The organism is Ruegeria sp. CDSC052 (assembly GCF_059610685.1).
In genome coordinates this window covers 56,282-103,039 of sequence record NZ_JBXWOB010000012.1, presented here as the reverse complement: position 1 = coordinate 103,039, position 46,758 = coordinate 56,282, and the positions used below count along the sequence as shown (strand labels likewise).

The following is a 46,758-nucleotide window of genomic DNA, read 5'->3' as shown; positions in this document are numbered from 1 at the left end:
CCCCTGAAACTCACGGGTATGAATCACGCAGGCGGGATGACGGCAACCAAATTAATAGGTCCAGAACCTAAGCCCATGTTGAACGATGCCAATTGAACAGAAAGGGCAATTTCCATCGACATTTCATGGTCGCTGTTAACATGGCAATGCTGATCTCCATTGTATCAAATTTTTCGCAAATATGCCCAGGAGACATACCCTTTGAGCCCACGCGCACGCACCAAAGAAACGCGGCACCAACGAGTGCCACCGGTTTGCTCGCAACTGTGAACACGTAAGGCGGTTCCATTTGGCAGACCAACAATCACATTGTAGCCTGTTCCGGGTCCACCACGCATTTTCAGCATGTCACCGTCTTCGACGCCAAAAACCTCGTATCGTCCGAGTGAGGCGGCCGTTGCTGGTGCAGCGTATATTGTGGCCCCCAGGAACATTGCCGCTACGGGTAAGAAGATTGCACTGCGCATCGCGTTATCCTGCTTGTTGCCTCATCTACAATCGTAGCGATTCAGCTCACCAAGAGGAATAACCCTAAGACAGGAATGCGCAAATTGGCCAAAGTCTGGTGGCTATGACTGCCACGCCCGGTTCGAAGGGCCGCAACGCAGTATCTCGATTGTCAGGCGATTTACTGGAATGGGTTGATCCAGAAACCTCAAGGAACGACGAACAATGTTCGTAGCGTGGGATACATGTGGGCAGCTATGCCAGATCAAATGGTTGCGTTGGAGGGGTTGATGCGTGAGGTTGCGAGATGGCTGCAAAAGAGACCGCGACATGATGATCTATGGATTGAACACCTGCGCGATTTGCCAGAAGGCCCGAAAGGCGTTGGAGGCAGAAGGCAAGGAAGTCACTTTCCGCGATGTCAGGGCGGAACCTCTGACCGAAGCGGAGCTGGCTGAGCTGATTGCAGAATTCGGGGACTTGCTGGTGGACCGAAAATCGAACGATTACCGAGCGCTTAATGACTGGCTAAAAAATTCGGAAGTAGAGGCACAGATTTCGGCCCAACCCAAGGTGATGGCGCGCCCGGTAATACGCGATCGGGATGTGTTGTATCTTGGCTGGGATGAGACGATTCAAGCCGCTTTGCTACAGAGCTGAGTTTTTAAAAAAATGCATAATTAGCTTAACGAAACCCGCTGAAATGCTGCACAGGGCCGAATGCCCGCTCTCGGAGTGCCGTTCGGTAGATCGTGGTAGCTGCAGAACGTCTGCAATGGGCGGAGAGCCTTTTTGCATCAGGCATCGGTCATATGCTGGACCAGTGAGGTCAGCTGTCTGTCGCCATGGCCATCGTCCCAAGCCGTCTTGGTTCGGTCATGCATCAACCGGATGAAATCAGCGGGAGCCTTAAGTGAGAGATAGGTCTTCAACGCATCCTCTTGCGCCATCGCGTAAACCTTCAGAGAGGCTTCTGCATTGTCGTAGTCCTCGGTCGGAACGGTTCTGGCAAAGAGATCATGGTAGTCCTTGACCAATTTGATCGTGGCAGGAAGTTGGTCGGCATAAACTTGCATCGGGATGCCCGCTTTCTGACAAACAAGTGCACCGTATATCATTCCGAACATAAACCCCTGCCGAACCGTGAAGAGGCCGGCGAAGAGCGCGGCAAGCGCCGCTGGCTTCTCTCCAACATGGGCGGACTTTCCACCCAAGTTTCCGATGACGCTGCCATAACGGTCCCAGGTACCGGCACTGCCGACCGTCAGGATTGTGGTTTCGTCACCGCCAATGCCAGAAGGGTAGGCATTGATCATGCCAAGCATGTAGCCAGCCCCCTGTTTCTCCAGGATGGCGACCAGTCTATCGGCATCCGAGGTATCGCCTGTGCTCATGTCGCAGATAGTCTTACCCTCTAGCGAAAGACTCAGCCCGTTGACTAGTTCAACTGTTTCCGTGTGGCTCTTGATACAAATGATGACAAAATCAGACGCCGCGATGGCATCATTCGGTGAGGAGCAGATGGTGGCGCCAACCTCAGCGAAAACCTCTGCCTTTTCCGGCGTGCGGTTCCAAACGCTGACATCGTGACCTGACTTGAGCAGGCAATGCGCCAGCGCTGACCCCATGTTGCCCAGTCCCAATACAGCAAGTTTCATGATCTTAGCCTCCTGTGTCCGCCAATGAGTTCCAGCACCAGCATGCGCCGGCATGGGGAGATGACATAGTTGTAAATTTTTCTATATTGTTAGATGGTCTAACTTATGGATTGGCGCACGCTTCCCTCGTTGACATCTCTCAGAGCTTTCGCCGCCGCCGCCGAGTTTCAAAATCTGACCCGGGCGGCAGAGGCACTGAACGTGACCCATTCCGCAGTCAGCCAGCAAATCCGCGGGCTAGAACAACAACTCGGCACCCGGCTTATCACTCGTACCCGGCACGGTATTTCTCTGACATCGCAAGGCGAATTCCTGTCGGCTGGTTTGCTTGAAGCCTTCGCTGAAATGGCCTCTGTGACCGAGAGGGTGACGAGTGCAGAGTCGGTTCGACCGTTGGTGGTCAGCGCGACTCCGATGTTTTCAAGCGCGTTCCTCATGGCGCGGCTGTCGACGTTCATTGATGAATTCCCCAATATCGAATTGAGGATCGATTCAACGATCCAGGCTGTCGATCTCAAGCCGGGCGGAATTGATATGGCCGTCCGATACGGAACAGGTCGCTGGTCAGGGCTTGTCTCGCAGATGCTGCTACCTGGTTGTCTGACGGTCGTCGCGTCCCGCGAACTGATCGGAAACAGGGTGCTCAAAAACCCTGTAGAATTGCTTGATTTCACACTTCTTCAGGAACAGGCGTCGGTCGAGTTTGATCTGTGGCTGGAAAAGGCTGGCATCCCGCCCGAAGCGGAACGGAAAGTGATCCGCATGCCGGGCAACATGCTGTTGGATGGCATCCGCCGAGGTGACGGTATCGGGGCGACAGTACCGGCCTTTGTCTCTGACGAGTTGAAGTCAGGACAACTCGTGGCGCTGTTTGATGATCCAATACTACGGATCGGCTATTACCTTGTCACGCTGTCTGGTCCGGTTCGGCCAGTGGCAAAACTGTTCATACAGTGGCTTTCAAAATCAATTACCGAATATGAGAAAAGCCTGTTCCGATGGCCGCCCGCTCACCTGTTGTAGACGATAAAGAGCACCGGTTAGAGTCAAATAGGGTCTGGCTTACAAGGTAACGACCCGACAATGCTGCGCTACGACTGAAGGTCCGCTCTGTGGATGCCGCACCGCTGCGTTAATGGCAGGGGCGAAGGTCCGGTGTGGCGTATGCCTAGATTTACCAAGAAGCGCTTTGGCTTTTTCGGTGGCTTGCAAATCTACGTCCAACCCTAGCGCCGCAGCGTGCCTTAGAGCGATGCTGAGGCGATTAATGGCTTTCCGGGCAGTTCTCCCCCTTTGGAGTGCCAAATGGGCCTCAGAGCGTCTCTTATGTCGATCTGATCGATATCTGAGCCGGGGATCTACCCAGTTTGGGTAAGACATGTAGTTCTAGAGGAGAAAACCAGCGCCCAGCTTTACCGTCGCCTTTGAGTTCGGCCTTCCGACTTTCGAACGCGTCCAATGCGACATCCGCCAAACAATGTAAATTGCGTTCAGCCTCACGCCGTTGTTTTTCGCGTTCTTTGATTGGATCAAGACCCTTCCGGGCAAAGGCGCGCCACTGTTCCGCGTGTTCTCTTGGTTCTTTGAGCGATACATCTGCAATGGACCCAAGGCCCATTTCACGCCTGCGACCGTGTACCGTGATCCTGAGGAACCATTGCCCGCCGTCATCTTGGCGCTTGTGTAACCACAATCCGGCACCATCGTTGTGCTTACCGGGGCCTGCTGCCTTCACCGCTGCGGCCGAAAGTTTACGGATAGGCCGCGCCATCCGTCCACCCTTCTATCCACCTTATTGTCTGCGGTATCCTGCTATATCCTGACACATAACGGAATAGCTAAAGTCTTAGGGTGTTGGTTTTTATAAGAAAGTAGAATATCGTGGGGTATGGTGGTGTAAGGTCTAAATGCATCTCCTGGGCACCAAACTCCAAACATCTCCCTACTTTTCAAGCGATTGCGCTCGTGCGTTTTTCCGTTTCTTGCCTGCGCCTAAGCGCTGCAATAGGTTTAAATCGCGCGCTGAATTCCAGCGTCCGGACAAGATCGAACCGGGACCCTAAAGCCAATCCCGCAAAATCGGGATCAACGGCACATCTGCCGCAGGCATCGGGTAACTGCGCAGATCATTCGCACGCACCCATTTCAGCGCCTGTCCTTCCTTCGATTGTGGAATGCCCTCCCATTTGCGGCAGGCAAACAGCGGCATCAGCAGGTGAAAATCATCATAGCTGTGGCTGGCGAAGGTCAGTGGCGCAAGGCAGGAGGACCATGTGTTGATACCCAGTTCTTCGTACAGTTCGCGGATCAGGGCGACCTCGGGCGTTTCGCCGGGTTCGATCTTGCCGCCGGGAAACTCCCAAAGTCCAGCCATGGATTTGCCTTCGGGGCGCTGCGCCAGCAGCACCCGGCCCTCAATGTCTATCAGGGCGACCGCAGAAACCAGAACTGTTTTCACGACCGGTAATCCGCGTTGATCTCGATATAGCCATGGGTCAGGTCGCAGGTCCAAACGGTGGATTTACCCGCGCCCAGCCCCAGATCGACGCCGATTACAAGGTCCTGAGCTTTCATGTATTCGGCGGCGTCTTCCTCGCGGTAATCGGGACTGACCCAACCTTTTTCGGCCACAAGGATGTCTCCGAAAGAAATGCTCAGCAGGTCACGGTCGGCAGCTGCACCCGATTTTCCGATGGCCATGACGACGCGGCCCCAATTCGGGTCTTCGCCCGCAATGGCGGTTTTTATCAGTGGTGAATTGGCAATCGCCAATCCATGCACCTTGGCGTCGGCATCGGTGACAGCCCCGGTCACACGAATTTCTACGAATTTCGTGGCGCCCTCGCCATCGCGTACCACTTGTTGGGCAAGGTCCAGCATCACGGTTTCCAAAGCCTCGGCAAAGGCGGCATTGTCTGTCGCATCCACCCCCGAAGCCCCAGTAGCACACAGCAGCAGGCTGTCCGACGTCGAAGTGTCGCTGTCGACGGTGATGCAGTTGAAAGTGCGGTCGGTTTGCGCACCCAGCATCTGCTGCAACGCGGATTGCTCGACCTGGGCGTCGGTGAAGATATAAACCAGCATCGTCGCCATATCAGGCGCGATCATGCCAGAACCCTTGGAAATCCCCGCAATAGAGACCGTTTTCCCATCAATCTCGACCTGCGCCGAGGCTCCTTTCGGAAAGGTATCCGTGGTCATGATGGCCCGCGCTGCATCTTCGATTGCGTGGCGACTGAGGCCGGATTTCAGGGCCTCAAGCTGCGCCACGATGCGGTCATGCGGCAAGGGTTCACCGATCACACCAGTTGACGAGGTAAAAACCCGTTCGACCGGTACGCCTGTGGTCTTGGACACTGCTTGCGTCACCTCGGCGACCGAGCTTTGGCCATAATGCCCGGTAAATGCATTGGCATTGCCCGAATTCACAAGGATCGCCGCCGGCCCGTCACTTGGCCCGCCGATCTTGTCCTGACAATCCAGCACGGGTGCCGCGCGTGTGGCCGAGCGGGTAAAGACCCCAGCCACTGAAGTGCCTGGATCAAGGACCGCCAGCATCACATCAGTGCGGCCTTGATAGCGTACGCCGGCTTCGACGGTCGCAAAGCGCACACCGTCAATCGCGGGCAATTCGGGAAACGCCGCCGGGGCCAGCGGAGAGACTTTGGTGATCGAGGCCACGGGGTTACTCCTGAATCAGGTCCAACTGACGCACGATGCCCGGGGTCACATCTTCGAGCGCAGGACGTTCGATCTGTGCAGCCTGGGTCAATTCGCCGATACGGGCCTGAATAGCTTCACTTTGCAGATCCTGTGCCAGCTCGTCGCGTACCGCATCAAGTTCGGGCGCTTCGGATTTGCGCTTGTCATTCAGAATGATCACGTGCCAGCCAAACTGTGTCTGCACCGGGTCCGACACCTGATCCTTCTCAAGCGCGACAACGGCGGTTTCAAACTCGGGAACCATCTGCCCCTTGCCGAACCAACCCAGCACCCCGCCATTCGGGCCGGAAGGACCGGTTGATTTTTCTTTGGCCAGCTCGGCAAAGTCGGCGCCATCATCCAACTGAGCCTTAAGGTCTTTGGCCTCATCCTCGGTCTCGACCAGAATATGGCTGGCATTAAACTCATCTTCGCCTTCAAACTCGGCAAAGCGCGCATCATAGGCGGTCTGAATGGTTTCTGCCGTTACAACTTCGTCGATCAGGGCATTTACGGTCTGAACCGCCAGCAACGACCGCGTCTCGTTCTCGATGGCCAAGGCGTTCAGATTGCTCAGCGCTTCTTGCTCCTGGCCCAGCAACTGCTGCTGAATCAGCTGCTCGATGATGAAATCATACAGAACATCATCTTCGACCTGCTGGTAGTTGGGGGGCAGTGTCGCAACTGTTGCGATCACATGCGCCAGAGTGATTTCTTCACCGTTTACGCGGGCGACCACCGTGCTGGCATCGGGCTTGGTTTCGGCGGCCAATGGCAGCGCCATCACCGTTGCAAGGGCCAGCGATGGCAGAAAAGTGAGGCCTTTGGGCATGGAATCATCCTATTTCTTTGCCACGGCAGGGCGCAGCGTTGACACTCTGGAACCTGCCGCTTACATCGCTTTGAAGCCTTGGACAGGGCCGCCTTTCACCCCCCGTATCTATGGGTTGCGCGCAAGGTGGGCAAGCCTGTCAAAACCAAGACAAGAACAGATCCGCTGGAGTGAACATGCTGGGACTCGGAACGCTCGCCAAAAAGGTGTTCGGAACACCGAACGACCGCAAGATCAAGGCGACCCGCCCCCTGATCGAACAGATCAACGCGCTGGAACCCGAGTTCGAGAATCTGTCGGATGAAGGCCTGATCGCAAAGACCGCCGAGCTGCGCAAACGTGCGCTGGAAGGCGATAGCCTGGATGATCTGCTGCCCGAGGCGTTTGCCAACGTACGCGAAGGGGCAAAACGCGCGCTGGGCCTGCGTGCCTTTGATGTGCAGTTGATGGGCGGCGCCTTCCTGCATCAGGGCAATATTTCCGAGATGAAAACGGGTGAAGGCAAGACATTGGTTGCGACCCTCCCCGCCTATCTGAACGCGCTGACCGGTAAAGGCGTGCACGTGGTCACGGTGAACGAATACCTGGCCAAGCGCGACTCGGAATGGATGGGCAAGGTGTTTGCCGCCGTGGGCATGACCACCGGTGTCATCTGGTCAGGGCAGCCCGATGCCGAGAAAAAGGCTGCTTATGCCTGTGACGTGACCTATGCCACCAACAATGAGCTGGGTTTTGATTACCTGCGCGATAATATGAAGGCGGAACTGGATCAAATTTACCAGAAACACCACAATTTCGCGATCGTGGATGAGGTCGACTCGATCCTGATTGACGAGGCGCGGACGCCGCTGGTCATTTCCGGGCCCTCCGAGGACCGGTCGGACCTGTATACCGCGATTGATGCGCTAATCCCGTCATTGGGAGAAGATCACTTCACGCTGGACGAAAAGTCCCGGAACGTGACCTTCACGGATGAGGGTAACGAGTTTCTGGAGCAACAGTTGATTGCCAACGGCCTGATCCCAGAAGGCCATTCGCTGTATGATCCTGAAAGCACCACGGTCGTTCACCACGTGAACCAGGGCTTGCGCGCGCATAAGCTGTTTACACGTGACAAAGATTACATCGTGCGGGACGGCAATGTCGTTCTGATTGATGAGTTCACCGGTCGCATGATGCCAGGTCGTCGCCTGTCGGAAGGTCTTCATCAGGCCATCGAAGCCAAGGAAAACGTGCAGATCCAGCCCGAAAACGTAACATTGGCCAGCGTGACGTTCCAAAACTATTTCCGCCTGTATGACAAGCTGGGCGGCATGACCGGCACCGCGCTGACCGAGGCTGAGGAATTTACCGAAATCTACGGTCTGGGCGTTGTCGAAGTACCAACCAACAAACCGATCGCGCGTCTGGATGAGGACGATCAGGTCTTTCGTACCGCAGCCGAAAAATACGGCGCCATGATCGACGAGACAAAGGAAGCCCAGAAAAACGGACAACCGGTCCTTCTGGGCACCACGTCCATCGAAAAGTCCGAATTGCTCAGCCAGATGCTCACCAAAGAGGGTATCCAGCACAATGTTCTGAATGCCCGCCAACACGAGCAAGAGGCGCAGATCGTTGCCGATGCGGGCCGATATGGCGCAGTAACCATCGCCACCAACATGGCCGGTCGCGGTACTGATATTCAGCTGGGCGGCAATGTGGAAATGAAGGTTCTGCAGGCGCTGGAAGAAAACCCCGATGCCGACCCGGCCGAGCTGCGTGCCGCGGAAGAAGCCCGCCATGCTGAAGAAAAAGAAAAGGTCCTGGCTGCCGGTGGGCTGTATGTCATGGCGTCCGAACGGCACGAGAGCCGCCGTATCGACAACCAGCTGCGGGGCCGGTCCGGCCGTCAGGGTGATCCGGGCCGCACCGTGTTTTACCTCAGCCTCGAAGACGACCTAATGCGCATCTTCGGCTCGGAACGGTTGGACAAGGTTCTGACCACGCTGGGCATGAAAGAAGGTGAGGCCATCGTCCACCCCTGGGTGAATAAATCGCTGGAGCGGGCGCAATCCAAGGTCGAAGGTCGCAACTTTGACATGCGCAAGAACGTTCTGAAATTCGACGATGTGATGAACGACCAACGTAAAGTGGTCTTCAGCCAGCGGCGCGAAATCATGTCCGCTGACGATCTGTCCGAAATCGTATCAGACATGCGTGAACAGGTGATCGACGATCTGATCGACGAATATATGCCGCCGAAATCCTATGCTGATCAGTGGGATACCGAGGGTCTGCACGAGGCGGTCAAGGACAAGCTGACCATCGACGCCCCGGTTCAGGACTGGGCCGCCGAAGAAGGCGTGGATGACGACCAGGTGCGCGAACGGCTGATCAATGCCGCCGACGAGATGATGGCGCAGAAAGTGGCCGCGTTCGGCCCCGAGAACATGCGCAACATCGAAAAGCAGGTCTTGCTGAACACGATCGACAGCAAATGGCGCGAACATCTGCTGACGCTGGAACATCTGCGCTCGGTCGTGGGCTTCCGCGGCTATGCCCAGCGCGACCCGCTGAATGAATACAAGAACGAAAGTTTCCAGCTGTTCGAATCCATGCTGGATTCGTTGCGCGAAACCGTGACCCAGCAGCTGTCCCGCGTGCGACCGCTGACCGAAGAGGAACAGCGCGAAATGCTGACCCAGATGCAAGCGCAGCAGGCACGCGCGCAGCAGGCGGTAGATCAGGCCGCTGGTCACGCCGAAGCGGTGGCCGAGGCCGAAGCCTCGGGTGATGCGCGGCCTGGATTTGTCGAAGACGACCCGGCAACTTGGGGAAACCCGTCGCGCAACGACAAGTGCCCCTGCGGTTCAGGCAAGAAGTTTAAGCATTGCCATGGCCGGTTGACCTAACGTCACCACAATCGAGACACAATGAGTCCGCCTCACGGCCACATATTAGCCGTGATTCAACTGCAGGGTGCGAATCGCTCCTTCAACTGGGGAGGGTGTCTTGTTTGTAATTAAGAACTACGTAACCACTGGCGGCACCGTTGCTTGTGCATTGGCCATTGGCTACCTCATGCAGAACGCTCCCCCCGCGCAACCGCGAGGGGAGCGGGCTTCTGTTGATGTGGCATCAGTTACAGATCAGGCTTCAATCATCCCTGGGTTAAGCGAAGTCGTTCTGACCTCATCTGCGCCGGTTCACGGAACAAGCGAAGAGACCGGGTCCGACAACCGTTTTATCGAATCCAGTCGATCAGAACCTGTCAATCCCGTTGACTGCACCCTCAGTGCGCGGGCTACTGCCGTTCCCGGTGCTGCCGCCCGGCTGGTCGTCAACGCCCCCTGCCACAGTAATGAATCCGTGGAAATTCACCATAGCGGTATGACAGTCACACAGCGCACCGACGCAGTAGGGCGCATGGACATGACAATCCCGGCCCTGTCAGAATATGCGATCTTTCTGATCTCGTTTGAAGACCAGCATGGAACAGTCGCAACTACCCATATCGCTGACATTGCCAATTACGAACGCATTGCCCTGCAATGGCAGGGTGAAACTGACCTGCAAATTCATGCGCTGGAATTCGGGGCCAGCTATGGCGGCAATGGCCATGTCTCGGCCGAGACACCGACCGAAGGCGCCGGACAGGTAGTGCGTCTGGGCAATACCGGAACCGGGGACATGAAAAACATCGAAATCTATTCGTTCCCTGCCGGTCTTTCCAACCAAAACGGATCGATAGAAATCACAGTCGAAACCGAGGTGACTTCAGAAAATTGCGGGCGCGACCTGAACATCCAGTCGCTTGAATTGCGGGATGATCGGTTGAGATCAAAAGACAGGACGCTGAGTTTTCCTGAATGCTCCCGCACCGGAGAGTTTCTGGTGTTGAATAATCTCTTCCAAGACCTGACAATCGCCGCAAACTAAATCCGCAGGCAGGCTCGGGCATCTTATGACATTCTTTCGTGTGGCAGCGGCTGCACTGGCTTCCGTTACAATCGCGTCGGGCGCACAGGCGCAAGACATCTCGCTTAGATCGCATGACGGCAAGGTCGAAGTCACCGGTGACCTGCTGGGATTTGACGGCGAGTTCTATCGTGTGGCAACACAATTCGGCACGCTGACAGTTGATGGGTCCGGTGTGACCTGTACCGGACCTGCCTGCCCAAGCCTGACCGATTTTGTGGCTGAAATCCGATTTGCCGGATCTTCGGTCATGGCGGAAAAGGTTCTACCAGCGCTGATTGTTGGCTTCGCACAGCAACAAGGGTTGTCGGCGACCCCAAACAGGCTGACCGCCAACACATTTTCTTACGAACTGCACCAACCCGGGCGGGCAGCACCGCTGGGTCGGTTCTTCTTTGACGCAGGGAACACTGAGCGCGGATTTAGGGCGCAGGCAGAAAACCAGGCTGATATTGTTCTGGCGTTGCGCGAAATCCGACCCGAAGAGGAGCAAGCCGCACAAGCGGTAGGCCTTGGCGATCTGACCCGCACCCGCCGGGCCCGCGTCATCGCGCTTGACGCTTTGGTACCAATCGTTGCCAACTCGAACCCGTTACAGCAAATCTCGCTTGCGGAGTTAACCCGGGTGTTTTCGGGCGAGATTACGAGTTGGGCCGAGTTGGGCGGACCCGATGCGCCAATTTCACTGCACCTTCCGGAAGCCGGTTCGGGTCTGGCCCAGAATGTCGAAGACAGGCTTCTGGCACCCTCCGGCACAGCCCTTTCCGAGGCGGCCATTCGGCATGACCGCAGTACTGATCTGGTGCGTACCGTTGCTGCGGATCCCTTTTCAATAGGTGTCGCAAGCCAAGCCGAAGCGAGCACCGCGCGTGCCCTGCCTTTGACCGGCGGATGCGGTCATGCGCTGGCGGCTACTCGGCAGTCAATCAAGACCGAAGATTATCCGCTGACCTCGCCTATGTTTCTATACCTGCCGGACCGGCGATTGCCGCGTTTTGCACGTCAATTCCTGGCCTACACCCAAGGAACCGAGGCGCAGATGGCAATACGCGAGGCTGGCTTTGTCGATCAAACCCCCGAGACTATGGGTCTTGGGGTGCAAGGGGATCGACTTGCCAATGCTATCGCGTCGGGCGGATCAGAAGTTGGTTTGGAGGAACTTCAGCGGCTGGTCGAGATTTTCAGACCCATGTCCCGCCTGTCACTGTCCTTCCGGTTCGAGCCCGGTTCCTCGCGCCCGGATGCGCAGTCACGGTCCAATATCCGACATCTTGCCCTTCTTTTGGAATCCGGGACCCTCGATGCCCGAAAGCTTAGGTTTGTCGGCTTCAGCGATGGCGAAGGGGCAGCGTCAACCAATGCGCGGATCGCATTGTTGCGGGCAAAAACCGTTCGCAATGCCGTATTGGCCGAGATTGAAACCGCTATCGGGGACAGCATCGAAATCACGGTCGACGCCTTTGGCGAGGCCATGCCAATGGCCTGCGACGACACGGAATGGGGCCGAAAGGTCAACCGCCGGGTCGAGGTCTGGGTTCAATAGCAGCTACAGATAACCCTCGGACCTAAAGCTCAGCTCGTTCGACTTTCCAATGATCAGATGGTCATGCAGCGTCAGGCCCAGTGCCAGGCAGGCATCCTGAATTCGGTTGGTCATGTCGATATCCGATTGCGACGGGGTCGGGTCACCTGACGGATGGTTATGCACAAGTATCAACGCCGAGGCATTCAGCTCCAGCGCCCGTTTGGCAACCTCACGCGGATAGACAGGGACATGATCCACCGTGCCCTTGGCCTGTTCCTCATCAGCGATCAGCACGTTTTTGCGATCCAGATAGAACACACGGAATTGTTCGGTCTCACGATGGGCCATGGTGGTGTGGCAATAGTCCAGCAATGCGTCCCATCCGGAAATCACATGTCGCCTCATCACCCGTGCGCGGGCCATGCGATGGGCGCAGGCCTCAAGGATTTTCAGATCGGTGATCACGCTATCCCCGACGCCTTTGATTTGGCGCAGCCGTTCCTCGGGCGCGGTCAGCACCCGATTGAAATCGCCGAACGTTTCCATCAGCGCACGCGCCAGCGGTTTCACATCCTGCCGGGGGATTGAACGGAACAGGACCAGTTCCAACAGCTCATAATCCGGCATGGCGGCGGACCCGCCAGACAGGAACCGTTCGCGCAGCCGCTTGCGATGATCTTTGATGTAGGAGGGTAACCGACCCGTCGGCAGCGGCTGCGCGGGGGCTTCGTCTGTATCGAATAGCATTGGGGCTTCGGAAAAGGCGTCCTGTGTCATGCTCTCAGCCTGACGCAGAATCGGTTTCCAGATGGTTAACGCACCTCACCTGCCATGCGGGCAGTGGCGCGGCGGACAACCATATGCAACACGATGGAAAACACTCCCAAGGTCAGCATCGCGGCGAACATCAGATCGGTCTTTGCACGGCCATTGGCCAACAGCATCAAATATCCCAACCCTTGCGACGAGCCGACCCATTCACCAATCACCGCCCCGATCGGCGCATAGACGGCGGCCAGCCTCATCCCCGACGCCAGCGAGGGCATCGCCGCCGGAATGCGGATATACCACAGCACTGCACGCGGACTGGCCTGCATCGTGCGCGCAAGGTCCAGATAGCCCTGCGGCGTCCGCATCAGCCCATCGAAGAAAGACGATGTGATCGGGAAATAGATGATCAGCACCGCCATCGCGACCTTGGACCACAGACCATAGCCCAGCCAAAGCGTCAGCAACGGGGCCAGCGCGAAAACCGGCAGAGCCTGCGTGAACACCAGCATCGGCTGCACCAGAACTCGCGCCGCCCGCGAATTGGCCAGTTGCAGCGCCGTAACCACACCCAGAACCGTCCCGAAGGCCAGTCCAATCACCACTTCAACCGCAGTGATCCAAGTGTGTTCGGCGATCAACCAACGGTTCTGCCACCAGGTCTCGGCCACCACGGCGGGGCTTGGCAGGATGAACTTAGGCAAGCCGGTCGTCCAGACGATCCCCTGCCAGATCGCAATCGCAAACACGGTGGCTGCAAGGGCTGAGAGATATTTCATGCGACCGCCTCGCGCAGCAAGCGCAACAGCGCACCTTGCGTCTCAAGCGTCTCAAGGTCGTCCACATGGCGCGGGGCAGGTGCATGCGGCGGCTCACAGGGGGTCAGGCCCTGCTGTGTCATCACCATGATGGACTGGCCCAGCCGGGCGGCCTCACCCGGGTCATGTGTCACCAGCAAAACGGTCCGGCCCTGCAACGCCTCGACCGCCAAGTCCTGCATATCGGCCCGAGTGCGGGCATCCAGCGCCGAGAACGGCTCATCCAGCAGAACAATCGGGCGATCCTCCATGAGCGTGCGGGCTAAAGCGACGCGTTGGCGTTGGCCGCCCGACAGTTCGGCGGGTTTCTTGGTCATATGATCCTGCAATCGCATGCGCTGAATCAGACGGTTGCGCCGCTTCAGATCGACCGACTTGCCCCGAAGCCGCGCACCTAACGAGACATTCTGTGCGACCGTTGCCCAGGGCAGCAGCAGATCATCCTGCGCCATATAGGCCACGCGGTCCTGCATCGGAGCACCATCGCCGGCGGTGATCTGCCCGGTGAACACGGCACCTGTATCAAGCCCGGCAATCAGACGTAGAATTGTGGTTTTACCGACGCCCGATCCGCCCAGCAGGCAAGTCCACTGCCCGGCCCCAAGGGTCAGGGTGAGCGGCGCGAACAGGGTCGTTCCGTCAATCGTGGCCGTACCTTTGATGCTCAGATCGGGCGCCGGGGTCATGGGGTCAGGCCCATTTGCCAGAAGTTGACTTCTAGCTCGGTTGCCGTGCGGAAGGTCTGGCACAGGCGATCCCAGCGCGGCGAGGCTGCAAAGTCCTCACCAATACGCCGTGTTAGAGCCTGATCGAACAGTTCTCCGACCGCTTCGCACGCGCCTTGGTAGTCGTCACTGGCATAGGTATTGATCCAGTCACGATAGACCTCGGAAGTTGCCTCGGAGGCCAACCGCGTCCCGATTTCGCCATAGCCCATCACACAGGGGGCCAGAGCCGCCAGCAGGTCCAGCAAATCGCCACTATACCCGGCCTCAAGCACAAAGCGCGTATAGGCCAGGTTTTCGGCGCGTTCAGGGGTTGCGAACAGCTCCTCATGGGAAATCCCAGCCGCCTCACAGATGCCGATATGCAGCTGCATTTCCTCGGCGACTAACGCATTTACTGTGGCCACAGCCGTCAGCATTTCCGAATGAATCTCGGACTTAACAACCGCCAGTGCCCAGGCGCGGGAAAAATGGATCAGGAACACATAGTCCTGTCGCAGGTAATGCAGGAACGCCGCGCGCGGCAGCGTTCCGTCTTTCATCCCTTCCACAAAGGTGTGGCGAGTGTAATCCCGCCACGGCCCCTGCGCGGCATCCCGCATCAATGCGAAAGCTTTGCCGTAATTGCTCATTGCGCGGTCACATCGATGGCAATGTCGCTGACCGGGTTCAGGCTGTCGATCATGCCGCTGTTCTTCAGGAACTCCTCGAACCGCGCATAGCGACCCGCATCAAACGCCGCCGGACGCAGCGCGAACCGGGGCAGCGTGTCGACCCAGGCACGGGCATTCAGCTCATCCTTCAGCTCGGTCGAGGTGGCCGCGAAGATTTCCCAGCTTTTTTCCGGGTTGTTGACGATATACTGGGTCGCTTTCTCGGTCGCGGCCAAGAAACGGGCGATTTTGTCGGCATCCATCGTATCGGGATTGGCGACATAAATCAGCTCGTCATAGGGTGGGATGCCTTCCTCTTCGATATAGAAACAGCGACCCGCGACACCTTCGATATCCATCTGGTTCAGCTCAAAATTCCGGAACGCCCCGATAACTGCATCCACCTGACCGGTCATCAGCGACGGCGACAGCGAGAAGTTGACGTTGACCATCTCAATCTCATCCAGACCGATATCATGCTGACCCAGAAGGGTTGTCAGGATCGCCTCTTCGACACCGGCGACCGAGAAACCGATTTTCTTGCCCCGCAGATCGGCCAGCGACTTGATCGGGCCATCATCCAGCACCAGCAGGCAGTTCAGCGGGGTGGCAACCAGCGTGCCGACCCGTTTCAGCGGCAAGCCCTCATGGATTTGCAGATGCAGCTGAGGCTGGTAGGACACTGCCAGATCGGCCTGACCAGCGGCCACCAGACGCGGCGGCGCGGAGGGGTCCGCGGGCGGAATGATTTCAACCTCAAGCCCCTGGTCGGCGAAATAGCCGTTTTCCTGTGCGACGATAATTGGACCATGGTCAGGGTTCACAAACCAATCCAACAAGACGGTCATCTTATCCTCGGCCCAGGCCGGCGCGGCAGCCAGCAGGGCGATTGCAGCGATCAGTTTCTTCATGTTTCGCGGTTCCTTCTGTTCACGAGGTTGAAGCCGCGACAAGAACAATCTCGCCCGGCCAATTCGGTTGAATTCGTTCGGCAGCGCGCCAGGCGCGCAATCCGGTAGCACAGCACAATGCCAGTCTTTTGCCCTTATTAGGGTCGATATCGCTCAGATCATCCGGCGATATCCGTTGCGCGTCAGGATGTACCGGGCGCGGGGATTCCTCGGGGCTGCGCAGCTCGATGATATGGTCATCTGTCGTCAGCTGCCCGGCCGAGAGAAACCGGAAACAGCTGTTCGGTTCGGGCGCATCGTCAAAGCGGAAGGCCGTGCTGCGGAGTGTCCGACCATCATACTGAACCATCTGACCCAGCACCGAGGGCGTCAGCCCAAGGATCAGGTTCAGCGCCATCTGCGCCTGCATCGCGCCAATCGTTCCGACGACCGGGCCCAGAACACCAGCGGTGGCGCAGCTTGCCCCGCTGTCCGGCGCGTCGGGAAACAGCGCGCGCAATGACGGCGCGCCGCCGCAGAAACCGCCGACATAGCCCGACAGCCCAAGCACCGAGGCGCTGATCAGCGGCTTGCCCTGCGCCAAGCAAGTGTCCGAGAGGATATAGCTGGCCGCATAGCTGTCTGCGCAATCCAAGATCACATCCGCCTGAGCAACCAAGTTGCCAGCATTTTCGCTTGTTAGAGCCTGTTTTTTGCCGCTGACGTCTATGTCCCCATTGATCGCCTTGCACCGTGCCGCCGCACGCTCGGCCTTGGGGTGTCCGCAATCCGTCTCAGAAAACAAGGTCTGCCGATGCAGGTTGGACAGCTCAACCTGATCCCTATCCAGGATCGTGATCTGGCCGACCCCTGCCCCAGCCAGCAATGGCAGGACAGGGGCAGCCAACCCGCCTGCCCCTACCACCAAGACACGCGCCGAGGACAGTCGGCCCTGCCCTTTTGCCCCAACCTCTGGCAACAGCGTCTGACGGGCATATCGGCTCATCTGGTGACCTCGATCCACTGGCGCAAGCGCGCCTCGGGGTCGATATTCAGGGTGATATCGGTCACAACCGAGACGATATCCGCACCCGCCTGCAAGACACCCGGCGCACGTTCGACGCTCATCCCGCCAATGCCAACCAGCGGCGTATCTCCAACACGCGCCTTCCATTCGGTCACGCGGGGCAGGCCCTGCTGATGCCATTTCATCTTTTTCAGGATCGTGGGATAGACCGGACCCAGCGCCACATAGTCGGGGTCCATGGCCAGCACGCGCTCTAACTCATCATCATCATGGGTGGACACGCCCAGTTTCAAACCCGCCTTGCGGATGGCAATCAAATCGGCCTCGTCCAGATCCTCTTGCCCCAAATGCACCCAGTCACAGCCGGCGTCGATGGCCGCCTGCCAATAGTCATTGACCACCAGAACTGTCCCATTTGCGCGGCACAGGTCACGCGACTTGGCAATCTGGTCACGCACCACATCCATGGGCTGGTCCTTGACCCTCAGCTGTACCAGCTTGATGCCCAGCGGTAGCATCCGGCGCAGCCAGTCCGAATGATCGAAGATCGGATAAAACCGGTCGAGTGTCATGACAGAAACGCCTTTCCGATAACCGGGGTCGATGGCTCGGCCATATCGCGCGCCTCAATCGGGTCGGCCTGATGGGCCAGTTGCCCGGCCTCGATCGCGCGGGCCATTGCGCGGGCCATCAAAACGGGGTCCCCGGCGCGGGCCACAGCAGTGTTCAGAAGAACGGCGTCATAACCCAGCTCCATCGCGTGGGCAGCGTGGCTGGGCAGGCCGATACCGGCGTCAATCACCAAAGGCACATCCGGGAATTCTGCCCGCATCGCACGCAGGGCATATTCATTGTTCAGCCCCCGCCCTGACCCGATCGGCGCGCCCCATGGCATCAGCACCTCACACCCGGCGGCAAGCAGCCGTTCGCCAACAATCAGATCGTCGGTCGTATAGGGAAAGACCTGCAACCCGTCGCTGGTCAGAATGCGCGCGGCTTCGACCAGCTGGAACACATCCGGCTGCAGGCTGTCGGTATGGCCGATCAGTTCCAGCTTGATCCACTTGGTATCAAAGACCTCACGCGCCATTTGGGCGGTGGTTACCGCCTCTTTGACCGTATGGCATCCGGCGGTGTTGGGCAGCACCAACACGCCCAGATCGCGGATCATCTGCCAGAATGTCTGCCCTGCACCGGATTCACGGCGAAGCGAGACCGTGGCAACACCCGCCCCGCTTTCGCGAAAGGCCTTCTCCAGAATAGCCGGGCTGGGATATTGCGCCGTGCCCAGCATCAGCGGGTTGGCCAATGTGGTTCCGTAAAAGGATTTCATCCTCAGCCCCCCTGCATCGGCGCGACGATTTCGATCCGATCCCCTTCAACCAAAGCATGGGCAACACGCAGCCCCGAGGGCACGAAATCTTCGTTCACCGCAGTGGCGACACGGCCCGAATAGCCGCATTCCATTAGCAATTCCGATAGGGTCTCGGCCCGCACCTCGCGCGGCTCGCCATTAAGCACGATCTTCATCAACCATCTCCGAATGTTTGTGTTCAAGTGCCAGATCGGCAACGCCTTGGGCCAGCGCCGGTGCCAGCAGGTACCCGTGGCGGTACAGCCCGTTGGCGTAAATCGTGCTGCCCCGACGCCGGATCCGAGGCAGATTGTCGGGAAAGGCCGGGCGCAGATCGACGCCGATCTCTAGCACCTCGGCTTCGCCAAAAGCGGGGTTCAACGCATAGGCCGCGCTGAGCAGTTCCAGCATCGAGCGCGCGGTGATGCGGGTTTTATCCTCGGATTCAATCATCGTCGCGCCCAGCATGTAGATGCCATCGCCACGCGGCACGATGTAAAGCGGCATCCGGGGATGCAACAGGCGCACGGGCCGGGTCAGCGTCACATCAGGGCAGCGGATCACCAGCATCTCACCCTTTACGCCCCGAAGATCAGACAAGGCGTCCCGCGCCTGAAGACCACGGCAGTCAATCGCGTTCTCCAACCCAGCAGGGGCGGGTTCGCGATGAAAGGCAACGCCCCGCGCGATAAGATTGTCGAAGACATCCTGCAGCGCCATGCGTGGGTCTATATGGGCTTCGTCCTTGAAATACAGACCGTTGCCGAAACCATGTAGATCAGGCTCTAATGCGGCTAATTCCTGCTGATCTACCTCATGATGCCCCTGCGTTCGACGACCAAATCGACGCAAATCCGGCAAGTCGCGCGCACCGCAAACGACCAAAGTACCGCGCAGATGAACCTTGGTCCGGGTCGCCCACCAGTCAAAAGCACCCTGCCCCAGGCGCAAGACCGGCTCTTCGGCATTTTCGAACTCGCACCACGGGGCCAGCATTCCCCCGGCCCACCAAGAACAGCCATGCGGACCCGGCAGGCCGGCGGGGTCAAAGACCTGCACCCGTGCGCCGCGATGGGCCAATTCGGACGCAACAGCCAAACCGGCCACGCCTGCCCCTATGACAGACCAGATCGTCACGCCGACCAGACCCGATGGAAATGATGCACCGGACCATGGCCCTGACCCACGCACAGCCCATCAGCCTGGGCGATAGCGCCTTGCAAATAAGCATGTGCCTCTGCCACGGAATCCCGCAAGCTCAGACCTTTGGCCAACCCGGCGGAAATTGACGAGGACAATGTACACCCAGTCCCGTGGGTGTTCTTTGTGTTCCGGCGCTGCGCTGTGAATTCATCCACCAATCCCGAACCGTCGACCAACAGATCATGACATATCTCGCCCTGACCATGCCCACCTTTCATCAAAACAGACGCGGTCCCCTTTGCGCAAAGGGCCTGTCCCTGAACCACCATTTCATCCGGAGACTGCGCTTCGGACTGTCCAAGCAGGCGCGCAGCCTCGGGCAAATTGGGCGTCAGAACAGTCGCGCGTGGTATCAGAAGGTCCATGAGGGTCTGGATTGCGTCACCCGCCAGCAATGCATCCCCGGATTTCGCTATCATGACAGGGTCCAAAACTATGGGCCCGGCATAGCCCGACAGGGCATCTGCAACGGTCTCGATAATCTCGGGGGTTGCAAGCATGCCGATCTTGATCGCCCCGACATCCAGATCGTTCAGCACGGCGTCGATTTGCGCGCGGATCACACTCAGAGGAATGCCATGAACGGCTGTCACGGCCAGGGTGTTTTGCGCAGTCACCGCCGAAATAACGCTGGCCCCATAAACGCCCAGCGCAGACATCGCCTTGAGGTCCGCCTGAATTCCGGCCCCGCCTCCGCTGTCGGACCCTGCAATGGTCAAGGCAATAGCTGCCATGTCGTTGCTCCATCTTCTAGGGGCAACAACGGAGGATGGAAAACGTCTGTATTCATAAGACCGTTCCCTCCGCCGGAATTGCCCGGATCAGGTTCGATGGGTTGATGCAGCTGCACCTCTCAGCCTTGCGAACAAGGCACCCCAACGGTTGCGCGGACCATCTCAGGAGCGGCGACAATAATCAAGCGGAGATTTGCGAGGCTCTGCCTCGCGCTCCGAGGTATTTTTAGCCCGATGAAGAGCGGATCACCTGCTTCATCTGGCCCTAAATACCTCGGGGGAGTCGCGGGGGCAGCGCCCCCTTTTTTGGGAAAAGACTTCAGCCCTTCATCCCGTCCCAGAAGGATTTGACGGAGGAGAAAAAGCTGTTGGATTCCGGGTGATTGTCTTCACCCAGGTCGTCGAACTCGCGCAGCAGCTCTTTCTGGCGGCTGGTGAGGTTTACCGGAGTTTCCACGGCCAGCTCAATGAACATATCTCCAACACCGCCGCCGCGCAGGGCTGGCATGCCCTTGCCGCGCAGGCGCATCTGGCGACCCGATTGGCTGCCCGCTGGAATCTGCACACGCCCGCGGCCACCGTCGATGGTCGGAACTTCGATCGAACCACCAAGCGCGGCTTTGGCCATGCTGACCGGCACGCGGCAATAGAGGTTCACGCTGTCACGCTCGAACAGCCTGTGATCTGAGACCTCTACAAAGATGTATAGATCACCCGGAGGGCCACCGCGCATTCCAGCCTCGCCTTCACCGGCCAGACGAATGCGCGTGCCGGTTTCGACACCGGCTGGAATGTTAACGGACAAAGCGCGTTCTTTTTCAACACGGCCCGCACCCTGACAGGATTTGCAGGGGTTCTTGACGATTTGACCCAGGCCCGAACAGGTCGGACAGCTGCGTTCTACTGTGAAAAAGCCTTGTTGCGCACGCACCTTGCCCATACCCGAACAGGTCGGACAGGTTGTGGGCTCAACACCGCCTTCAGCCCCAGATCCGTCGCAGGACGAACAGGCAACCGCTGCCGGGACATTGATGGTTTTCTGCTGACCTGAATACGCCTCTTCCAGCGAGACGCGCAGGTTATAGCGCAGATCCGAACCGCGTGCGGCACGACGTCCACCGCCCCCGCCCCGTTGGCCGCCCATGAAATCGCCGAACAGGTCGTCGAACACATCCGAAAATGCACTGGAAAAGTCGCCCTGACCAAAGCCAGCGCCAGGTCGGCCACCGCCGCCCATGCCATTTTCGAATGCAGCATGACCGAACCTGTCATAAGCCGCCTTGCGTTCAGCATCTTTCAGGACGTCATAGGCCTCGTTCGCTTCTTTGAACTGTGCCTCTGACTCCGGATTGTCCTTGTTGCGGTCGGGATGTAATTCTTTGGCCTTCTTGCGAAAGCCTTTCTTGATCTCGTCCGCTGATGCACCCTTGGATACGCCGAGCACATCGTAATAGTCGCGTTTTGACATCAGTATTTCCTTCTGCCTCAACGTAATCGGGCCGGCCCGGTGACCGGACCGGCCCGAATTGGCCCGGTTACCCGTTAGCTACGCTTGTCGTTGTCCAGATCTTCGAACTCGGCATCGACGATGTCATCCTCGCCCGGTGCAGCATCCGCAGCGGCAGGTTCATCTTCGCCGTCTTCAGCTTGCGCTTTGTAGATGGCTTCGCCCAGCTTCATGGCCGCTTCGGTAACGTTCTGGATGCCCGACTTGATCTTGTCGGCATTCTCGGTTTCCAGCTCGTCTTTCAGCGCGGCAATCGCCAGCTCGATGGCTTCGATGGTTGTTGGATCAACCTTGTCGGCATGTTCTTCCATCGACTTTTCTGTCGAGTGGATCAGGCTTTCCGCCTGGTTCTTTGCGTCGACCAGCTCGCGGCGTTCCTTGTCGGCCTCCGCGTTCTCTTCGGCGTCCTTGACCATCTTTTCGATGTCCTCGTCGGACAGGCCGCCCGATGCCTGGATGGTGATCTTCTGCTCTTTGCCAGTGCCTTTGTCCTTGGCCGAAACCGAGACGATGCCGTTGGCGTCAATGTCAAAAGTCACCTCGATCTGCGGCATGCCGCGCGGTGCTGGCGGGATATCTTCGAGGTTGAACTGACCCAGGATCTTGTTGTCCGCAGCCATTTCACGTTCCCCTTGGAAACAGCGAATGGTCACGGCGTTCTGGTTGTCTTCGGCGGTCGAGAAGACCTGAGACTTTTTCGTCGGGATCGTGGTGTTGCGGTCGATCAGTCGGGTGAACACGCCACCCAGCGTTTCGATACCCAGCGACAGCGGTGTCACGTCCAGCAGAACAACGTCTTTGACGTCACCCTGCAGAACACCGGCCTGAATGGCGGCGCCCATGGCAACCACTTCGTCCGGATTCACACCTTTGTGCGGCTCTTTACCGAAGAACTTAGTGACCTCTTCGATTACTTTCGGCATCCGGGTCATACCACCGACCAGAACAACCTCATCCACGTCGCCAGCCGACAGGCCTGCGTCTTTCAGAGCAGCCTGGCAGGGCTTCATCGACTTCTTGATCAGATCACCAACCAGCGATTCCAGCTTGGCACGGGTCAGCTTCATGACCATGTGCAGCGGCTGGCCGTTGGCGCCCATCGAGATGAACGGCTGGTTGATCTCGGTTTGTGAGGTCGAGGACAGTTCGATCTTGGCTTTTTCCGCAGCTTCTTTCAGACGCTGCAGCGCCATCTTGTCCTGGGACAGATCGACACCGTGTTCCTTTTTGAACTCATCCGCCAGGTAGTTGACGATGCGCATGTCAAAGTCTTCACCACCCAGGAAGGTGTCGCCATTGGTCGATTTAACCTCGAACAACCCGTCGTCGATTTCCAGAATGGTTACGTCGAAGGTACCGCCACCAAGGTCATAAACCGCGATGGTTTGGGTTTCTTCCTTGTCCAGACCATAGGCCAGAGCGGCAGCTGTCGGCTCGTTGATGATCCGCAACACTTCCAGGCCGGCGATTTTACCGGCATCTTTGGTCGCCTGACGCTGTGCGTCGTTGAAATAGGCCGGAACGGTGATAACGGCTTGTGTGACTTCCTCACCCAAGTAGCTTTCAGCGGTTTCCTTCATCTTGCCCAGAGTGAAGGCCGAAATCTGGCTTGGGGAGTACTTTTCACCGCGGGCTTCGACCCACGCGTCGCCATTGCCGCCATCAACGATGGCGTATGGTACCATTTTCTTGTCTTTTTCGACTTCGGCATCATCCACACGACGACCGATCAGGCGTTTGACGCCAAAAACCGTGTTGTCAGGGTTGGTGACCGCCTGGCGTTTCGCAGGCTGACCGACCAGTCGCTCATCTTCGGTGAAGGCGACGATCGAGGGCGTGGTCCGCGCCCCTTCGGCGTTTTCGATGACCTTCGGCTGCGAGCCGTCCATGATGGCAACGCACGAGTTGGTGGTGCCGAGGTCAATCCCGATTACTTTTCCCATATGTTCAATCCCTTTCTCTTCAAGGCGATGTCCCGAGGCCCGACCCGTTATGGCATCTGGCCCCGATCTGATTTGCGCAATGGTCCTACACCATCGCGCGTCCCGGCGTATATAAGGACGGGAACAGGGGCCTGCAAGCATTCACAAATGCAGGTTTTCAGGAATCTGCAGCCTTTTTAGCAAGGTTTTGGCAAGGATTGAGGAATCTGGAATGGCGCGGCTGCTTTTACGCGGTTTTGAAATCAGGAAAGCTTACCTTGACGGAGCTGCCCAGGCACAGCTGATCACGCTGTTGCGTCCGATTCTGAAATCAGCACCTTTGTTCCGCCCGACCACCCCTTCGGGCAAGGAAATGTCTGTTCGCATGACCTCGGCCGGGGCGCTGGGTTGGGTCACTGACAAGAACGGGTACAGGTACCAGCCGCACCATCCAAAGGGTATGGAATGGCCCGCCATTCCAGGCTGCATTCTGGATATCTGGCGCGATCTTGCCAGCCCCGAACGTGACCCCGACTGTTGCTTGGTCAACTACTATGGCGAAGGGGCGCGAATGGGCCTGCATCAGGATAAGGACGAGGCCGATTTTTCCTGGCCGGTCCTTTCGATCTCATTAGGTGACGACGCGTTGTTCCGCATTGGCAACACGACCCGAGGGGGCAAAACGGAATCGATCTGGCTTGGCTCGGGCGATGTTGTCGTGATGGGCGGACCCGCGCGCCTAACCTATCACGGGGTAGATCGCATTCGTTTCGGGTCTTCAAAACTGTTGCCAAAGGGCGGGCGGATCAACCTGACCTTGCGCGTGGCGGGTTAACGGCGTGCGCTCCAGCTTTGCGACACATGCTGACGGGTAAAGAAAATTCCAAGCAAGCCGATCAACAACAGAGCCAACCCGACCCAGACAGGATATTCCCAGTTGGTATTGCGCGGATAGTAATTCCGAAAAACGAAACCCCGACACTGGTCGATAATGTGAAACAACGGATTCCAGGCGAACATGGTCAACATGAACCCGCCCAGCGCATTGCCGACGAACATTTTTCCGGAGAACACCATATTCAGGCGCCGGTAAATTGTGCTCATGATCGTGGCAGTGGTCGGAAACCAGGGCTTGATCGCCATGAACACCACGCCGACCGCACAGCCCGTGAACCAGGCCAGCATCAGCATGGCAAAGGCGCCACCGGGCTCCTGAATTTCCAGCGGAGCAACCGATACGCTGTAGACAAACAGGATGATGACGATTGTCAAAACCTGAGTATACAGCGACCCGAAAGCGGCAGCCATAAGCACGACCATCATGTTCATCGGCGAATGCAGCATCATCGGGTTATTACCCGTGTCCAATCCGGAAACCGAACCGACGGCTTTAATGTGCGTCAGAAACAGGAAAACCCCAGACAGCAGATACAGAATGAACTCACCCCGGATTTTGGCAACGCGCGCGCCAAGAAGGGACATGATCACGTAAAACACACTCACCAGCACCAGAACCTGGAAAATATTGATAAGCACCGAAAGCACAGCATTGCTGTGTTGAGATCGGACATTCCGGACGACGGCGTGAAACACCAGTTCCGCCGTCGTAAACGCACCGCCTATAAGCGACCGGTTTCGCTTGTAATAAAACACCCGAAGCGTCTTTCCTGTATTATTGCCTGCAATCTGGCACGAAATTCTTGCCGTTCCGTAACCAGCACAGCATAAGGCCGTCAGGTTATTCGATCAACAAATCACAGGAACGGAGCTTTTTTGTGACCTATGATGCCCTCATCCCCGTCATCCGACGTCTGGCCCTGGAAGCGGGCGATACGATCATGGACATCTATAACTCGGATGGGTTTGACGTGAAGGTCAAATCCGATGCCAGCCCCGTGACCGAAGCAGATGAGGCCGCCGATGCGCTGATCTCGGCCGGTCTGCGTGCGGCGTTCCCCAATATCCTGCTGGTGACTGAGGAACAGGCCGCCTCGCATTCTGAAAAAGGCGATACGTTCCTGATCGTTGATCCGTTGGATGGCACCAAAGAGTTCATCAACCGGCGCGGCGATTTCACCGTTAATATCGCGTTGGTCGAAAACGGCGCCCCAACGCGTGGCGTGGTTTATGCGCCAGCCCGCGGCCGGATGTTCTATACTTTGGCCGACGGGCAATCGGTCGAGGAAACCGGCGCGCTGGACAAGGATCAACCCGGTGCCGTGACTCCGATTTCGGTCTCTGATCCAGACAATTCCGCGCTTTTGGTCGTGGCCTCGAAGTCACATCGTGACCAGGCGACCGACGATTACATCAACAAATATCAAGTGCAGGACAGCAAAAGCGCGGGCTCGTCGCTGAAGTTCTGCCTGATTGCGACGGGCGAGGCAGATATCTATCCCCGCGTTGGCCGCACGATGGAATGGGATACGGCAGCAGGTCACGCCGTGCTGACAGGTGCGGGCGGCAAAGTTGTCCGGTTCGACAATCATGCGCCGCTGACCTATGGCAAGGACGGCTATGCAAACCCGTTCTTTATCGCCTACGCTCCGGGTGTAGACCTGAAGGAGGCCTGATGTCCGTTCTGATCGCCATTCCCGCCCGCTATGCCTCGACCCGCTATCCGGGCAAACCTCTGGTGCCGCTCACCGGAGCCAGTGGCAATGCAATGACTCTGATCGAGCGGTCATGGCGCGCCGCCAGTTCGGTCTCGGGCGTGGACCGCGTTGTGGTTGCCACCGATGACGACCGCATTCGCGAGGTGGCCGAAGGGTTCGGGGCCGAGGTTGTGATGACCTCGCAAACCTGTGGCAATGGCACCGAACGCTGCGCCGAAGCGCATGATGTGCTGGGCGCAAGCTATGACATCGTGGTGAACCTGCAGGGCGATGCACCGCTGACCCCGCATTGGTTCGTCGAAGATCTGATCACCGGTCTGCGTGCCGCACCCAAGGCTGGGGTGGCCACTCCGGTTCTGCGCTGCGACGGCGATGCGCTCAACAGCCTGCTGAATGACCGCAAACACGGGCGCGTCGGTGGAACAACCGCCGTTTTCGCCGCTGATCACGGCGCGATGTATTTCTCGAAAGAGGTCGTGCCCTTTACTTCACAGGCTTATGCGGGCGGGGAGGAAACGCCGGTGTTTCACCATGTCGGCGTCTATGCCTACCGCCCTGACGCGCTGGCGGCTTATCCGTCCTGGCCTGTCGGTCCATTAGAGCAACTGGAAGGGCTGGAACAGCTGCGTTTCATGGAAAACGGGCGTAAGGTTCTGTGTGTTGAAGTCGAATCCAAAGGCCGCCAGTTCTGGGAACTAAACAATCCGCAGGACGTTCCCAAACTTGAAGAGATGATGGCCGCGATGGGGCTGGACTGAGTGCCGCAGGCTGTCGCACCCTGAAAAACCGGAATAACGGGATCTGATATGACACATATCCTTGTAACCGGCGGTGCCGGATATATCGGATCCCATGCCTGCAAGGCGCTGGCGCTGGCCGGGTACACACCTGTCACCTATGACAACCTGATCACCGGTTGGCAGGACGCGGTCAAATTTGGCCCGTTCGCACAGGGTGATCTGCTGGACCGGGCGCGGTTGGATGAGGTTTTTGCCAAGTATCAGCCCGCTGCCGTGATGCATTTCGCCGCGCTCAGCCAGGTGGGTGAGGCGATGTCCGAACCCGGAAGATATTGGGCGAACAATGTCACCGGTTCGCTGACCCTGATCGAGGCCGCCGTGGCGGCTGGATGTCTGGATTTCGTGTTTTCGTCGACCTGCGCCACCTATGGTGAACATGACAATGTGGTCCTGGACGAAAACACCCCGCAAAATCCACTGAACGCTTACGGCGCCTCCAAACGCGCGATCGAGGATATCCTGCGTGATTTCCAGGCCGCTCACGGGATGAACCATGTGATTTTTCGCTATTTCAACGTGGCTGGCGCCGATCCGGACGGAGAGGTAGGCGAATTCCACCGCCCCGAGACCCATCTGGTTCCGCTGATGTTGGATGCGATTGACGGCAAGCGCGACGGGCTGACTGTGTTCGGAACCGACTATGACACGCCCGATGGCACCTGTATCCGCGATTACGTGCATGTCTGCGATCTGGTTGACGCGCATGTTCTGGGGCTGCGCTGGCTGGAACAGGGCAAAGACAGTCGCGTTTTCAACCTGGGCACCGGGTCCGGCTTTTCAGTGATGGAGGCGATCGAACAGTCGAAATCCGTCACCAATCGCGCAGTGCCCTATACAATCGGTCCACGCCGCGCCGGAGATTGCACCAAGCTGGTTTCGGGCTCGGACAGGGCCGGGCAAGAACTGGGCTGGTCCCCCAAAAGGTCCGTGTTAGAGACGATGATTGCCGATGCCTGGCGCTGGCATCAGAACGGGCATTACGACAGATGAGGGCCGCGTGAGCGATACCCTGCCGCCAATCGGATGGGTGCAACGCTATCGCTTGCGCCTGAAACGCAGGCGGCTGTTGTGGCGATCCTTTCGCAGCCGCCATCAGTTAACCCAACTGGTCGACCGAACCGACCAGATACGCCCGGGTGCGATACTGGTCTTTACCACCCTGCGAAATGAAATCACGCGCCTGCCCTGGTATTTCCATCACTACCGGTCGCTGGGCGTTGATCATTTTCTGATCGTGGACAACGGCAGCGATGATGGCTCGGTCGCATATCTGAAAGATCAACCGGATGTATCCTTGTGGCAAACCGATGCCAGCTATCGCGCCTCACGATACGGGCTGGATTGGCTGACCTGGCTACAGATGCGATTTGGTCACGGCCATTGGACTTTGATGGTGGATGCGGATGAGTTGCTTATCTATCCCGGATGGGACAGCCATCTGCTGCAGGATTTGACCCAACAGCTAGAGGTGCAGGGGCGCGACGCTTTCGGAGCCTTGATGTTGGACCTGTACCCCAAAGATCAGCTCGGCACACAGCCCTATGACCCCGGGACCGACCCGACCAAAGTTTTGGGCTGGTTTGATCCAGGCCCGTTGCGCGCCAATCGGCAATCGCCGCTGGGCAATCTCTGGGTTCAGGGCGGTGCACGGGAACGTGTGTTTTTTGCTGACCGGCCCGAGCGGTCACCAACTTTAAACAAAATACCGCTGGTACGCTGGTCGCGGCACTATGCTTACGTGAACTCCTGCCATTCCGCCCTGCCCCGAGATTTGAACGCCACCTATGACGGACCGGGGAGCCACGGCCCTTCGGGCGTGCTACTGCACACAAAGTTCCTGCCCGAGGTGGTCATCAAATCAAGAATCGAGAAAACCCGAGCGCAGCATTTTCACGACCCGGCGGAGTTCGACAGCTATTATGATGGCATAATTAACCGCCCGATCATGTGGGATCCACAATCGGTGGAATATATCGGATGGCGCCAACTGTGTGAGCTTGGCTTGATGGGCAAAACTGACTGGAAAGACAACGTTTCGGACTAACTACTTTTAAATGCGTTGCTTCATTAGATGGTAAAGTGGCATAAAATGGCATTCGCCCGGCTCCACTCTGGCTTGTTCAGGCCCCGGGTATGCTCGCGTATAAACAAAGGTTGGGCAGTCGCGTGAGCCTGTTGGATTCATACCGAATGAGATTGCGGCGCAAGCGCCGCCTGTTGCGTTGCGTTCGCAAACGACGCGAATTAGAAGCGGTTTCCGACAAAACCAACGCCATTCAACCCGGTGACATCCTGTTGATGAGCGTTGTGCGAAACGAAAAAATCCGCCTGCCCTATTTTCTGGAATATTACCGAAAACTTGGCGTTGATCGTTTTTTGTTTGTGGACAACAACAGCGACGACGGCACCCGCGAGTTTCTGAGTAGTCAGCCGGACGTATCGGTCTGGCAGTCCAACGGCAGCTATAAGCGGGCCACATATGGCACTGATTGGTCGAACTATCTGCTGCGCAAATACGCCGATGGGCACTGGGTTCTGACGGTCGATCCGGATGAGTTCTTCATCTATCCGTTCTGCGACACGCGGCCCATTCGTGCCCTGACCGACTGGCTTGATGGCTGTGCCGTCCGAAGTTTCGGCACCATGCTGATCGACATGTACCCGCAGGGCCCGGTAGATGCCGAACCCTATCGTGAGGGGCAAGACCCCTTCGAGATTGCCCGTTGGTTCGATGCCGGGAATTATGTGATCAGCAAAAACCCTGAATACGGGAATCTCTGGATACAGGGTGGGCCGCGCGCCCGTGTCTTTTTCCGCCAGGCTCCGGAAAAGGCGCCTGCGTTGAACAAGATACCGCTGGTCAAGTGGGACCGTCGATATGTCTATGTCAGTTCGACCCATTCGCTGCTGCCACGCGGGCTGAACCAAGTCTATGACGATTGGGGCGGCGAAAAAACCAGCGGGGCGTTGCTGCATGCCAAGCTGATCAACACCCTGGGTGACAAGGCACATGAAGAGATGGAGCGGCGTCAGCACTATCGCGGGTCCGGCGAATATCGCGCCTATGCCGAAGGGCTGAACGACCGTCCGGTGTTTTGGTGCGACCGGTCCGAGGCTTATATCAACTGGCGACAGCTTGAGATTCTTGGCCTCATGTCGAAAGGGAACTGGGCATGAGCAGCCTTGGCGTCATCATGCTGGTGCATGCCGCGCTTCCAAGGGCGCAACAGGTCGCGCGCCATTGGGCGGCATCCGGCTGCCCGGTGGTGATCCATGTCGACCGCAAGGTTGCGGACACTGTTTTTGATGGCTTTGTAGCCTCCTGTGCGGACGAACCTCTGATCCGGTTCTCGGAGCGCCACACCTGCAACTGGGGCGGTTGGGGCATTGTTGCAGCCTCGCAATCAGCGGCTGAACTGATGCTGGAGGCCTTTCCCGAGGTACACCATATCTTTCTGGCCTCGGGCGCCTGCCTACCGCTACGGCCCGTCGATGAGCTGGTCACATATCTAGCGGAACGGCCCCGTGTCGACTTTATCGAAAGCGCGACAACAGCTGATGTAAGCTGGACGATTGGCGGACTGGATCAGGAACGATTTACGCTGAGATTTCCGTTCTCGTGGCGTAAACAGCGCAAATTGTTCGACGCTTACGTAAAGCTACAGCGGACAATCGGGATCCGACGGTCGATACCCGAAGGTCTGGTGCCACATATGGGCAGTCAATGGTGGTGCCTGACCCGTCAAACGCTGTCGGCCATTCTGCAAGATCCCAAACGCAAAACATATGACCGCTATTTCCGGCGCGTCTGGATTCCAGACGAAAGCTATTTTCAGACCCTAACCCGGCTTTATTCAACAAATATCGAAAGTCGCTCTCTGACGCTGTCCAAATTCGATTATCAAGGTCGCCCGCATATCTTTTATGACGATCATCTACAGCTATTGCGACGGTCGGACTGTTTTGTAGCACGCAAGATCTGGCCCCAGGCCAATCGGCTTTATCAGGCGTTTCTGACCAACCAGGCACAGGCGATGAAGCCTACTGAACCCAACCCGGGCAAGATCGACCGGTTGTTCTCGAAAGCGGTCGAGCGCAGGACTCGAGGCCGGGATGGCCTGTATATGCAAAGCCGCTTTCCCCGCCACGGCAGCGAGAACGGACTGACGTCGTTCCCCTATTCGGTATTCCAAGGGTTTACCGAACTGTTCGCAGATTTCGAGCCCTGGCTGTCGGAAGCCACCGGAACAAAGGTCCACGGTCACCTCTTCGGTCCCGAACGTGCGGAATTCGCCGGCGGGGCGCCTCTGGTCAACGGCGCACTAAGCGATTGTGCCAGCCTGCGGGACTATAATCCTACGGCGTTTTTGTCGAACCTGATCTGGAATACTCGGGGCGAGAAGCAGTGCTTTCAATTTGGCCCCACGGATACGCAGGACATCAACTGGTTTCTGGCGCGCGACAGAAATGCGCAGATTTCCGTTGTCACAGGCGCCTGGGCCATTCCCCTGTTCCGTTCGAATGGAAATTTCGCGGATATCCGTAACGAAGCCGCCCGCCTGCAACAAATCGAGACCAAACAGCTTGAGGTTTTAACTTCGGTCTGGACCAAGGCCAAAGTGCGCACCTGGTCGCTGGCCGAGTTTGTGGAATCTCCGATGGAGCCTCTGCAATCCATTCTGGAAGAAACCGGATGCCAGAACCCCAGCCACCTGACCCAAGCCCCTACGATGGTCGACCTGTCCGGGTTCGGGAAGTTCCTGCAAAACCTGAAGAACCAGGGTATGCACCCTTATCTTATGGGAGATTTTCCAGCCGATGACATTTTTGGCCGGCAACTCAGGCCTTATCGAAAACCATATCTGGTGCAATAGCGTTTCATGTCATCCAAATTCGACTATTTCGTAATACTTGCCGCCATGCGGACCGGATCGAACCTGCTTGAGGCAAATCTGAACGCATTGGAAGGTGTCTCCAGCCATGGTGAGGCCTTCAATCCTCATTTCATTGGCAGGCTAAAGGGGGACAGCCTGCTGGGCGTCACTCTCGAAGAACGCGACAATGACCCTAAAACCCTGCTGAACGCCATCCGATCAGCTGACGGTGAAATGAACGGGTTTCGCTTTTTCCAGGGCCACGATCCGCGTGTGTTAGAGCCTGTTTTGGATGACCCGAGTTGCGCCAAGATCATTCTGACGCGCAACCCTCTAGACAGCTATATCTCATTGAAGATCGCGCGCGAGACCAAGCAATGGCAGCTGAAAAACGTCAAGCGGCGGCGCACCGAGCAGATCGCCTTCAACCCTCGTGAGTTCGAAACCTATCTGGACCAGCAACAGGCCTTTCAACTGACTTTGCTGCATCATCTTCAGGCCAGCGGGCAAACCGCCTTTTTCATCGCTTACGACGATCTGAACCGGCTCGACAGCCTGAACGGCCTGGCGGCCTGGCTTGGGGTATCGGGCCGGTTGACCACGATCGACGACACGCTCAAACCCCAGAACCCTGAGCCGGCCTTGTCCAAGGTGACAAACCCTGATGAGACCGAACAGGCCTTGTCGCGCATCGACAGTTTCAGCCTGCACAGAACTCCGAATTTTGAACCCCGGCGTGGCGCGGCCGTTGCGACCTATGTCGCCACGCCGAAAACCCCGTTAATGTATCTGCCCGTGCGGAGCGGCATCGAAGGGGTTGTGAAGCAATGGATGGCTGCGCTTGATTCAATCAGTGCGGATGATCTGATCACTGATCAAAACCGCAAAAAGACCCGCCAGTGGTTACAGGATCATCCGGGGCATCGCAAATTCACCGTGGTGCGGCACCCGCTGGTACGCGCACATTCGGCCTTTTGTTCCTATATCCTCAGCACCGAGCCCGGCGCCTATCTGAAAATCCGCAATATGCTGCGCAACCGGTTCAAGCTTCCGATCCCCGGACAGTTACGCGCTGAAAACTACCCCATCGAGCAGCATTATGAGGCATTCTCGGCTTTTCTGACCTTCCTGCGGCAAAACCTGGCGGGACAAACCCCTGTGCGCGTTGACGGCGTTTGGTGCAGTCAGGCGCAGGTGTTGGAGGGCGTAGTCGGTTTTGCCCTGCCGGATCTAATCCTGCGCGAGGAAGAAATTGCAACTGCCCTGCCGGATTTGGCGCGGCCGCTGGGTCATGACAGCCCGCCCGCGCCCGGCAATACCAGACCAGATATCCCGTTTTCCCTGAGCGATATCTATGACACCAAACTTGAGGCGCTGGCGGCCGAAACCTACCAGCGCGACTATATGCAATTCGGGTTTGACGTCTGGAAGCCGGCTACGGGCGCAGCGTAATCACTGTGCCGCGATTCACCATCGCATAGATCTCTTCGATCTCTTCATTCTTGACAGCGATGCACCCTGCCGTCCAATCCGATTGCTTCTTGGCACGCTTTTTCTCGGACCGGGTTTTCGGCTCGCCGTGGATGAAAATGTCACCGCCCGGATCAACGCCCGCAGCCTTGGCCTCTGCGATATCCTTCGAATCCGGATAGGAAATCCCCAGCGACAGGTGATAGCGGCTTTTGGGATTGCGCCGGTCGATCAGATAGGTGCCCTCTGGCGTGCGGCCGTCGCCGCGTTTTGTTTTGGTGCCATTGGGGGCAAAGCCAAGATCGACCTTATATTCCTTGAGGACATGTTCATTGTGCAGAAGATAAAGCTTCCGCGCGCTTTTGTTGATGACCATAGAGGTCACCTCGGGGCCATCATAGGCCAGAAATCTGGGGTTGGCCGAGGCGCAGGCCGAAAGACCCAGCGTAGCCACAGCACCCATTCCAAATGCTCGACGATCCATGTTTAATGCCTGCTTCTGCTTTTTTTTGTGATTATGCCAGAAATCCAGAAAACTGAAATCACTTTTTGCTGTTCGACTGCTCAAGCAAGCGGCGTTCGATGGATTCCAGCCTTTCCAGCACCTCATCACGATAGGCATCGGTTTTCACCTCATCCTCGGCGTGATGGGCATCCTGCATTGAATTCACGATCAGACCAACCAACAGGTTCACCACTGCAAATGTCGTAACCATGATGAAAGGCACAAAGAATATCCACGCATAGGGATAAACCTCCATCACCGGGCGCACGATGCCCATGGACCAGCTTTCCAGCGTCATGATCTGGAACAACGTATAGGCCGACAGGCCCAAATCGCCGAACCAGTCCGGGAATGTGCCCGAGAACAGCTTGGTTGAAATTACCGCGCCGATGTAAAACAGGATCGCCATCAGCAGGAAAACGCTGGCCATACCCGGCAAGGCCGAAATGAAACCCTCAACCACCCGGCGCAGCCGAGGCGCGACCGAGATCACCCGCAGGACCCGCAGGATCCGCAAGGCCCGCAGCACCGACAGGCCGCCGGCGCTTGGGATCAGAGCGATGCCAACAACGATGAAGTCAAACAGGTTCCAGCCATTGGTAAAGAACCGCCGCCCCGTGGCGACCAGCTTCAGCGCGATCTCGGCAACGAAGATGGTCAGGCAGAGGCTGTCCAACACCACGATCAAGGGGCCCGCGGCTTCCATCAGAGTCGGTGAGGTTTCCATGCCGAGCAGGATGGCGTTGAAGATGATGACACCTGTGATGAACCGACCGAAGGTCGGGTTTTCAGTGATATCATGCAGGCGCTGGGCAAGCCCCATTCTGAAACTCTCCTGTTTGGTCATGATGCGGGGTTCAGTGCAAACCGCGCGGCAAGTTCCGTGTGTGACGACCATCGAAATTGGTCAACCACCTGTACCCATTCAAGGGTATAGCCTGCGTTAATCAGATTTTTTGCGTCCCGCGCGAAGGTGACCGGATTGCATGAGACATAGGCGATGACCGGGGGCAGCGCTTGCGCCAGCTCGGCCACCTGCGCCTCGGCCCCGGCGCGGGGCGGGTCCAGGACAACCGCGTCAAAGTTCTTCAGCTCATCAGGCATCAATGGGCGGCGGTACAGGTCGCGCGCCTCGGTCGTGACCCGTTTCAGACCTTGCGCGCGACGCCAGCCTTGATCCAGAGCGGTGGTCATCAGGGCCTCACCCTCAACCGCGTGTACTTCGGCGTCCTCGGCCAGTGGCAATGAGAATGTCCCGCAACCCGCAAACAGGTCCACAACCCGCTTGGCGCCCTTGGTTGCCTGCAGAACTGCCTGTAATAGAGCCTGTTCTCCGTCCTTCGTGGCCTGCAGGAATGCCCCTGGAGGCGGCACGACAGCCGCCACGCCAAATCGCTGAATCGGGGCGTGACGCGAGGCGATCACCTCGCCATCCCAGCTGAGCCGCGCAAGCCCATGTGCCTCGGTCGCCTGTGCCAGGGCCAGTTCCAATGGACCGTCCAGCGGTTTGCCGCCTTTGACGGCGACATCCAAACCGCCATCAGAAAGGGTCAGCGTGACCGCCAGCGCCCCTTTGCGGCTACCACCCAAAACGGCAAGCGCCTCGGCCACGGGGACGGCTGCAATCAGGGCCGGATCAAGCAGATGACAATCAGAGATTTCGGTAATCGTGTCTGAGGCACGGCCATGAAACCCGGCCATAGTGCCTTTTTTGGTCCGTCGAACCGCAATCGTAGCCCGTCGCCGTGATCGTTCCGGCGAGGTATGGATCGGCCGCATCGGGGCATCGAGCCCCTGCGCGGCCAGCGCGTTGCGCACGACCTCAACCTTCCAATCAGCAACGAAATCATCCGCGGCATGCTGTAGCTGACATCCGCCGCAGGCTTTGTAGTGCCGGCACGGTGCTTTGACCCGCTGGTCCGAGGGGGTCTCGACCCGAATGTCGCTCAGCACTTGACCAACCAATATCCCGCTGACCACCTCCCCCGGCAAGGTGCGGGGGGCGTAGATCGGTCCAGCGGCGATGCCGTCGCCCTGATGACCAAGGCGTAAAATGCTGTAATGCTGCGTCATGAGGGCCTGATAGCTGGGCTTTACCCACAACAAAACCCTTATTCGGCGGCGGCGGCCTGAATAAACCCGCCCGATTGGCGATCCCAGAACCGGGCATAAAGCCCGCCCTGCTCCAGCAAGTCGTCATGGCTTCCCATTTCAACGATCTGCCCTTGATCCAGAACGACAATCCGGTCCATCTCGCTTAGCGTCGACAGCCGATGTGCAATCGCCAATACCGTTTTGCCCTGCATCACCCGATGCAACGCGGTCTGGATCGAGGCTTCGACCTCGGAATCCAAGGCCGAGGTCGCCTCATCCAGCACCAGAATCGGCGCGTTTTTCAGGATGGCGCGTGCAAGCGCAATCCGCTGCCGCTGACCGCCGCTCAGTTTGACGCCGCGCTCGCCCAGATGCGCATCATAGCCCTTGCGACCATGGGCATCCCGCAGGCCAAGGATAAATTCATGCGCCTCGGCCTTTTGCGCCGCGGCGATCATATCGTCTTCCAAGGCATCAGGGCGGCCATATAGGATATTCTCGCGCGCCGAGCGGTTGAACATCGCAGTTTCCTGCGTGACCATTCCGATTTGACTGCGCAGACTGTCCTGCGTCACCTGTGACACATCCTGCCCATCAATCCGAATTGCGCCGTTTTCCCCTTCATAGAGCCTGAGTAGAAGCGAAACGAGCGTAGATTTCCCCGCACCCGATGCCCCGACGATACCCAGCTTTTCGCCAGGATGTACGGTCATGTGCACGTCGGTCACGCCGCCGATGTCACCGCCATAAGCAAAGCTGACATGGTTAAACTCGATCTGACCTTCTGGCACGCTCAGCCTAGCTGCCCCTGCCGCATCCTCGACCCGGTCACGCTTGGCAAGCGTCTTCATGCCATTCTCGATCTCACCAACATTGGCATAAAGCCCCATCAGCGTGAAACTGACCCAGCCTGTCATCTGCGAAATTCGCACGGACATCGCGCCCGCCGCAACGATATCACCAGCGCTGGCCATCCCGGACCGCCACAGCAGCAAGGTCACCCCCAGCAACAGCACGGGCAACACCCCAGCCAGAACCATCAGTATGAACCTAAAACTGGCGGAGAGCTTGCCAAAGGCCAGCATCTTTTCGCGCAGATCGACCATCGAGTTTCGGGCCGCCTGATCCTCGAACTCGGAATGTGCGAACAGCTTGACGGTTTTGATATTGGTGATCGTGTCGACCACCTGCCCCGACACCATCGCCCGCGCCCCGGCCCGCGCCGCTGAGCGTGCCCGGATGCGTGGCAAATACCAGCGGATCAGCAGGAAATACACCGCCAACCAGGCGGCGAAGGGCAGCATGACCAGCAGATGAATAGACCCTAACAAAAGCAAAGTCCCTGCCAGAGACGCCAGCGCAAAAACCATTGCGCTTATCGTCTCGGACACGACCGAGGCCATCGCGTTCGAAGTTTGCATCTGTTTCTGAGCGATCCGCCCGGCAAAATCGTCGTCGAAATAGGTCACAGACTGACCCAAAGTCCACCGGTTCAGCTTGGCCAGAACCAGGGGCGGGATATTGGGCATGACAATATAGTTGTTGGAAAAGGCCGAAAGACCAAACAGCGCCGGTCGCAGCAGCATGAAAAATGCGGCGACCCCTCCAATTATCCAAAGATTGCCCGCCGTCAGAACCCCATCCGGCCCGCTTTCGTTTGCCATGTCGATCACCAGACCCAGCATCCAGGCGGTTCCGGCCTCCATCGCCCCGGCCGAGGCCGAAAACACGGAGGCGACAAGGATCATCGGCCAAGCTCCGGACAGGCACCAGCGAATGAACGCCCCCAGCCTTTGCGGCGGGGGCGTTTCGGTGGGTTTGAACGGATCTATGAGATCGGCAAGTTTCACTCAGCTGCCTCCGTGTTCAGGAAGCCCCCAGATTGCCGTGCCCAGAACTGGGCGTAAAGCCCGCCCTGTGACAGCAATTCGGAATGGGTGCCCTGCTCGACGATCCGGCCGCCATCCATCACCAGGATGCGATCCATTTGGGCAATGGTGCTGAGGCGGTGGGCAATCGCGATCACGGATTTGCCCTGCATCATGCCATAGAGCGTTTCCTGAATGGACGCTTCAACCTCGGAATCCAGCGCGGAGGTCGCCTCATCCAGCAACAGGATCGGCGCGTCCTTCAGGATCACCCGCGCCAGCGTCACCCGCTGCCGCTGACCACCTGACAACTTCACGCCCCGCTCGCCCACATGCGCATCATAGCCGGTACGCCCCTTCGGGTCCTGCAGGTCAAGGATGAACTCATGCGCCTCGGCCTGTTTGGCCGCGGCAATCATCTGCTCTTCGGAAGCCTCGGGGCGGCCATAGAGGATATTGTCGCGCACCGAGCGGTGCAGCAACGCGCTGTCCTGTTGCACCATACCGATATGGATGCGCAAGCTGTCCTGAGTGACCCGAGCAATGTCCTGATCGTCGATCAAAATGGCCCCCTGCTCCACATCGTAGAACCGAAGTAGGAGCTTAACTAGGGTCGATTTCCCAGCCCCCGACCGTCCGATCAGACCGATCTTTTCGCCCGGCTCGATGGTCAGGTTGATATGATCCAGCCCGCCGGTCTTGCGACCGTAATGATGCGACAGGTTACGAATCTCGATCTTGCCATTGGACAGATGCAGGGGCTTGGCCTGCGGCGCATCCAACAGGTCGATCGGTTGAGCGATCGTCTCCATGCCTTCGGCAACGACACCAAGCTGGCGGAAAAAACTGGTCAGCGCCCACATGATCCATCCGGTCATCGCGTTCAGGCGCAGGGTCAGGGCTGTGGCCGCCGCGACCACACCGACCGTAGCACTGCCCTGCATCCACAGAGCAATCGCCCAGCCAACCACACCAACGATCAGCAACCCGTTCAATGCAACCAGAACCGCATCCATGATGGTGAAAATCCGCATCTCAGCCTGAAAGGTACGGCGGGTTTCCTCGATCGCTTCGCGCGCATAATCCAGTTCCTGTGCCCCATGGGCAAACATCTTTACGGAATGGATATTGGTATAGCTGTCCACAACCCGGCCCGTTACGGCCGAGCGCGCGTCTGAGGCCGCCTTCGAAGCCGGCCCCACCCGCTGCACCGTCCAATGCACCAGAAACCCATACAGCACGAGCCAGATCAACAACGGCAACAGCAGCCGGGCATCAGCCGTCATCAACAAAATGGCTGCGCCGATCAGGTATGCCAGCGAGAAGGAAATCGCATCAAACACCTGAAACACGGCCTCACCCGCAGCGGGCGGCGTCTGCATGATCCGGTTGGCAATGCGGCCTGCAAAATCATTCTCGAACCAGCCCACCGATTGCCGCAACACGTGCTTATGCGCGCGCCAACGGATCAAAGTGCCAAAATTCGGCAGGATCGTGTTGTTCAGCAACAGCACGTCAACGACATGCAGCATGGGTCGCAGCAGCAGCACAAAAAGCGCCACCAGGATCAGTTCCGTACTATGGGTCTGCCAAACTTCGTCCGGCGGGGCGGACAGCAAGTCAACAACGCGACCCATATAATAGATCAGACCGACCTCAACCGCGGCCACCACGACCGAAATCAATCCGGCCCAGAAGAACACCCGCATAAAAGGGCGGGAATAGTTCAACATAAAGGGCCACAGCCGTGTCGGCGGCGTGTCGGTTTCTTCGTAGTCGACAAAAGGGTCGACGAGATTTTCGAAATAGCGAAACATAGAGAGTGCTCCGATTGAGCAGATAACAAGTCATGCGAAAAAAGATGGCGCCAGAACACCACCCCTACGGGTCAAGTGTTATGGCTTTAGCCGAACCAGATCCCGTAATACATTCGCATCCCTCCATTCATGTAACAGGCGCAAGAAAACACAAACGATCCGGCTTGTCATCCCTTTTTGAGACTTCAATTTACTCGACCAGCAACTCGGTGCGCGTCAGGGTGAAACCCGAGGCGATCCAGCGCGCCTCAAGCTCGGCCAGTTTCTTGCCCAGCGCCGGGCCGGTAAAGTCAGGGATCAGGTCAGCGGCCCGCACGGGAAAATCCGCTGCCGCCCCGTCCCGGAGCGCTTGCCGCTTATCCTCGGACCAGGGCTGTTCCAACAAAGCACAACGCAGGAGAACTTCGTGCAGGCCGTCCTCTTCACCATAACGGAACCCAAGCTCGGCAGTGCCCGCGGTTCCCGCGGCCTCATCCCGCATCCGTGTCAGGCGTTGGATCTGGGCCTTGCTCAGACGCAGGGTCTGGGCAATCTCAGGCGTGGCGATGGAGGAAAGTCGCCGGACCGGCTCGGGCTTTGCCCCAGCCTGCTGTTCCAAGGCGATCAGCGGGGCAAGTGATCGATCCTCAACCCCCGGCAATATCTGTGCCAGAACGCCCGTGCTGCGCATGGCAGCGACCGAAGGCGCAGGGTCAGGCGCGGTCAGCAATTTCATAAACTCGGCCCCAACCCGTTCGCGCGACAGGCCTGCCAATCCGTCCAGATTGGTTGAAATGGCCGACAGAGCTTCGGGATCAAACCCGGCTTCGACATCCCCATACCAGGCGTGAAACCGAAAATAGCGCAGAGACCGCAGATAGTCTTCGCGGATGCGGTGCTGGGCGTTGCCTATGAACCGGACCTTTCGGGCCTTTAGATCGGGCAGTCCATTCAGCGGGTCCAAAAGCGTCCCATCCGGGCGGGCATACAGCGCGTTCATGGTGAAATCGCGCCGGCTGGCATCTTCATCAACATTGTCCGAGAACGCCACAACAGCCCGGCGGCCATCGGTTTCGACATCTCGCCGGAAGGTCGTGATCTCATGCGGGATGCTTTGGCTGACAACGGTTATCGTGCCATGCTCGATCCCAGTCGGAATGGCCTTCAACCCCGCCGCCCGCATCAAATCCAGCACCTGCTGGGGCGGAGCGTCCGTGGCAATATCCAGATCCGAGACCGGCGCCCCCAAAAGCGCGTTGCGGACGCAACCGCCGACGAAAAGCGCCTGAAAACCGGCATCGATCAAAACGGCGCAGACTGTCTGGGTTGCCGGATTTGTAACCCAGCTTTCTGATAGCTTCATCATTCACTCACCCGCGCAGCCAAGCCCCGCAACATCCGGGCCGTAGCCCCCCAGATGTAATAAGGGCCATAGGGCACGGTGAAATAATACCGCCGCTGACCCCGCCAGCGACGCGACTCAACGATATAATTCGCAGGGTTTAGAACATGCGCAAGTGGGACTGAAAAAACTTCGTCAACTTCACCCGGCTCAGGAATTGGGTCGAACCCGTCTCGTAGGATCGCGACAACCGGGGTTACGACAAAAGACGTCACGGTTTCATGGGTAGGCAAATGCCCGAGAATTTCAGGCATATCCGAGGAAAGGCCAATCTCTTCCTGTGCTTCCCGCAGGGCGGTTGCGGTTACATCCGGATCAGTCTCATCCTGTTTTCCGCCGGGAAAGGCGATCTGGCCGGGATGGTGTTTCAGCGCCGATGAGCGCTTGGTCAAAAGCAGGCGCGGGGCCTCATTCGTCACAAGAATCGGAACCAGAACCCCGGCTGGACGCAGCTTGCGCCCCGCTGGCAAAACCGCATCAGGGTTCAGATCGAAATCACTGGACCCGTTGCCGGGGTGGCTCAAGGCCGCCCGCAGCAGTTCTGTTGGATCAGGCCTCACCGGCATCGAAGCCAACGGTGACGGGGTCCAATACGTAATGGGCACCACAGAACTGACAATCGGCGGTGACCTGGCCCTCGGGGGTTGTCATCTTTTCGATGTCGCGCGCCGAATAGATCGACAGGCTTTGGCGCACGCGCTCTTCCGAGCAGGTGCAGCCGAACTGAACCGATTGCGCATCATAAACCCGTGGCTGTTCCTCATGAAACAGCCGGATCAACAGGTCGGTTGGCGCAATCGAAGGGCCGATCAGTTCAAGGTCATCAACAGTATCCAGAAGGATGTTGACGCGCCCCCAATTTTCACCTTCTTCACCGTCAACCAGATCATCCGCCGACAGAATCTGACCGTCACCCTCTGCATTGGCTACAAATGGTGACGCTTTGGGCATGTGCTGCAGCATGATGCCGCCTGCGCGCCAGTGCTCACCGACGCCAGGTTCAGTTGATTTGCCGAAACTCAGTGAAAACCGCGTCGGCAACTGTTCGGACTGTGCGAAATACGCCTCAGCGCATGCGCTGAGAGAGCCGCCAGCCAGCGGTGTGATCCCCTGGTAAGGCTGCGTGCCCTCGCCCTGGTCAATCATGATGGCGAAATAGCCTTCACCCACCTGATCAAACGGTGTGGAATCGGTCAGGCGGTCCGGGTCAAAACTGGCATAGGCGCGGATGCGGGCCGGTTCGCCCTCGGCCTGCGGAGCGTAGTAATCGGTTGCGATCATCCGAACGGCGCCTTTGGACTGAACCTGAAGCGACAGCTTCCAGCGCAGCGAGACAGTCTGGCCGATCAGAGCGGTCAGCAAGGCCATCTCGGCCACCAAAGCCTCGACCTTTTCGGGATAGTCGTGCTGTTTCAGAATGCCGTCCAGCACTCCGTCCAGCCGCGCCACACGTCCGCGCATATCCGGTATATCAAGTTGAAAGGGCAGGACGGTATCGTCCCACGCGATTTTTGTTCCAAGAGACATGGGGTTTCCTTAAACGCCACAGATTGGCATACCGCCAGCATATAGGTCGAAGATTTCGGGTTATAAGGGGCCATACATGATCAGACGGTTCGGTGAAACCCCACAAGCGGGGCGCAAATACACACGACGTGTGGGTGTATACGCATTGTTGCCTCGAGGACGACATCTGTTGCTGACCTGCCAGACCGAGCCCGGCCCTGATCTGCAGTTGCCGGGTGGCGGTATTGACCCGGGCGAATCGCCCATCACCGCCCTGCATCGCGAAGTCTTTGAAGAAACCGGCTGGTTGATTGCCAGCCCGCGGCGGGTCGGCGCCTTTCGCCGTTTCACATACATGCCCGAATATGACCTGTGGGCCGAAAAGGTCTGTTTGATATATCGAGCCCGCCCTGTGCGCCGCATAGGTCCACCTTCCGAGCCATTCCACGAAGCCCTTTGGCTGGACAGTGCGGATGCCGCGCAGATGCTGGGCAATAGCGGCGACCGACATTTCGCTTCGGGACACCTGATGGGGCTTTAAGGCCCGCTGTATTCAAAGAAAACCGCAGATACGTCATCATCCATACCCTGGTCCGGATCCATGGCCTGTGTCAGCCGCCAGAACATATCGTCCAGAAATTCGGGCCCGCTGAGATCGATGGCACAATCCGTCACCATTCTGCACAGCCCCTCTTCTTCCAGCAGGGATCCATCCGCCATCCGGCATTCCGTGAACCCGTCTGAATATAGCAACAGCTTGTCACCGGGCTTCATGTAGGTATCGGTTCGCTGAAACGTGACATCCGGCAACAGTCCGATGGGCAGGCCACCTTGCCCCAGATACTCGGCCCCACCATCCTGTCGCAACAACAGCGGATGCGGATGCCCTGCCTGCACCATCTTGAGATGTCCGTTTCGCAGGTCGATAATGGCATAGACCATGGTAAAATACTCTTCGACGCCAGCATCGGCCATAAGGCGGGAATTGAGCATCTCTGCCACCTGATCAGGTGGTAGCAATGCGTAAAATTTATCGAACCGCTTTTCCATCGCCACGTTCTGATCGAAATGTTTGCTGGACAGATACCCGCCCAGCCGTGCTGTCATCATCGCCGAGGTGATGCCGTGGCCGGACACATCGATGCTGTAAAACCCCACACGGTTGACCCCTGGTGAAAACATTCCCACCAGATCGCCACCGATATGCCCACAAGGTTTTAGCAACATGCTGATACGCGACCTACCGAAATCACGCGTGAGTTCGGGGACCAGAGATTCCTGTATTTTACGCGCCTGAATCAGGTCCTTGTCGATCGCATCATGGACTACTTTCAGTTCTTCGAGCGCGGTCTCGATCATACGGTTCTTATCAGACAGCTCACGCTGCATATCCAATATCCGCGCGCCCGCAGATATGCGCGCCCGCAATTCATCGCCCTCAAGAGGTTTGATCAGAAAATCATCCGCCCCGGCATCCAGTCCGCGCGCAACCTCCTGCTTTTCGCTTTTTGAAGTCAGAAGGATGAAATAGCTGTATTCGTCATTCTCCAGCGCCCGAAATGCCTGACAGAATTCCAGCCCGCTCATCCCCGGCATGACCCAGTCGCTCAGGACCAGATCGGGGGACATGGCAGCACAGATTTCGATGGCGGCCTCTCCGCTATCGGCCTCGAGCACCTCAAAGCCCCATTTCTTCAGCGAGGCCACAAGGATGCGACGTTGCAGACGACTGTCATCAACGACCAGCACCTTGCGAATCGCACCAAAATCCAGCTCTGCCTTTGTTTCTGCCTGACTGACCTCTGCCACCTGACCCTCAGCTCTGCCACATAATGCGGAACGGGACGACCCTAGCGCACGGCTGTTTAACATCCTGTGAAGGTCGTAAACGCATCCATCTTAACCACGGATTTACCAACGGCCTGTAGTGATAATCGGGTCGTTATCTTTAAGGAAAGGATGGCCATGATCGACTGGTCCAGGGTCAGACAGCTGCGGGACGAGGTCGGCGCCGACGAATTTGACGAGGTAGTGGAAATCTTTCTCGATGAGGTGCAACAAGGCCTGGAGCATTTGCAGGTCGATGATGATCGGTCTGACTTCGAACAGCATCTACACTCCTTGAAGGGCAGCGCGCTTAGTCTGGGATTCAGGACATTGGCCAGGCTCTGCCAGGATGGTGAGCGCCATTCGGCACAGGGTCAGGCCGCAACCGTCGATATCGCCGAAATAGTCGGCACATTCGGGACCTCAGCAACGGAGTTTCAGGCAGGATTGAACGAGCTCTGAGCGGCGCCGTACAGGCAGCAAGCAGGTACACTAGCGATGGGTGACAACCCGGCCCTGTATATTGTCTGTTTCAGGCGCAGTTGATCCATCGCCGCGACGGACAACGTTGCAGTCTGGTCATTTGCTCAGATCACAAACTGGGCGAGGGTCTCGTCCTCGGTGATATCCGTAAAAGTGAACCCGGCTTCATCCAGATGCGCGAACAGACGGGCAAAGTTTTCGGGCTTGCGGGTTTCGATACCAATCAGAACCGAGCCGAAGTTACGTGCCGATTTCTTCATGTATTCAAACCGCGCAATGTCATCCTCGGGGCCAAGGATGTTGAGGAACTCTTTCAATGCGCCAGGGCGCTGTGGCAAGCGCAGGATGAAGTATTTCTTCACCCCCAGATAGCGCTGCGCACGTTCCTTGACCTCGGGCAGACGTTCGAAATCGAAGTTGCCACCAGAGGTTACGCAGACAACGGTTTTCCCTCGGATAAAACTCTGAATATCGCTCAGCGCCTCAATCGCGAGGGCCCCAGCGGGTTCCAGAACGATGCCTTCGACATTCAGCATCTCAATCATGGTTGTGCAGATGCGGTCTTCGGACAGGACCAGAGCGTCCGACAGATGACGGGATTTCAGCAATTCGAACGGTTTTTCACCGATCCGACCAACCGCAGCACCGTCAACGAAATTGTCCACCTGATCCAATGCCACCGGATGTCCTGCTGCCATTGCCGCGTGCAGACAGGCACCGCCTTTGGGTTCCACAAACAGGCAATGGGTCCGATCGCCAAACCACGTAGCCACGCCCGCAGACATGCCGCCACCGCCTACTGGCAAAAGGATGTGGTCCGGCAACCCACCCAACTGCGCTTCGATCTCAACCGCAAGCGAGGCTTGCCCCTCGATCACATCAACATCGTCAAAGGGCGACAGAAAATGGCCGCCCTGTTCGGTGCACCACGCCTGAGCGGCGGCCAATGTGTCATCGAAATAGTCGCCGGTCAGATGAATCTCGATATTGTCGCCGCCGAAGATACGAGTTTTCTGGATTTTCTGCTGCGGCGTCGTCACGGGCATGAAGATCACACCCTTCACATCCATGTGCTTGCACATAAAGGCCACGCCCTGCGCATGATTTCCCGCGCTGGCGCAGACAAACAGGTTCTGCCCCTGCTGTTTGCGCATGGCGTTGAACGCACCGCGGATCTTGTAGGACCGCACCGGGCTGAGGTCCTCACGTTTCAGCCAGATATCGGCCCCGAAACGATCAGACAGATGGGCATTGCGCTGCAGAGGCGTCACCGGAAACACAGAGCGCATCGCCTGTTCGGCAGCGCGGGCGCGGGTCATGAAATCACTCATGCCGGTTTCCCTGCCCCATCATCGCTGAAAGAGCAAGGAATACATATGTGTACGAGTTCAGGTCAGCTGGCGCTTTTCAACGAACACGCCGTACATGGTGGTCAAGATACTGACATTGATCAGCGGCAAAACCAGAACCCCAAAGAACAGTGAGAGTAAAACACCCAGAACCGGGATGAAAGCGAGCGCTGTAAAGACCAACTGGACCACGACCTGGAACACAAAGCTTACAAGCAAAAGAACGATGATCGCACCACCCGCACCGGCGGTGTTGTTCCAAGCTTGCCCAAGTGTCAACGGTTGCCCAATCGCTGCTGCGGGCAGGATTATGGACAAACGGTAGAAGCCGATGATGAGGAAGACGACAAGGACAATGACAAACACAACTGACAATGCTCCACCGCCCAGCGCTGAAAGTACCGCGCCTGCCGGCAGGAACGCGATGGCCATCAGGATACCCAA

At 57.8% G+C, this 46,758-nt stretch carries 45 protein-coding genes, 1 pseudogene and 1 riboswitch (1 of these 47 running past the window's edge); of the genes and pseudogenes, 15 read left to right on the top strand and 31 right to left on the bottom strand.

Going from position 1 to position 46,758, the window contains the following annotated elements; all coding sequences use genetic code 11:
- Positions 1-164: 164 nt before the first annotated feature.
- The gene (locus AC2FIM_RS16710; RefSeq protein WP_142637291.1) at positions 165-467 is read right to left on the bottom strand and encodes an SH3 domain-containing protein; all 303 of its coding nucleotides are present in this window, start codon (positions 465-467) and stop codon (positions 165-167) included.
- Between the two features lie 310 nt (positions 468-777).
- Between AC2FIM_RS16710 and AC2FIM_RS16705 the strand changes: the two genes are divergently transcribed.
- A complete protein-coding gene (locus tag AC2FIM_RS16705; RefSeq protein WP_271950531.1) occupies positions 778-1,107 on the top strand; it encodes an arsenate reductase family protein in 330 nt (109 codons plus the stop codon).
- Positions 1,108-1,244: 137 nt separating this feature from the next.
- Here the strand turns inward: AC2FIM_RS16705 and AC2FIM_RS16700 are convergent, their stop codons facing one another.
- Entirely contained in the window at positions 1,245-2,159 is a 915-nt protein-coding gene (locus AC2FIM_RS16700; RefSeq protein WP_271950532.1) for an NAD(P)-dependent oxidoreductase, read from the bottom strand.
- A 51-nt stretch (positions 2,160-2,210) separates the two neighbouring features.
- Between AC2FIM_RS16700 and AC2FIM_RS16695 the strand changes: the two genes are divergently transcribed.
- Complete coding sequence (locus AC2FIM_RS16695) at positions 2,211-3,128, top strand: LysR substrate-binding domain-containing protein (RefSeq protein WP_496678692.1); 918 nt, start codon at positions 2,211-2,213, stop codon at positions 3,126-3,128.
- Between the two features lie 141 nt (positions 3,129-3,269).
- Here AC2FIM_RS16695 and AC2FIM_RS16690 read toward each other — a convergent pair.
- The 4 genes and pseudogenes from AC2FIM_RS16690 to AC2FIM_RS16675 form a co-directional block, all read right to left on the bottom strand.
- Positions 3,270-3,876 (bottom strand): annotated as a pseudogene (locus AC2FIM_RS16690) (tyrosine-type recombinase/integrase); the annotation flags it as partial.
- Between the two features lie 288 nt (positions 3,877-4,164).
- Positions 4,165-4,563, bottom strand: a complete 399-nt coding sequence (locus tag AC2FIM_RS16685) for a (deoxy)nucleoside triphosphate pyrophosphohydrolase (RefSeq protein ID WP_142637315.1) — start codon at positions 4,561-4,563, stop codon at positions 4,165-4,167.
- Positions 4,560-5,786 carry a bifunctional glutamate N-acetyltransferase/amino-acid acetyltransferase ArgJ gene (argJ, locus tag AC2FIM_RS16680; protein ID WP_281973415.1) on the bottom strand — a complete coding sequence of 409 codons (1,227 nt, stop codon included), beginning with the start codon at positions 5,784-5,786 and terminating at the stop codon, positions 4,560-4,562. Before argJ ends, AC2FIM_RS16685 begins: the two co-directional genes overlap by 4 nt.
- Positions 5,787-5,790: 4 nt before the next feature.
- Positions 5,791-6,639 (bottom strand): peptidylprolyl isomerase, encoded by an 849-nt coding sequence (locus AC2FIM_RS16675; protein WP_496732182.1) that lies wholly within the window; start codon positions 6,637-6,639, stop codon positions 5,791-5,793.
- 176 nt (positions 6,640-6,815) lie between these two features.
- On the opposite strand from AC2FIM_RS16675, the gene secA reads away from it, so the two are divergent.
- The 3 genes from secA to AC2FIM_RS16660 all read left to right on the top strand — a co-directional run bounded on the left by secA (position 6,816) and on the right by AC2FIM_RS16660 (position 12,142).
- Positions 6,816-9,533: a preprotein translocase subunit SecA gene (gene secA, locus AC2FIM_RS16670; protein ID WP_496708267.1), complete on the top strand. Its 2,718-nt coding sequence runs from the start codon at positions 6,816-6,818 to the stop codon at positions 9,531-9,533.
- A 100-nt stretch (positions 9,534-9,633) separates the two neighbouring features.
- Positions 9,634-10,560 (top strand): hypothetical protein, encoded by a 927-nt coding sequence (locus AC2FIM_RS16665; RefSeq protein ID WP_496708266.1) that lies wholly within the window; start codon positions 9,634-9,636, stop codon positions 10,558-10,560.
- A gap of 25 nt (positions 10,561-10,585) precedes the next feature.
- Positions 10,586-12,142, top strand: a complete 1,557-nt coding sequence (locus tag AC2FIM_RS16660; protein WP_496708265.1) for a phosphate ABC transporter substrate-binding/OmpA family protein — start codon at positions 10,586-10,588, stop codon at positions 12,140-12,142.
- A gap of 3 nt (positions 12,143-12,145) precedes the next feature.
- Here AC2FIM_RS16660 and radC read toward each other — a convergent pair whose 3' ends face one another.
- From radC to dnaK, 13 genes are all read right to left on the bottom strand, one after another.
- Positions 12,146-12,901 carry a RadC family protein gene (radC, locus tag AC2FIM_RS16655; protein WP_271950544.1) on the bottom strand — a complete coding sequence of 252 codons (756 nt, stop codon included), beginning with the start codon at positions 12,899-12,901 and terminating at the stop codon, positions 12,146-12,148.
- A 35-nt stretch (positions 12,902-12,936) separates the two neighbouring features.
- Entirely contained in the window at positions 12,937-13,671 is a 735-nt protein-coding gene (locus AC2FIM_RS16650) for an ABC transporter permease (protein ID WP_271950546.1), read from the bottom strand.
- Positions 13,668-14,396 (bottom strand): ABC transporter ATP-binding protein, encoded by a 729-nt coding sequence (locus AC2FIM_RS16645; RefSeq protein WP_496678685.1) that lies wholly within the window; start codon positions 14,394-14,396, stop codon positions 13,668-13,670. Before AC2FIM_RS16645 ends, AC2FIM_RS16650 begins: the two co-directional genes overlap by 4 nt.
- Complete coding sequence (tenA, locus tag AC2FIM_RS16640) at positions 14,393-15,067, bottom strand: thiaminase II (protein ID WP_496678683.1); 675 nt, start codon at positions 15,065-15,067, stop codon at positions 14,393-14,395. Before tenA ends, AC2FIM_RS16645 begins: the two co-directional genes overlap by 4 nt.
- Positions 15,064-15,999: an ABC transporter substrate-binding protein gene (locus tag AC2FIM_RS16635; RefSeq protein ID WP_142637333.1), complete on the bottom strand. Its 936-nt coding sequence runs from the start codon at positions 15,997-15,999 to the stop codon at positions 15,064-15,066. Before AC2FIM_RS16635 ends, tenA begins: the two co-directional genes overlap by 4 nt.
- A gap of 19 nt (positions 16,000-16,018) precedes the next feature.
- Positions 16,019-16,984 (bottom strand): ThiF family adenylyltransferase, encoded by a 966-nt coding sequence (locus AC2FIM_RS16630; RefSeq protein WP_271950553.1) that lies wholly within the window; start codon positions 16,982-16,984, stop codon positions 16,019-16,021.
- Positions 16,981-17,577 (bottom strand): thiamine phosphate synthase, encoded by a 597-nt coding sequence (locus AC2FIM_RS16625; protein WP_496708264.1) that lies wholly within the window; start codon positions 17,575-17,577, stop codon positions 16,981-16,983. The genes AC2FIM_RS16630 and AC2FIM_RS16625 overlap by 4 nt, the downstream gene beginning before the upstream one ends.
- Positions 17,574-18,338, bottom strand: coding sequence for a thiazole synthase (locus AC2FIM_RS16620; RefSeq protein WP_271950558.1), 765 nt, complete (start codon positions 18,336-18,338; stop codon positions 17,574-17,576). The genes AC2FIM_RS16625 and AC2FIM_RS16620 overlap by 4 nt, the downstream gene beginning before the upstream one ends.
- Positions 18,339-18,340: 2 nt before the next feature.
- A complete protein-coding gene (gene thiS / locus AC2FIM_RS16615) occupies positions 18,341-18,535 on the bottom strand; it encodes a sulfur carrier protein ThiS (RefSeq protein WP_142637341.1) in 195 nt (64 codons plus the stop codon).
- Positions 18,519-19,496: an FAD-dependent oxidoreductase gene (locus AC2FIM_RS16610; protein WP_271950703.1), complete on the bottom strand. Its 978-nt coding sequence runs from the start codon at positions 19,494-19,496 to the stop codon at positions 18,519-18,521. The genes thiS and AC2FIM_RS16610 overlap by 17 nt, the downstream gene beginning before the upstream one ends.
- Entirely contained in the window at positions 19,493-20,296 is an 804-nt protein-coding gene (gene thiD, locus AC2FIM_RS16605) for a bifunctional hydroxymethylpyrimidine kinase/phosphomethylpyrimidine kinase (RefSeq protein ID WP_271950561.1), read from the bottom strand. The genes AC2FIM_RS16610 and thiD overlap by 4 nt, the downstream gene beginning before the upstream one ends.
- Positions 20,297-20,343: 47 nt before the next feature.
- A riboswitch (TPP riboswitch) is annotated at positions 20,344-20,450 on the bottom strand.
- A 165-nt stretch (positions 20,451-20,615) separates the two neighbouring features.
- Entirely contained in the window at positions 20,616-21,764 is a 1,149-nt protein-coding gene (gene dnaJ / locus AC2FIM_RS16600) for a molecular chaperone DnaJ (protein ID WP_142637347.1), read from the bottom strand.
- A gap of 74 nt (positions 21,765-21,838) precedes the next feature.
- A complete protein-coding gene (gene dnaK / locus AC2FIM_RS16595) occupies positions 21,839-23,746 on the bottom strand; it encodes a molecular chaperone DnaK (protein WP_271950564.1) in 1,908 nt (635 codons plus the stop codon).
- A 211-nt stretch (positions 23,747-23,957) separates the two neighbouring features.
- On the opposite strand from dnaK, the gene AC2FIM_RS16590 reads away from it, so the two are divergent.
- A complete protein-coding gene (locus tag AC2FIM_RS16590; RefSeq protein ID WP_496732178.1) occupies positions 23,958-24,560 on the top strand; it encodes an alpha-ketoglutarate-dependent dioxygenase AlkB family protein in 603 nt (200 codons plus the stop codon).
- On the opposite strand, the gene AC2FIM_RS16585 is transcribed toward AC2FIM_RS16590, so the two are convergent.
- On the bottom strand, positions 24,557-25,378 hold the full coding sequence (locus AC2FIM_RS16585) for an ABC transporter permease (protein ID WP_142637353.1): 822 nt from the start codon (positions 25,376-25,378) through the stop codon (positions 24,557-24,559). The two genes, AC2FIM_RS16590 and AC2FIM_RS16585, sit on opposite strands and share 4 nt — an antisense overlap.
- A 122-nt stretch (positions 25,379-25,500) precedes the next feature.
- Here AC2FIM_RS16585 and cysQ point away from each other — a divergent pair, with 122 nt between their 5' ends.
- From cysQ to AC2FIM_RS16550, 7 genes are all read left to right on the top strand, one after another.
- Positions 25,501-26,298, top strand: a complete 798-nt coding sequence (cysQ, locus tag AC2FIM_RS16580; RefSeq protein WP_271950568.1) for a 3'(2'),5'-bisphosphate nucleotidase CysQ — start codon at positions 25,501-25,503, stop codon at positions 26,296-26,298.
- Complete coding sequence (locus tag AC2FIM_RS16575) at positions 26,298-27,098, top strand: 3-deoxy-manno-octulosonate cytidylyltransferase (RefSeq protein ID WP_271950570.1); 801 nt, start codon at positions 26,298-26,300, stop codon at positions 27,096-27,098. Before cysQ ends, AC2FIM_RS16575 begins: the two co-directional genes overlap by 1 nt.
- 48 nt (positions 27,099-27,146) lie before the next feature.
- Positions 27,147-28,130 (top strand): UDP-glucose 4-epimerase GalE, encoded by a 984-nt coding sequence (galE, locus tag AC2FIM_RS16570; RefSeq protein WP_496708263.1) that lies wholly within the window; start codon positions 27,147-27,149, stop codon positions 28,128-28,130.
- The gene (locus tag AC2FIM_RS16565) at positions 28,090-29,184 is read left to right on the top strand and encodes a glycosyltransferase family 2 protein (RefSeq protein WP_496678674.1); all 1,095 of its coding nucleotides are present in this window, start codon (positions 28,090-28,092) and stop codon (positions 29,182-29,184) included. Before galE ends, AC2FIM_RS16565 begins: the two co-directional genes overlap by 41 nt.
- 146 nt (positions 29,185-29,330) lie before the next feature.
- Positions 29,331-30,317, top strand: coding sequence for a glycosyltransferase family 2 protein (locus tag AC2FIM_RS16560; protein ID WP_142637363.1), 987 nt, complete (start codon positions 29,331-29,333; stop codon positions 30,315-30,317).
- Positions 30,314-32,014 carry a DUF5927 domain-containing protein gene (locus AC2FIM_RS16555; protein WP_496678670.1) on the top strand — a complete coding sequence of 567 codons (1,701 nt, stop codon included), beginning with the start codon at positions 30,314-30,316 and terminating at the stop codon, positions 32,012-32,014. Before AC2FIM_RS16560 ends, AC2FIM_RS16555 begins: the two co-directional genes overlap by 4 nt.
- A gap of 6 nt (positions 32,015-32,020) precedes the next feature.
- Positions 32,021-33,466: a nodulation protein NodH gene (locus tag AC2FIM_RS16550; RefSeq protein ID WP_271950580.1), complete on the top strand. Its 1,446-nt coding sequence runs from the start codon at positions 32,021-32,023 to the stop codon at positions 33,464-33,466.
- Here AC2FIM_RS16550 and AC2FIM_RS16545 read toward each other — a convergent pair.
- The 8 genes from AC2FIM_RS16545 to hslO all read right to left on the bottom strand — a co-directional run bounded on the left by AC2FIM_RS16545 (position 33,450) and on the right by hslO (position 42,676).
- Positions 33,450-33,968 carry a L,D-transpeptidase family protein gene (locus AC2FIM_RS16545; protein WP_142637369.1) on the bottom strand — a complete coding sequence of 173 codons (519 nt, stop codon included), beginning with the start codon at positions 33,966-33,968 and terminating at the stop codon, positions 33,450-33,452. The two genes, AC2FIM_RS16550 and AC2FIM_RS16545, sit on opposite strands and share 17 nt — an antisense overlap.
- Positions 33,969-34,026: 58 nt before the next feature.
- Positions 34,027-34,812, bottom strand: coding sequence for an ion transporter (locus AC2FIM_RS16540; protein WP_496678699.1), 786 nt, complete (start codon positions 34,810-34,812; stop codon positions 34,027-34,029).
- 20 nt (positions 34,813-34,832) lie between these two features.
- Positions 34,833-36,062 carry a class I SAM-dependent RNA methyltransferase gene (locus AC2FIM_RS16535; protein WP_271950581.1) on the bottom strand — a complete coding sequence of 410 codons (1,230 nt, stop codon included), beginning with the start codon at positions 36,060-36,062 and terminating at the stop codon, positions 34,833-34,835.
- 38 nt (positions 36,063-36,100) lie between these two features.
- A complete protein-coding gene (locus AC2FIM_RS16530) occupies positions 36,101-37,933 on the bottom strand; it encodes an ABC transporter ATP-binding protein (RefSeq protein WP_496708262.1) in 1,833 nt (610 codons plus the stop codon).
- Positions 37,930-39,768, bottom strand: a complete 1,839-nt coding sequence (locus AC2FIM_RS16525) for an ABC transporter ATP-binding protein (protein ID WP_496708261.1) — start codon at positions 39,766-39,768, stop codon at positions 37,930-37,932. The genes AC2FIM_RS16530 and AC2FIM_RS16525 overlap by 4 nt, the downstream gene beginning before the upstream one ends.
- A 190-nt stretch (positions 39,769-39,958) precedes the next feature.
- A complete protein-coding gene (locus AC2FIM_RS16520; RefSeq protein WP_416383934.1) occupies positions 39,959-41,110 on the bottom strand; it encodes a CCA tRNA nucleotidyltransferase in 1,152 nt (383 codons plus the stop codon).
- A complete protein-coding gene (locus tag AC2FIM_RS16515) occupies positions 41,110-41,715 on the bottom strand; it encodes a CoA pyrophosphatase (protein ID WP_142637601.1) in 606 nt (201 codons plus the stop codon). The genes AC2FIM_RS16520 and AC2FIM_RS16515 overlap by 1 nt, the downstream gene beginning before the upstream one ends.
- On the bottom strand, positions 41,699-42,676 hold the full coding sequence (hslO, locus tag AC2FIM_RS16510) for an Hsp33 family molecular chaperone HslO (protein ID WP_271950591.1): 978 nt from the start codon (positions 42,674-42,676) through the stop codon (positions 41,699-41,701). The genes AC2FIM_RS16515 and hslO overlap by 17 nt, the downstream gene beginning before the upstream one ends.
- A gap of 76 nt (positions 42,677-42,752) precedes the next feature.
- Between hslO and AC2FIM_RS16505 the strand changes: the two genes are divergently transcribed.
- Positions 42,753-43,196, top strand: a complete 444-nt coding sequence (locus AC2FIM_RS16505) for an NUDIX hydrolase (protein ID WP_271950593.1) — start codon at positions 42,753-42,755, stop codon at positions 43,194-43,196.
- Here AC2FIM_RS16505 and AC2FIM_RS16500 read toward each other — a convergent pair.
- Positions 43,193-44,464 carry a PP2C family protein-serine/threonine phosphatase gene (locus AC2FIM_RS16500; protein WP_496678665.1) on the bottom strand — a complete coding sequence of 424 codons (1,272 nt, stop codon included), beginning with the start codon at positions 44,462-44,464 and terminating at the stop codon, positions 43,193-43,195. The genes AC2FIM_RS16505 and AC2FIM_RS16500 overlap by 4 nt on opposite strands.
- 150 nt (positions 44,465-44,614) lie before the next feature.
- On the opposite strand from AC2FIM_RS16500, the gene AC2FIM_RS16495 reads away from it, so the two are divergent.
- On the top strand, positions 44,615-44,944 hold the full coding sequence (locus AC2FIM_RS16495) for an Hpt domain-containing protein (RefSeq protein WP_496678663.1): 330 nt from the start codon (positions 44,615-44,617) through the stop codon (positions 44,942-44,944).
- A gap of 125 nt (positions 44,945-45,069) precedes the next feature.
- Here AC2FIM_RS16495 and ilvA read toward each other — a convergent pair whose 3' ends face one another.
- Both ilvA and AC2FIM_RS16485 read right to left on the bottom strand, forming a co-directional pair.
- Positions 45,070-46,296, bottom strand: coding sequence for a threonine ammonia-lyase IlvA (ilvA, locus tag AC2FIM_RS16490; protein ID WP_142637386.1), 1,227 nt, complete (start codon positions 46,294-46,296; stop codon positions 45,070-45,072).
- A gap of 57 nt (positions 46,297-46,353) precedes the next feature.
- Positions 46,354-46,758, bottom strand: the 3' portion of a protein-coding gene (locus AC2FIM_RS16485) for a hypothetical protein (RefSeq protein ID WP_282022153.1). It continues 357 nt past the right edge of the window; the window shows 405 of its 762 coding nt (coding positions 358-762); its start codon lies beyond the right edge, outside the window — the gene reads right to left on this strand; it ends in the stop codon at positions 46,354-46,356.

Coding starts and splice junctions, on each gene's coding strand:
- secA (WP_496708267.1), top strand. CDS start 6,816: ATGCTGGGACTCGGAACGCTCGCCAAAAAGGTGTTCGGAACACCGAAC.
- galE (WP_496708263.1), top strand. CDS start 27,147: ATGACACATATCCTTGTAACCGGCGGTGCCGGATATATCGGATCCCAT.
- AC2FIM_RS16560 (WP_142637363.1), top strand. CDS start 29,331: ATGAGATTGCGGCGCAAGCGCCGCCTGTTGCGTTGCGTTCGCAAACGA.
- AC2FIM_RS16525 (WP_496708261.1), bottom strand. CDS start 39,768: ATGTTTCGCTATTTCGAAAATCTCGTCGACCCTTTTGTCGACTACGAA.
- AC2FIM_RS16550 (WP_271950580.1), top strand. CDS start 32,021: ATGTCATCCAAATTCGACTATTTCGTAATACTTGCCGCCATGCGGACC.
- AC2FIM_RS16590 (WP_496732178.1), top strand. CDS start 23,958: ATGGCGCGGCTGCTTTTACGCGGTTTTGAAATCAGGAAAGCTTACCTT.
- dnaK (WP_271950564.1), bottom strand. CDS start 23,746: ATGGGAAAAGTAATCGGGATTGACCTCGGCACCACCAACTCGTGCGTT.
- hslO (WP_271950591.1), bottom strand. CDS start 42,676: ATGTCTCTTGGAACAAAAATCGCGTGGGACGATACCGTCCTGCCCTTT.
- AC2FIM_RS16635 (WP_142637333.1), bottom strand. CDS start 15,999: ATGAAGAAACTGATCGCTGCAATCGCCCTGCTGGCTGCCGCGCCGGCC.
- dnaJ (WP_142637347.1), bottom strand. CDS start 21,764: ATGTCAAAACGCGACTATTACGATGTGCTCGGCGTATCCAAGGGTGCA.
- AC2FIM_RS16495 (WP_496678663.1), top strand. CDS start 44,615: ATGGCCATGATCGACTGGTCCAGGGTCAGACAGCTGCGGGACGAGGTC.
- tenA (WP_496678683.1), bottom strand. CDS start 15,067: ATGAGCAATTACGGCAAAGCTTTCGCATTGATGCGGGATGCCGCGCAG.
- AC2FIM_RS16660 (WP_496708265.1), top strand. CDS start 10,586: ATGACATTCTTTCGTGTGGCAGCGGCTGCACTGGCTTCCGTTACAATC.
- ilvA (WP_142637386.1), bottom strand. CDS start 46,296: ATGAGTGATTTCATGACCCGCGCCCGCGCTGCCGAACAGGCGATGCGC.
- radC (WP_271950544.1), bottom strand. CDS start 12,901: ATGACACAGGACGCCTTTTCCGAAGCCCCAATGCTATTCGATACAGAC.
- AC2FIM_RS16535 (WP_271950581.1), bottom strand. CDS start 36,062: ATGACGCAGCATTACAGCATTTTACGCCTTGGTCATCAGGGCGACGGC.
- AC2FIM_RS16695 (WP_496678692.1), top strand. CDS start 2,211: ATGGATTGGCGCACGCTTCCCTCGTTGACATCTCTCAGAGCTTTCGCC.
- AC2FIM_RS16515 (WP_142637601.1), bottom strand. CDS start 41,715: ATGCCGGTGAGGCCTGATCCAACAGAACTGCTGCGGGCGGCCTTGAGC.
- AC2FIM_RS16575 (WP_271950570.1), top strand. CDS start 26,298: ATGTCCGTTCTGATCGCCATTCCCGCCCGCTATGCCTCGACCCGCTAT.
- AC2FIM_RS16705 (WP_271950531.1), top strand. CDS start 778: ATGATGATCTATGGATTGAACACCTGCGCGATTTGCCAGAAGGCCCGA.
- AC2FIM_RS16625 (WP_496708264.1), bottom strand. CDS start 17,577: ATGACACTCGACCGGTTTTATCCGATCTTCGATCATTCGGACTGGCTG.
- AC2FIM_RS16630 (WP_271950553.1), bottom strand. CDS start 16,984: ATGAGCCGATATGCCCGTCAGACGCTGTTGCCAGAGGTTGGGGCAAAA.
- thiS (WP_142637341.1), bottom strand. CDS start 18,535: ATGAAGATCGTGCTTAATGGCGAGCCGCGCGAGGTGCGGGCCGAGACC.
- AC2FIM_RS16540 (WP_496678699.1), bottom strand. CDS start 34,812: ATGGGGCTTGCCCAGCGCCTGCATGATATCACTGAAAACCCGACCTTC.
- thiD (WP_271950561.1), bottom strand. CDS start 20,296: ATGGCAGCTATTGCCTTGACCATTGCAGGGTCCGACAGCGGAGGCGGG.
- AC2FIM_RS16565 (WP_496678674.1), top strand. CDS start 28,090: ATGCCTGGCGCTGGCATCAGAACGGGCATTACGACAGATGAGGGCCGC.
- AC2FIM_RS16675 (WP_496732182.1), bottom strand. CDS start 6,639: ATGCCCAAAGGCCTCACTTTTCTGCCATCGCTGGCCCTTGCAACGGTG.
- AC2FIM_RS16555 (WP_496678670.1), top strand. CDS start 30,314: ATGAGCAGCCTTGGCGTCATCATGCTGGTGCATGCCGCGCTTCCAAGG.
- AC2FIM_RS16650 (WP_271950546.1), bottom strand. CDS start 13,671: ATGAAATATCTCTCAGCCCTTGCAGCCACCGTGTTTGCGATTGCGATC.
- AC2FIM_RS16645 (WP_496678685.1), bottom strand. CDS start 14,396: ATGACCCCGGCGCCCGATCTGAGCATCAAAGGTACGGCCACGATTGAC.
- AC2FIM_RS16505 (WP_271950593.1), top strand. CDS start 42,753: ATGATCAGACGGTTCGGTGAAACCCCACAAGCGGGGCGCAAATACACA.
- AC2FIM_RS16620 (WP_271950558.1), bottom strand. CDS start 18,338: ATGAAATCCTTTTACGGAACCACATTGGCCAACCCGCTGATGCTGGGC.
- AC2FIM_RS16545 (WP_142637369.1), bottom strand. CDS start 33,968: ATGGATCGTCGAGCATTTGGAATGGGTGCTGTGGCTACGCTGGGTCTT.
- AC2FIM_RS16520 (WP_416383934.1), bottom strand. CDS start 41,110: ATGAAGCTATCAGAAAGCTGGGTTACAAATCCGGCAACCCAGACAGTC.
- AC2FIM_RS16710 (WP_142637291.1), bottom strand. CDS start 467: ATGCGCAGTGCAATCTTCTTACCCGTAGCGGCAATGTTCCTGGGGGCC.
- AC2FIM_RS16700 (WP_271950532.1), bottom strand. CDS start 2,159: ATGCCGGCGCATGCTGGTGCTGGAACTCATTGGCGGACACAGGAGGCT.